The sequence below is a fragment of the Lentzea sp. HUAS12 genome, from assembly GCF_024125735.1.
In the GTDB taxonomy this organism is placed as follows: Bacteria; Actinomycetota; Actinomycetes; order Mycobacteriales; family Pseudonocardiaceae; genus Lentzea; species Lentzea albida.
The window spans coordinates 1,431,474-1,489,144 of sequence record NZ_CP099738.1 but is presented as its reverse complement, the minus strand read 5'-3'; the positions used below and the strand labels follow the sequence as shown (position 1 = coordinate 1,489,144).

At 71.6% G+C, this 57,671-nt stretch carries 47 protein-coding genes (1 of these 47 only partly in view); 28 read left to right on the top strand and 19 right to left on the bottom strand.

The features are described from left to right. Nucleotides 1-33: 33 nt before the first annotated feature. From ND450_RS06570 to ND450_RS06560, 3 genes are all read right to left on the bottom strand, one after another. A complete protein-coding gene (locus ND450_RS06570; protein ID WP_253325260.1) occupies nucleotides 34-2,214 on the bottom strand; it encodes a tetratricopeptide repeat protein in 2,181 nt (726 codons plus the stop codon). A 189-nt stretch (nucleotides 2,215-2,403) separates the two neighbouring features. Continuing rightward, nucleotides 2,404-8,028: an RHS repeat-associated core domain-containing protein gene (locus ND450_RS06565; RefSeq protein WP_253325259.1), complete on the bottom strand. Its 5,625-nt coding sequence runs from the start codon at nucleotides 8,026-8,028 to the stop codon at nucleotides 2,404-2,406. An 11-nt stretch (nucleotides 8,029-8,039) separates the two neighbouring features. Then, nucleotides 8,040-12,560 (bottom strand): LamG domain-containing protein, encoded by a 4,521-nt coding sequence (locus ND450_RS06560; protein WP_253325258.1) that lies wholly within the window; start codon nucleotides 12,558-12,560, stop codon nucleotides 8,040-8,042. A 273-nt stretch (nucleotides 12,561-12,833) separates the two neighbouring features. Between ND450_RS06560 and ND450_RS06555 the strand changes: the two genes are divergently transcribed. The 4 genes from ND450_RS06555 to ND450_RS06540 all read left to right on the top strand — a co-directional run bounded on the left by ND450_RS06555 (nucleotide 12,834) and on the right by ND450_RS06540 (nucleotide 15,648). Then, nucleotides 12,834-13,631 carry a LysR family transcriptional regulator gene (locus tag ND450_RS06555; RefSeq protein ID WP_253325257.1) on the top strand — a complete coding sequence of 266 codons (798 nt, stop codon included), beginning with the start codon at nucleotides 12,834-12,836 and terminating at the stop codon, nucleotides 13,629-13,631. 116 nt (nucleotides 13,632-13,747) lie between these two features. After that, nucleotides 13,748-14,284: a hypothetical protein gene (locus ND450_RS06550; protein WP_253325256.1), complete on the top strand. Its 537-nt coding sequence runs from the start codon at nucleotides 13,748-13,750 to the stop codon at nucleotides 14,282-14,284. A gap of 112 nt (nucleotides 14,285-14,396) precedes the next feature. Next, nucleotides 14,397-14,978: an RNA polymerase sigma factor gene (locus tag ND450_RS06545; protein ID WP_253327869.1), complete on the top strand. Its 582-nt coding sequence runs from the start codon at nucleotides 14,397-14,399 to the stop codon at nucleotides 14,976-14,978. After that, nucleotides 14,959-15,648 (top strand): anti-sigma factor, encoded by a 690-nt coding sequence (locus ND450_RS06540; RefSeq protein ID WP_253325255.1) that lies wholly within the window; start codon nucleotides 14,959-14,961, stop codon nucleotides 15,646-15,648. Before ND450_RS06545 ends, ND450_RS06540 begins: the two co-directional genes overlap by 20 nt. A 176-nt stretch (nucleotides 15,649-15,824) precedes the next feature. Here the strand turns inward: ND450_RS06540 and ND450_RS06535 are convergent, their stop codons facing one another. Continuing rightward, on the bottom strand, nucleotides 15,825-17,084 hold the full coding sequence (locus tag ND450_RS06535; protein ID WP_253325254.1) for a glycosyltransferase: 1,260 nt from the start codon (nucleotides 17,082-17,084) through the stop codon (nucleotides 15,825-15,827). A gap of 185 nt (nucleotides 17,085-17,269) precedes the next feature. Here ND450_RS06535 and ND450_RS06530 point away from each other — a divergent pair, with 185 nt between their 5' ends. The 3 genes from ND450_RS06530 to ND450_RS06520 all read left to right on the top strand — a co-directional run bounded on the left by ND450_RS06530 (nucleotide 17,270) and on the right by ND450_RS06520 (nucleotide 21,150). Further along, nucleotides 17,270-19,006, top strand: a complete 1,737-nt coding sequence (locus ND450_RS06530) for a glycosyltransferase family 4 protein (RefSeq protein WP_253325253.1) — start codon at nucleotides 17,270-17,272, stop codon at nucleotides 19,004-19,006. 19 nt (nucleotides 19,007-19,025) lie between these two features. Beyond that, complete coding sequence (locus tag ND450_RS06525) at nucleotides 19,026-19,337, top strand: DUF3099 domain-containing protein (protein WP_253325252.1); 312 nt, start codon at nucleotides 19,026-19,028, stop codon at nucleotides 19,335-19,337. Nucleotides 19,338-19,485: 148 nt separating this feature from the next. Beyond that, nucleotides 19,486-21,150, top strand: a complete 1,665-nt coding sequence (locus ND450_RS06520) for a cytochrome bc complex cytochrome b subunit (RefSeq protein ID WP_253325251.1) — start codon at nucleotides 19,486-19,488, stop codon at nucleotides 21,148-21,150. Nucleotides 21,151-21,192: 42 nt separating this feature from the next. Here the strand turns inward: ND450_RS06520 and ND450_RS06515 are convergent, their stop codons facing one another. Then, complete coding sequence (locus ND450_RS06515) at nucleotides 21,193-21,600, bottom strand: four-helix bundle copper-binding protein (RefSeq protein WP_371927671.1); 408 nt, start codon at nucleotides 21,598-21,600, stop codon at nucleotides 21,193-21,195. A 201-nt stretch (nucleotides 21,601-21,801) separates the two neighbouring features. On the opposite strand from ND450_RS06515, the gene ND450_RS06510 reads away from it, so the two are divergent. Continuing rightward, nucleotides 21,802-22,185 carry an STAS domain-containing protein gene (locus ND450_RS06510; RefSeq protein WP_253325250.1) on the top strand — a complete coding sequence of 128 codons (384 nt, stop codon included), beginning with the start codon at nucleotides 21,802-21,804 and terminating at the stop codon, nucleotides 22,183-22,185. Nucleotides 22,186-22,202: 17 nt separating this feature from the next. On the opposite strand, the gene ND450_RS06505 is transcribed toward ND450_RS06510, so the two are convergent. The 3 genes from ND450_RS06505 to ND450_RS06495 form a co-directional block, all read right to left on the bottom strand. Further along, nucleotides 22,203-23,534 (bottom strand): jacalin-like lectin, encoded by a 1,332-nt coding sequence (locus ND450_RS06505; RefSeq protein ID WP_253325249.1) that lies wholly within the window; start codon nucleotides 23,532-23,534, stop codon nucleotides 22,203-22,205. Nucleotides 23,535-23,662: 128 nt separating this feature from the next. Next, nucleotides 23,663-24,547, bottom strand: coding sequence for a helix-turn-helix domain-containing protein (locus ND450_RS06500; RefSeq protein ID WP_253325248.1), 885 nt, complete (start codon nucleotides 24,545-24,547; stop codon nucleotides 23,663-23,665). 26 nt (nucleotides 24,548-24,573) lie between these two features. Beyond that, nucleotides 24,574-25,377: an SDR family oxidoreductase gene (locus ND450_RS06495; RefSeq protein WP_253325247.1), complete on the bottom strand. Its 804-nt coding sequence runs from the start codon at nucleotides 25,375-25,377 to the stop codon at nucleotides 24,574-24,576. Nucleotides 25,378-25,532: 155 nt separating this feature from the next. On the opposite strand from ND450_RS06495, the gene ND450_RS06490 reads away from it, so the two are divergent. From ND450_RS06490 to ND450_RS06470, 5 genes are all read left to right on the top strand, one after another. Beyond that, the gene (locus tag ND450_RS06490) at nucleotides 25,533-26,387 is read left to right on the top strand and encodes a helix-turn-helix domain-containing protein (RefSeq protein ID WP_253325246.1); all 855 of its coding nucleotides are present in this window, start codon (nucleotides 25,533-25,535) and stop codon (nucleotides 26,385-26,387) included. Between the two features lie 28 nt (nucleotides 26,388-26,415). Next, nucleotides 26,416-27,648 (top strand): ATP-binding protein, encoded by a 1,233-nt coding sequence (locus tag ND450_RS06485; RefSeq protein ID WP_253325245.1) that lies wholly within the window; start codon nucleotides 26,416-26,418, stop codon nucleotides 27,646-27,648. A gap of 119 nt (nucleotides 27,649-27,767) precedes the next feature. Beyond that, a complete protein-coding gene (locus ND450_RS06480) occupies nucleotides 27,768-28,235 on the top strand; it encodes a cupin domain-containing protein (RefSeq protein WP_253325244.1) in 468 nt (155 codons plus the stop codon). 94 nt (nucleotides 28,236-28,329) lie between these two features. After that, nucleotides 28,330-29,268, top strand: a complete 939-nt coding sequence (locus ND450_RS06475) for an NADP-dependent oxidoreductase (protein WP_253325243.1) — start codon at nucleotides 28,330-28,332, stop codon at nucleotides 29,266-29,268. Between the two features lie 26 nt (nucleotides 29,269-29,294). Further along, nucleotides 29,295-30,245 carry an alpha/beta hydrolase gene (locus ND450_RS06470; protein ID WP_253325242.1) on the top strand — a complete coding sequence of 317 codons (951 nt, stop codon included), beginning with the start codon at nucleotides 29,295-29,297 and terminating at the stop codon, nucleotides 30,243-30,245. 126 nt (nucleotides 30,246-30,371) lie between these two features. On the opposite strand, the gene ND450_RS06465 is transcribed toward ND450_RS06470, so the two are convergent. After that, the gene (locus tag ND450_RS06465) at nucleotides 30,372-30,635 is read right to left on the bottom strand and encodes a UBP-type zinc finger domain-containing protein (protein ID WP_089922550.1); all 264 of its coding nucleotides are present in this window, start codon (nucleotides 30,633-30,635) and stop codon (nucleotides 30,372-30,374) included. 56 nt (nucleotides 30,636-30,691) lie between these two features. Between ND450_RS06465 and ND450_RS06460 the strand changes: the two genes are divergently transcribed. The 3 genes from ND450_RS06460 to ND450_RS06450 are packed head-to-tail and all read left to right on the top strand — an operon-like array spanning nucleotide 30,692 to nucleotide 34,157. Then, complete coding sequence (locus ND450_RS06460; RefSeq protein ID WP_253325241.1) at nucleotides 30,692-32,359, top strand: FAD-dependent oxidoreductase; 1,668 nt, start codon at nucleotides 30,692-30,694, stop codon at nucleotides 32,357-32,359. Then, on the top strand, nucleotides 32,360-33,772 hold the full coding sequence (locus ND450_RS06455) for an ATP-binding protein (RefSeq protein ID WP_253325240.1): 1,413 nt from the start codon (nucleotides 32,360-32,362) through the stop codon (nucleotides 33,770-33,772). Between the two features lie 37 nt (nucleotides 33,773-33,809). After that, nucleotides 33,810-34,157, top strand: a complete 348-nt coding sequence (locus tag ND450_RS06450; RefSeq protein WP_253325239.1) for a hypothetical protein — start codon at nucleotides 33,810-33,812, stop codon at nucleotides 34,155-34,157. Nucleotides 34,158-34,195: 38 nt separating this feature from the next. On the opposite strand, the gene ND450_RS06445 is transcribed toward ND450_RS06450, so the two are convergent. Beyond that, nucleotides 34,196-35,161 carry a LysR family transcriptional regulator gene (locus ND450_RS06445; protein ID WP_253325238.1) on the bottom strand — a complete coding sequence of 322 codons (966 nt, stop codon included), beginning with the start codon at nucleotides 35,159-35,161 and terminating at the stop codon, nucleotides 34,196-34,198. 115 nt (nucleotides 35,162-35,276) lie between these two features. Between ND450_RS06445 and ND450_RS06440 the strand changes: the two genes are divergently transcribed. The 4 genes from ND450_RS06440 to ND450_RS06425 all read left to right on the top strand — a co-directional run bounded on the left by ND450_RS06440 (nucleotide 35,277) and on the right by ND450_RS06425 (nucleotide 39,389). Continuing rightward, entirely contained in the window at nucleotides 35,277-36,122 is an 846-nt protein-coding gene (locus tag ND450_RS06440) for an alpha/beta fold hydrolase (protein ID WP_253325237.1), read from the top strand. Beyond that, nucleotides 36,119-37,495, top strand: a complete 1,377-nt coding sequence (locus ND450_RS06435; RefSeq protein WP_253325236.1) for an MFS transporter — start codon at nucleotides 36,119-36,121, stop codon at nucleotides 37,493-37,495. Before ND450_RS06440 ends, ND450_RS06435 begins: the two co-directional genes overlap by 4 nt. 179 nt (nucleotides 37,496-37,674) lie before the next feature. Continuing rightward, entirely contained in the window at nucleotides 37,675-38,217 is a 543-nt protein-coding gene (locus tag ND450_RS06430; RefSeq protein ID WP_253325235.1) for an SRPBCC family protein, read from the top strand. Then, the gene (locus ND450_RS06425; RefSeq protein WP_253325234.1) at nucleotides 38,214-39,389 is read left to right on the top strand and encodes a zinc-dependent alcohol dehydrogenase; all 1,176 of its coding nucleotides are present in this window, start codon (nucleotides 38,214-38,216) and stop codon (nucleotides 39,387-39,389) included. The genes ND450_RS06430 and ND450_RS06425 overlap by 4 nt, the downstream gene beginning before the upstream one ends. A gap of 47 nt (nucleotides 39,390-39,436) precedes the next feature. Here ND450_RS06425 and ND450_RS06420 read toward each other — a convergent pair whose 3' ends face one another. Next, entirely contained in the window at nucleotides 39,437-40,477 is a 1,041-nt protein-coding gene (locus ND450_RS06420) for a hypothetical protein (RefSeq protein WP_253325233.1), read from the bottom strand. A 363-nt stretch (nucleotides 40,478-40,840) separates the two neighbouring features. Here ND450_RS06420 and ND450_RS06415 point away from each other — a divergent pair, with 363 nt between their 5' ends. Next, nucleotides 40,841-41,935 (top strand): hypothetical protein, encoded by a 1,095-nt coding sequence (locus tag ND450_RS06415; protein WP_253325232.1) that lies wholly within the window; start codon nucleotides 40,841-40,843, stop codon nucleotides 41,933-41,935. A 133-nt stretch (nucleotides 41,936-42,068) separates the two neighbouring features. Here ND450_RS06415 and ND450_RS06410 read toward each other — a convergent pair whose 3' ends face one another. After that, on the bottom strand, nucleotides 42,069-42,752 hold the full coding sequence (locus ND450_RS06410) for a TetR/AcrR family transcriptional regulator (protein ID WP_253325231.1): 684 nt from the start codon (nucleotides 42,750-42,752) through the stop codon (nucleotides 42,069-42,071). Nucleotides 42,753-42,844: 92 nt separating this feature from the next. On the opposite strand from ND450_RS06410, the gene ND450_RS06405 reads away from it, so the two are divergent. Together ND450_RS06405 and ND450_RS06400 are read left to right on the top strand one after the other, a co-directional pair. Continuing rightward, nucleotides 42,845-44,254: an MFS transporter gene (locus ND450_RS06405; RefSeq protein WP_253325230.1), complete on the top strand. Its 1,410-nt coding sequence runs from the start codon at nucleotides 42,845-42,847 to the stop codon at nucleotides 44,252-44,254. A 17-nt stretch (nucleotides 44,255-44,271) separates the two neighbouring features. Continuing rightward, nucleotides 44,272-44,910 (top strand): NAD(P)-dependent oxidoreductase, encoded by a 639-nt coding sequence (locus ND450_RS06400; protein WP_253325229.1) that lies wholly within the window; start codon nucleotides 44,272-44,274, stop codon nucleotides 44,908-44,910. 19 nt (nucleotides 44,911-44,929) lie between these two features. Here ND450_RS06400 and ND450_RS06395 read toward each other — a convergent pair whose 3' ends face one another. Beyond that, the gene (locus ND450_RS06395) at nucleotides 44,930-45,070 is read right to left on the bottom strand and encodes a hypothetical protein (protein WP_253325228.1); all 141 of its coding nucleotides are present in this window, start codon (nucleotides 45,068-45,070) and stop codon (nucleotides 44,930-44,932) included. A gap of 338 nt (nucleotides 45,071-45,408) precedes the next feature. Here ND450_RS06395 and ND450_RS06390 point away from each other — a divergent pair, with 338 nt between their 5' ends. Further along, complete coding sequence (locus tag ND450_RS06390; RefSeq protein WP_253325227.1) at nucleotides 45,409-46,872, top strand: serine/threonine-protein kinase; 1,464 nt, start codon at nucleotides 45,409-45,411, stop codon at nucleotides 46,870-46,872. 6 nt (nucleotides 46,873-46,878) lie between these two features. On the opposite strand, the gene ND450_RS06385 is transcribed toward ND450_RS06390, so the two are convergent. Further along, nucleotides 46,879-50,022, bottom strand: a complete 3,144-nt coding sequence (locus tag ND450_RS06385; protein ID WP_253325226.1) for a GH92 family glycosyl hydrolase — start codon at nucleotides 50,020-50,022, stop codon at nucleotides 46,879-46,881. 388 nt (nucleotides 50,023-50,410) lie between these two features. On the opposite strand from ND450_RS06385, the gene ND450_RS06380 reads away from it, so the two are divergent. From ND450_RS06380 to ND450_RS06365, 4 genes are all read left to right on the top strand, one after another. Continuing rightward, entirely contained in the window at nucleotides 50,411-51,073 is a 663-nt protein-coding gene (locus ND450_RS06380; RefSeq protein WP_253325225.1) for a hypothetical protein, read from the top strand. Further along, entirely contained in the window at nucleotides 51,060-51,476 is a 417-nt protein-coding gene (locus ND450_RS06375) for a phage holin family protein (protein WP_253325224.1), read from the top strand. Before ND450_RS06380 ends, ND450_RS06375 begins: the two co-directional genes overlap by 14 nt. Next, nucleotides 51,452-52,069: a DUF3618 domain-containing protein gene (locus tag ND450_RS06370; protein ID WP_253325223.1), complete on the top strand. Its 618-nt coding sequence runs from the start codon at nucleotides 51,452-51,454 to the stop codon at nucleotides 52,067-52,069. The genes ND450_RS06375 and ND450_RS06370 overlap by 25 nt, the downstream gene beginning before the upstream one ends. 196 nt (nucleotides 52,070-52,265) lie before the next feature. Further along, nucleotides 52,266-53,240: a DMT family transporter gene (locus ND450_RS06365; protein ID WP_253325222.1), complete on the top strand. Its 975-nt coding sequence runs from the start codon at nucleotides 52,266-52,268 to the stop codon at nucleotides 53,238-53,240. Nucleotides 53,241-53,301: 61 nt separating this feature from the next. Here ND450_RS06365 and ND450_RS06360 read toward each other — a convergent pair whose 3' ends face one another. The 5 genes in view from ND450_RS06360 to ND450_RS06340 are tightly spaced (at most 21 nt apart) and all read right to left on the bottom strand, a layout consistent with a single transcriptional unit that may run on beyond the window. Next, complete coding sequence (locus ND450_RS06360; protein ID WP_253325221.1) at nucleotides 53,302-54,561, bottom strand: aspartate aminotransferase family protein; 1,260 nt, start codon at nucleotides 54,559-54,561, stop codon at nucleotides 53,302-53,304. A gap of 13 nt (nucleotides 54,562-54,574) precedes the next feature. Continuing rightward, entirely contained in the window at nucleotides 54,575-55,369 is a 795-nt protein-coding gene (locus ND450_RS06355) for an enoyl-CoA hydratase-related protein (RefSeq protein ID WP_253325220.1), read from the bottom strand. An 8-nt stretch (nucleotides 55,370-55,377) separates the two neighbouring features. Beyond that, on the bottom strand, nucleotides 55,378-55,866 hold the full coding sequence (locus ND450_RS06350) for a flavin reductase family protein (RefSeq protein WP_253325219.1): 489 nt from the start codon (nucleotides 55,864-55,866) through the stop codon (nucleotides 55,378-55,380). A gap of 21 nt (nucleotides 55,867-55,887) precedes the next feature. Next, a complete protein-coding gene (locus ND450_RS06345; protein ID WP_253325218.1) occupies nucleotides 55,888-57,216 on the bottom strand; it encodes a TrpB-like pyridoxal phosphate-dependent enzyme in 1,329 nt (442 codons plus the stop codon). Further along, nucleotides 57,213-57,671, bottom strand: partial view of a 4'-phosphopantetheinyl transferase superfamily protein gene (locus tag ND450_RS06340; protein ID WP_253325217.1) — the 3' portion only. Its footprint extends 192 nt past the window's final position; 459 of the gene's 651 nt are visible here — the last part of the coding sequence; the start codon falls outside the window, past its right edge; it ends in the stop codon at nucleotides 57,213-57,215. Before ND450_RS06340 ends, ND450_RS06345 begins: the two co-directional genes overlap by 4 nt.

Sequence of the window (57,671 nt, the reverse complement as noted above, 5' to 3'; positions counted from 1 at the left end):
AGCCGTCCACAGTGGTCCTGTCGGGACGATCGGTCACGACATCCGGTCCCTGACCGCCTCCGCCAGCGGCGAGTGGAGTTGCTCGTACAGGTCCACCGCACGTTGCCTGCTCCGCTGTGCCTCCTCGGCCTGCCCGATCGCCTCGTAGGCGTCACCGAGGTGCCCCAGCACCTCGGCCACCGTGTAGAGCTCACCTTCGGTCTCCGCCTGGGGAAGCGCTTCGAGGTAGTGCGCGATCGCCGCCGCCTGGTTCCCCCTGCGGTGCTCGACGTAGCCGAGCGTGTCCAGCACGTCCGGGTGGAACTCCTTCTTCAACGCCCGCGCCCGCTCCGCGTGGTGGGTCGCCTCGTCGAACTCCTCCAGCATCGCGTGGCACCAGGCCATTCCGTTGAGCGCCTCGGCCTCCGCGTAGGAGTTGCCCGCCTCGTGGAAGTGCTCGATGGCCTGCCGGGCCTCGGCGATCGCCTCGCGGTGCTGGTCCCGCGCGCTGAAGATCCTGGCGAGGCCGATGTGGGTGAAGCCGAGCGCGCCCGCGTCGCCGGACTCGCGGTCGACCTCCAGCGCCGTGCGCAGCACGGCCTCGGCCTCGTCGAAGCGGTGCTGCCTCATGTGCAGACGCGCGGTCATCTTCCACATCGCGGCCTGGCCCGGCCGGTCGCCTCGCTGCGCGGCGATGGCCTCGCCGATCTCGACGACGTCGGTGTTGCCGGAGAGCCGTCCGGTGGAGTCGAGGATGTTCACCACCAGCCGGATGGTGGCGAAGACCTCCTCCGGGAAACCGTGCGCCGAACGGGCGTTCGCGAGCAGGACCGGCGTCTCGGTGGCGAGCCACGCCATCGCGGCGTCGTTGTCTGCGTGCTCGACCGCGACGACGCCGGGCGGGAGCTCTTCCGCGGGCATGGGCATAGACCTGACGAGCGCGCGGACGCGGGCCGCGTTGTACCGGTAGTGGACCAGCAGGCGGTGCAGTGCGTCGTGTCGTTCGTCCGGGAGGACCTGTTCGGCGGCGTAGACGCGCAGCAGGTCGTGGAACGCGAACCGGCCCGGCGTGCGCTCGATGAGCATGTGGGCGCGGACGAGTTCCTGCAGCGCGCGCCTCGCCATCGGGATCGGCTCAGCCGCGACGCTCGCGGCGGCCGTGAGTCCGATCTCGGTGGCGGGGTGCAGGCCGAGCAGGCGGAACATCCTGGCCGCCGCCGGGCTGAGCGCCTGGTAGGAACAGGTGTAGATGGTGCGGAGGTCGGCTGCCTCGTCGCCGCTGTCGAAGCCGTCGAGGCTGCCTTCGCGCAGTTCCTCGGCGTAGGCGGTCAGCGAGAACGACGTGTGCGCCGCCCGTGCGGCCACGACCGCCAGCGCGAGCGGCAGTCCGGCGCACCGGTCGATGATCTCCGCGACGGCGGCCGGTTCGGCACCCACCCTCGCCCCGCCGAGCCGGTCGGCCAGCAGCGAGTGGGCCTCGTCCCCGCTCAGCAGGCCGAGCGGCAGACCCCGGGCGCTCGTGGTGGCGATCAACCCGGTGAGGTCGCTGCGGCTCGTGACCAGCACCAAGCTGCTCGGCGTGCCCGGCAGCAACGGCCGGACCTGCGCGCCGTCACGGGCGTTGTCCAGCACCAGCAACATCGCGCGACCCGCCACCAGGGTCCGGTACATCGCGGTCTGCGCCTCCAGCTCGTCCGGGACGGCACCGGGCGGTACCCCGAGCGCCTCCAGGAACATCCGCAACGCCTCACCCGGCGCCATGACCGCGCCCGCGGGGTCGAATCCGCGCAGGTCCACGTACAGCTGGCCGTCGGAGAACCGGTCCGCCACGCGGTGCGCCCAGTGCAACGCCAGTGTCGTCTTGCCGACGCCGGCCGTGCCCGAGAGCACGGTGACGACCGCGGCACCGGGGTCCTCCAGCGTCGCGTCGAGCCCGCGCAACAGATCGGCGCGGCCGACGAAACCCGGAACCTCCTGCGGCAGCTGGCGCGGCACCCGCACCGGCGGGCCCTGCCCGGCCCCGGCCGACGTCAGCAACTCCTCCTGCTCCTGCGGCCGCAACCCCAGCGCCTTCGCGAGCTGCCGGACCGACGTGAGCTGGGGGTTGCTGCGCTTGCCGGTCTCGACGCCGCGGATGGTGCTGACCGAGACCCCCGACCGTTCCGCCAGCGCCTCCTGGGTGAGCCCCGCACGCAGCCTGAACCGGCGGACCGCCGCAGCGAGATGATCTGACACGGCTTCTTCCTACCACTACGACCGGCCGGCCACGGCGTGCTCGGGCCGGACCGCGGTGGTGATCGCGCCAGCGCCACCCGCAGCGACCCCACGCGAAGCCGCCTGCTCGTCACGATCCCCACGCGCCAAACCGGCCGCGGTGGTCGTCCACCGCGGCCGGTCGCCCTCCCGGGGAGGAAGCGCCGTGCGTCAGAACCAGGCGCGCCCCCTGCCGTCGGCGCGGTGGTACATGCCGTCACCCGCCTGGTAGTAGCCACCGGAGCCCATGTCGCGCGAGGTGCTCACCTGCTTGCCGCCCTTGGTGTAGAAGGTCGACCTGTTCTGCTTCGCCTTCTGCACACCGACCATCGTGGGCGGCAGCTGCTTCTTCGCACAGCCGGCGAGCAGCGGGCTCGTGCAGTACTTGTTGTTGAGCGGCCGGAACACACCGACGCGGGCGCAGCTCTGCATCACCGGAGGGCCCGCGGGGGCGCCTTCCGCGATGCAGCCGATGTCCGTCGGCGGCCGGTAGGGGACGTACGGTGCCGCGGGTTTGGGCATGGGACCCATCGTCACCGGGTAGGTGCTCGTCCGCCTCCGGAAAGCACCCGCCGTGTCGTCCTCGCGCCGGTTCGCTTCGTCGGCGAGCGCGGCGGCACCGGCTCCGAGGCTGACACCGCCCGAGTCCGACAGGAACTCCACCGTCTTCCCCGCCTCGCCCACCGTTTTGAGGCCCTTGAGCCCGTGCAGCGCGAACTTCACGGACTGTCCGGCGGTACCGCCGATGAGCCCGAGCACACCGAGGCTGGTCTGCGTCTCGTCACCCTTCTGGATCGCCTCGGTGGTGTCCCAGACGCTCAGGGCGGTGCTCGCCGCGAACGCCACGAGACCGACTCCCCAGCCGAGGCCCGGGATCATGCTGAAGAGGCCGATGCCCACCGAGATCCACGACTTGTTCTCGGCCACCCAGTCGAAGCTCTTCTCGACCCAGTCCCACCACAGACCCGTCGGGTCCATCTTGGACAGCGGCGAGTTGTTCGCGTAGCTGTACCCGTGCATCTGCTGCGGGTCGGCCGGGTCCATCACCGGGTCGACCGACAGGAACCGGCCCAGCGCCGGGTCGTACGCACGGGCACCGAGCTGCACGAGTCCGGTCGACGCGTCGTTCGTGCCGCCGACGAACCCCTTCTCGCCGGGGAACGCCGCCGCCTCGCCCCGCGGGCCGCCGAACGGCAGCTGACGCCGTTTCGTCACCGCCAGGTCCGCGGAACGCACCGCGATCTGCGCCGTGCCCTGGTGGTCGCCCGCGAGCCAGGTCAGGCCGCTCGCGTCCCGCACGGCCACTGCCGCACCACCGTGCTGGTAGTAGCGCGTCGCCTTCAGCACGCCGCCTGCCGACCTCAGTTCCTGGCCGTTCAGGTAGAGCGTGGTGCCGGTCGGATCGCGCCGGATCAGCCTGTCGCCGCCCGCGTCGTACACGTACGACGTCACCTCCGCGCCCGCTGTCACCCGCACCACGCGGCCTTCGGCGTCCCAGTCGAACGTCTGGGCGTTGCGGGTCTTGGTGTTGCCGGCCGCGTCGTAGGTGAAGACGTCGTCCGTGGTGGCCGACGGCGTCGTGGTCCGCACCGAGTTCAACCGGTGCGACCCGCCCGCCGCGGGCAGGCCCGCCGTGCGGACCGTGTCCCCCGAGGCGCTGTGCCGGGTCTCGGTGAGCCGGTTGCCCGCCTTGTCGTAGGTGTAGGAGTGCCAGTACGGCGCCGGGCCCGACAGCGCCGCCGTGCCGGGGTTCGCGTCGCACCCGTTGCCCGGGGTCCAGGCCTCGGTGATCCGCTGCAGGTGGTCCATCCTGAAGCACTGGGTGTCGGCACCGTCCACAACGGACTTGACGTTGCCGCTGGGGTCGTAGGTGTAGGAGACGTCGGACTGCTTCGGGTTCGGCACCTCGGCGTCGACGATGGTGCGTTCGAGACGGCGTGAGTTGGTGTCGTAGTAGCGCGACAGCCACACGCGCTTGCCGGTCGAACCCAGCTGCGTGCGGGCGAGTTCGCCGTAGCGCGTGTACTGGGTGTCGGAGACCAGTTCGTCGGTGGCGCCGTCCAGGCCCGCCGACGTGGTGGTGGCGTTGCCGAGATCACCGTAGGAGTGGGAGACGGGTTCGGACGGCAGGTCGCCGATCGCCGGGAACGTGGTCCCGGACGGGCTGCCGTCCATGTTGTACCGCGCGGACGTCGTGTACGTGCCCGCGAGTTCCCGCTCGGAGTCCGGGATCGTGACCGTGGAACCGAGCGGCTTGTTCAGCCCGTTGTAACCCAGGACCTGGGTCTTGTAGGGGCTCCCGCCGCTGTAGCGCGTGCTGGAGGCCGGCAGGCCCTTGCCGAACGGCGCGGTGTCGAACGTCCACTCGGTCAGCGTCGTGGCGCCCTCGCTGAGCTTCGTCCTGCGCCCCAGCGCGTCGTAGCCGTAGGTCAGCGTGACGCCGCGGGCGTCCGTGGACGTGGTCATCTGCCCCGCGTCGTCGTAGGTCGCCGACGTGACGCCCCGGTCGGGGTTGTCCTCGGTGACCTTGCGGCCGCGCAGGTCGTAGCCGAACCGCCAGGTGCTGCCGGCCGGGTCGACCACGGTCTCCAGCTGGCCACCCTTGGTGTAGCCGTACTTCGTGGTGTCGAACGAGCTGGTCAGCGCGGCGCCCCGGTACTGGCGCAGCTCCGCCTTGCGGCCGCGGGCGTCGACGATCGTCGTCGTGGCCGTACCGCCCTGGGGCGGGCTGACGTGGACGCGGTCACCGCCGTACGACGTCGTGGTGCGCCACTTCTCCTGCGCACCGGCCTTGGTGACGAGCGCCGTCTGCCTGCCCGCGCCGTCGAACAGCTGCTGCGTGAGCATCGGCACCTCGGCGTCGGCCGCGAGCCAGAGCTGGTCGTCGACGGCGCCGGTGTTGTAGTACGGCATGGTCGTCTTGTACTTGCGGCCCTGCGAGTCGTACCTCGTGTCGATGATCAGCCTGCCGCCGCCGATGGCGGGCGTCTGCAGCTGGCGTTGCCGCAACAGGCCGTCGTAGACCTCGTTCACCGTGGTGTAGCGGCCGTTCGGGCCGATCGCCGACGTGCTGACCACGGTCGGCGCGTCCTTGCGGTAGGTGTAGGAGAAGTACGCGTTGCCCCGCGAGTCCGGCATCCGCACCCGGTTCGGCAACCAGACCTCGGTCTTGCGGCCGAGCGCGTCGTAGGTGGTCTCCGTCTTGCGGCCGTTGGGGTCCACGACCGCAGTCGGCTGGCCGAAGAAGGGCTCGACCGTCGTCGTGGTGACGTGGCCCAGCGGGTTGGTGACCGTGCTGGTCCCCGGCAGTCCGGTCGCCGGGGTGTAGGACGTCGTCGTGACGCGGCCGAGTTCGTCACCCGAGCTGGTCATGCGGCCGTAGACGTCGTACGCCGCGGTGGCGCTCGGCGCGTAGACGGGCTCGGACGCGGGGCGTTCCTCCAGCACCTCGCTCCTCGTCGTGTCACCGTTCGTCGGCGCGGCCCCGAAGGCCTGGCCGTCGAAGGCGTACCGGGTGTCGCCGATGGCGTCACGCGGGAACACCGGGGTCGTGCCACAGGCCACCCCCACGGTCACGACCCTCGCCACGGCGTTCAGCAACCACTTGCCGGTGTTGCGCGCGTACGTCGTGGTCGTGCACTGGTCGTCCGCGGTGGTGGCGATGTCACCCAGGTCGCTGACGGTCGTGGGCTGGCCGCGGTCGTCGTACCCGGTCACCGTTCTGGTGACCCGGTTCCCGCCGGCCGCGAGAGCCGTGTGGTCCGTCTCCGTCCCGGTCCGCACGATCCGGGCCTCGAGGGTCCCGCGGACCGCCGTCGGCCCCTGCACGGACGGCGTGGTGATCGTCTTCGCCACGACCCGGTCGCTCTCGCCGTCGCGCGTCTGCGACTCGAACTCCAGGCCGCGCAGCCACCGGTCGTCGGTCCGCTCGCCGTGCTCGGAGTCGGTGACCTTCACCGACCGGGTTCCGGTGGGCAGCTTGTCGCCGTTCATGCCGCGGTAGAAGGACTTCTCGGTCATCGTCACCGGGCCGGCGGGGTCGTTCGGCTGCCCCTCGCGGATCGCGACGCGCCCGAACCCGCGGAACTCGTTCCACGTGCGGTCCTCGGGCTTGGTGAACTCCGAGGTGTCGTACGCCCAGGCCGCGCCGTCGAGGTAGGTGTAGCCGGTGACCTGCTCGGTGCTCGAGGAGATCCGGTCGGACCGGGTCACCTGCTCCACGACGTACTTGTGGAAGTAGTCGGTGCGCACCGCCTGGTCCTTCTTCGCCCACTTGGCGGGGAAGCAGCGCAACGTGTTGGACTCCGGGTTCGCCGGCATCCGCGTGCCGTCGGTGCAGTCCTGGCCCGCGTACTTGATCGTGGTGACGCCGCCGGACTCGGAGACGATGCCGGTGACGCGGTAGCGGATCAGCGGGCCGACGCCGTCGGACCTGTTGACCCGGTTCGGCATCTTCGTGCCCTCGAACGTCACCTGCGGCAGTGACACCGGGGTGCCGGCGAGGCCGGTGTGCGTGATCCCCTTCAGCCACAGCGCGGCCTTCTCGCCGTCACCGGGTGCCGGGAACTGGTGCTCCAGCGTCCACCGGTCGACGTCGCTGAACCCCGACCCGTTCCACACCTTCGTGGTGACGCTGTCGAGCCGCTTCGTGGTCCAGAACGTCGGCGCGTGCTTGTCCTTGCACGGCGTCGCGTCGCACTTGGCGTCCCACGGCACGTCCGGCCAGTTGTCCTTCTTCTCCGGCTTGCAGTCGCTGCCCGGCACGCACCGGTCCGCCACCGCGAACTCGACCCGGCCGGTGGCCTGCTCGCCGTCGCGCATGCCGTACTCGACGGTCTTCAGCGTGCCGCCGCGCACGTACGAGACGGCGGTGTCCTTGCCGTTGAGACCGTAGGAGTTGGTCTCGGGCGAGTAGGTGTGGCGGATGAGGTTGCCGTGCCGGTCGATCACCTCGTCGAGGTTCCAGCGCCACGCCTGGGTGCACTGCGACGCGGCGAACGTCGTGCCGTGGCACGGTTCGCCGCTGTCGTCGCCGAACACCGGCACGGTCCAGGTCGACTTCGCGTCGGGACGCGAGCCGAACAGGTACTGGGTGCCGTCGAGGGTCGTGATGCGCCAGCGCTCGCCGTCGTCGTCCCCGTTCGCGGTGCCGGTCAGGCGTTCGACGCGGGCACCGTTGTCGTTCTCGAAGCGCCACTCCCCCGTCCTGTCGTCGCGGACGAGCTCACCGCCACCGCCCGCGAACGAGGCCACGGCGTTGTCGCTGCGCCAGCACAGGTCGCCGGACTCCTTGGGCGGCGTGACGTCACCGGTCCTGTCGTCCGCACAGGTGCCGTAGCGGCGTTCGACGAATCCCGCACCGAGGTCCCAGCCGTCGCCCGCCCACGAGGCCTGGTTGTTGGTGGCGCCGGTGCGGCCGTCCACCGCGGACGACGAATAGCCCAGCGCCAGGTCCGGCACCAGCCCACCGGGCGACGGCGGGACGCGCAACGGGTAGGACCAGGTGAAGTCCCCCGTCTGCGCGGACACGTCCCAGGTGGCCGACGGCGCCAGCGGGGACGCCGTCGGGGTGCCGCCGCCGTCCGGCGCGCTGCCACCCGGCTGGTCGCCGGACAGCGCGCTGGACGAGGCCTGGTCGGGCCCGCGCGAGCCCATGGTCTGCTTGGTCGCCGAGGTGGACGGGGTGTCGGGCAGCGGCACCGACGGGCCCGCCGCCAGTGCCGTGCCGGTGATGGAGGCGGTCAGCACCGACGCCGTCAGGGCGATGGTGAGCGATCTGGCGACGAGTTTCCTCATGTTCGTCCTTCTCACCCGGTCACCGCCGGGTAGGAGCGGAAGAGCCCGGTGATGCGGTCCTTGTCGAGCTGCCCGGTGTAGAGGCGCACGTCGTCGACGCCGCCCTTCCAGAACTCGGCCGGGGCGCCGTTGGCCTTGCCGCGGCCGATCGCGACTCCCCCGGTCGCGGCCCAGGCGTTGTCGAGCGTGCCGTCGCCGACGCGGGTCCCGTTGACGTAGAGCCACATCTTCTTGCCGACGGGGTCGTACACGCCGACCAGGAACGTCCACTTGTCGGTCTCGGAGGGCAGCGTCGACACGGCCGCCTTCGTGACCTTCGCGTTGTCCAGATCGGACTCCGGCATGTCGAACGTCCAGGCGCCCAGCTGGTTGTTGTCGTCGTCGATGACGTGGCCCAGGCGGAACTTGCTGCTCCTGGCGCCGTCCACGGTCACGGCGTCGCTGCGGCAGACGCGCTCGGCGCAGTCCTTGCCGCTGAACCTCACCCACGCCGACACCGTGAACGGCTGGTCGAGCCGCACGTCGGTGCCGGTGGTCGTGGCCGCGCCCGCGCCGGTGACGACGAGACCGGCGCCGAGACGTCCCGCTCCGATCACCGCGTCACCGCCGAGCGTCGCCGGCCGGTTGCCCGAGGCGTCGGCGCCGGTGCCGTCGAACCGGTAGTGGTGCACGAGGGTGAGGTCCTTGCCGGACATGGTCTGGATCTCCGTCGCGTAGAGCACGCGCGAGTACGCGGAGACGTCGTCGATCGCGCCTTTGAAGAACTCACCGGCCTTCGACCGGCCGACCAGCAGCCCGCCGGACGCGGTGCCGGTCTGGGTGTGCGCGGCCGAGGCGACCTGGACCCCGTTGACGTACAACAGGATCTGCTTGGCGGTGACGTCGTGCACGCCCACGAGGTGCGTCCACTGACCGGGTTGCACGGCACCACCGGCGGCCTCGTCCCTGCCGCCCATCTGCAGGCCCCACTTGCCGTCCGCGCGGGCCCTGAGGGTGAAGCCGCTGACGTCCGGGCCGTCCTGCGACAGCACGGTCGCCAGGCCCGCCGCGTCCACCTTGGCCCACGCGGCGACGGCGAAGCTGCGGTCGGCGTCGATGCCGTGCGGGGTGCTGACGGACGACGCGCCGTCGAGCCCCAGCGCCTGGTCGGCGGCGTCGGGCATGGTCGCCTGCCCGGCGACGTAGGACACCGCGCCGGTCGCGGTGCCGTGCAACGCCCGCGGCGAGGAGTCCTGCAGGCCGCCGTCGAACTTCCAGCTGCCCACCGCCACGTTGTCGCGCGCGACGATGCCGCGCACCTCCTCGGTGCCGATGGCCCTGCTGAACACCCGCACCTCGTCGAGCGAGCCGCGCCACTCGTGACCGGGGTTGCCGCCCGCCCGGCCGCGGCCGACGGTCAGCGCCCCGGTCGCGTTGAAGCCCTGGGTCCGCGCCGCCGTTGCCGTCTGCTCACCGTTGACGAACAGGCGGATCTGCTTGGCCTGCGCGTCGTAGACACCGGTGAGGTGCGTCCACTCGCCGAGCTTCGCACCCGCCGGGCTGAACACCGTCTCGTAACCCGGGCCCGCCACGTCGGCGGTCGGCAGCACGAACTCCCAGCGGCCCGCGCCGTCCGGGGCGCTGCGGTAGCCGAGGAAGAAGCCGCTGTGCCGGGTGCCGTCCTGGCTCACCGCGGCCTGGAACCAGTCCAGCGGCGGCGTCTCGTCCTGCCGCACCCACGCCGAGACCGAGAAGCTCTGGTCGGTGCGCACCACGGGCTTGCCCGCCGTCACGTACCCGGTGGGGTCGGGGAACTGCACGGCCCCACCGACCGCGCCCTGCCCGACGAACTTCGCGCTGCCCTTGAGCTCGGCCGCCGTCGATCCGAGCACCGCGTTCCCCGCCGCCGTACCGCTGGTCTCGTCGAACTTCCAGTTGCCGGCCTGCACCGCGTCCCGGCCGACCGAGGCGCGGATCTCCGCGTCGGACAGCACCCGGTCGTACACCTTGACCTCGTCGACCGCGCCGGCGAGGCGGTCCTGGTCCGGCTGCGAGTCCCACAGGGTCTTGCCGATCCGGAACTGGCCCGTCGTGTTCACCGGGGCGGACAACCGCTTCGCCGAGCCGGCGGGCTCACCGTTGACGTAGAGCCGGATCTCGTTGGACGGCAGGTCGTACACCGCCGTCAGGTGCGTCCACACGCCGATCTGGGCGGGTGCCGCCGACCACGCCCAGTCCGACCACTTGTCGTCCGCGGCGGGGTTGACCATCGCGAACGCCCAACGCCCGTCGGAGGCGCGGTACCAGAGGTTCAGCCCGGCGAACGCCTCGCCGTCCTGGCTCAGCACTGCCTGGTGGGTGTTGCCCTGGGCGAGCCTGACCCAGGCCGAGGCGGTGAAGCTCGCGTCGGTGCGCACGGTGTTCGGCGCCGCCGCGGACCCGGTGGTGCCGTCGAACTGCACCGCCGACCCGACCGCGCCCGCGGCGGTGTAGCTCGCGCCGCCGTTCAGCGTCGCGTCCCGGTCGCCGAGGAACGCGCTGTCCTTGCCGTTGCCGTCGAACGACCACTGGGCCAGCGGGCCGTTGCCGCCGCGGACGTTGAACTTGACCTTCCTGGTGGGGCTGGCGTTGCCGGCCCGGTCCACGCTCTGCACGAACAGCGTCTGCGTGCCGTCCGCCTTGGGCGCGATGTCCACGGACGCCCTGCCGCCCAGTGCCTCCGCGTCGACCGGCGTCTTGGGCGGGTCGACCCAGTCGTAGAGGTAGTGGTCCACATCGGACACACCGGCGGAGTCGAACGTGAAGCGGCCTGGTACGCCGACACCGCCGTGCCAGCGGTTGTCGTCGGTGTAGAGGCCTGCGACGACACCGGGTTCCTTGTCGATCCCGACGCGGTCGACGACGAAACCGGGACCGTTCTTCCAGTCGCTGCCGTCCGCCGCGTCGCGGCCCCACAACGTCCACGTGACGTGCTGGCCGTTGCGCCCACTCAGATCGACGTTGGTGCTGAAGGTGTTGCCGGCACCGAGCGTCGGGCCTTCGACGTGCTGCTTCTGAGGGCCGCCGTAGACGTCCCAGATCGCGGTGAGCTGGTCGTTCTCGGCGTCGGTCAGCTTGCCCTTGATCCGGATGTTGTCCTGGGCGGTGTAGGCGACGCCGCCGCACCACTTGCAGATCGTCAGCGGCGGATCGGTGACCATCTGGGTCGGCGCGTCCGGGCGGCTGTTGTAGTTCACCGTGATCTTCGTGGCTCCCGCGTCGTACTTGCGCCACGCGGACTTGTCGCCCTCGTTGGCCGCGCGGAGGAAGTACGCGGACCAGCCGTTGGGGTTGATGTACTGACCGACCGTGAAGCCGACCGGCTTGTAGCCCTCGCAGCCGGTGTAGTTGCTGCCCGCCGGGCTGCTGTCGACGAACGTGCCGCCAGGGGCGTTGTTCCACGTCGTGCCGGGGCCGAAGGTGGCGTTCGCGATCCACAGCTGGTGGTCGGACGTCACGCACTGCGGCCCGTGCACGACGGTCGCGTTGAAGTCCGCGCTGATGATCCGCTTGCCGCGCAGGAACGACGTGTCGAACTGGAAGTAGGAGCGCGCGACGCCGATGCCGTTGCAGCCCGCCCACCCGGTGCAGGTGCCGACCTTCGCCCACGAGTCGACGTCGTCGGCGCCGTACCAGTGCGTGCTGTCGGGCTTGCCGCTGAAGACCTTCGTCCAGTCCTTGCGGTCGTTGGTCCACCAGTCGGGGTCGATCGTGACCGGGTACTGGCCGGTCTTCAGCAGCTCCTGGTCGGGCAGCAGCTCGACGGACGACGAGTCGACCCGCAGGCCTACCCTCGCCTGCGTCCCGGCCGCGTCCCACATGATCGTCGGTGGCGTGGCGAGCACGACCTCGCCCTTGCCGTCGACCGCTTCGAGGCCACCATCCTTCGTGGCGCGCACGGTGAGGCCGTCGGAGACCAGGCCGAACCGCACGCTCTCCGGCTTCGCCTTGGCGTCCTTCACCACGACGTGCTGCGTCACGCCGTTCGCCTGTGTCCTCAGGACGAGGTCGACGCCGGGCAGCACGTCGCGGTAGGTGGCGGTCGCGCCGTCCACCAGCGGCGCGGGCAGCTCACCGGGCCAGGTCAGCGCCGCGGACCGGCCCGGCGTGCCGATGGTGAGCAGCGGCGCCTTGCCCCCGTTGGACAACGCCACGTCCACACCGGCCGACTTCGGCACCAGCGTGCCGGCCGGCCCGCCGGTGAGCGCCGGGTCGACGCCGACCCAGGTGCCGTTCTTCCTCCACCGCGTCGGCGCCGTCGTGAGCTCGGCGCGGAGGGTGCCGTCGGGTTGCGCGGACACCGTCCTCGTCGGCGTCGTCAACGCCGGGACCGCCACGGCCTCCCCCGACTCGTGCGCGGTCTGCAACGCCAACGCGGTGTCGTTCGCCTCGGCCGCGACGGGCGGCGTCACCGCGTCGGGCCACGACACCGCGGTGATCACCCCCGCTCCGAGCACCACGGCTGTGGCCGCCGCGAGCCGTCTCCAGCCCGCGCCGGTGGTCCAACGAGCCATCGCCCGTACCCCCAGTTTTCGAGTTGTGCCGAAAGGTCCCTCCCTCGGGGACCGCCGCTCATCGTGGGGGTGGACGTCCGGACTCGACAGTGCACCGACCGGTCACATGTGACCGGTCGGTGCGTGCCCCTGCTCAGTTGTGCCAGTCGTTGACGTAGAAGGTGCCGCCGCCCACCGCGGCCGAGAGGGGCTCGTCACCGGTGTTGAGCGTGAGCGGCAGCCATAGGCAGCGCCTATCGTGGTGCCACACCTGCCCGAGCACAGGAGGGTGCTGTGGATCTCCGCCAGCTGCGGTACTTCGTCGCCATCGCCGAACACGGCACCATCACCGCGGCTGCCACTTCGTTGTTCATCACGCAGCCGTCGCTGAGCCAGCAGATCCGCGTGCTGGAACGCGGCCTGGGTGTGGAACTGCTCGAGCGCGGCCGCGACGGCATCCGGCTCACCGCGGCAGGACGAGAGCTGCTGCCGCGGGCACGCGACCTGATCACGGCCGCCGAGGAGGCGATCACCGCCACCCGGAGGGTCGGCGCGGCCCCGCCCCTGCGGGTCGGCTGCTTCCGCGGCCCGTGGAACACCGCGGACGTCGTCGACGCGCTGCCCGCGGTGCACCCGGTGGCGGTGCAGATCCTGGGCCAGGACGAGGTCGTGGCCGGCCTGAGCACCGGCACCCTCGACGCCGCCCTCGTCCACCACGCCGACGACCTGCCGCTGGAGCTGGCCGAGGTCGAGTGGGTCGCCATGACACCACCGTGCCACCAGCACTCCATGCTGGTGCACCTGTGTCGCACCTGTGGAGGGTTCAAGCCGAGGATCGCCAAACTCGGCGACGGGTGGGACGTCAAGACCCTGATCGACGACGGGCACGGCGTCTCCGTCAGCTTCGTGACGGTCGCGCAGACCGCGAGCCGCGCGATCCGGATGCTCACCCCGCCACCGCGGCGGACCGTCCTGTACTGCTGGACGGACAACACGCCCGCCTCTGCCCGTGGCGCGCAACTGGCCGATGCCGCCGAGCAGCTGTACCACCAGCATGCCGCGCGATACCCGCGGGACTGGCAACCCGCCTGAACTCCGCCGAAGCACCCGAGGTCCTCCACCAGAAACTTCTCCGCAGGTGCATCCGCGGGGGTCGTGCCGGTCGTACCCCTCCTGACCAGTTCCGCACGACGGACAGGAGTGCTTCGATGCGCAATCGCATGATCACCGCCGGTCTTGCCCTGGGGATGGCTCTCGCCGGCGGTGTGTCGACGGTTCCCTCCGCCACGGCCGCGCCCGCCCCGGCGGCTCACAGCGCGGCGTGGGGGAACTTCTTCAAGGGGCGCACCGACCTGACGCTCGATCCCGCGGCCGCGGCGGCGTTGACGTCGCTGGGGGTGAAGGTGAAGCCCTTCCTCGCGGGCAGGACGGGATCGGCGATCAGCTTCGGCATCGTCGGGAACCCGTCCGACGGCACGATCGAGCACATCGGCGGGCTCGTGCTGCAGGCCGGCCACACGCGCCTGTACCTGACCAACTACACGATCGACCTGAACCGCGGGGTGTTGTCCGGCCTGGTGGACTTCCGGCAACGCGCGGACCTCTTCACCCTCGGTGCCGCCACCCCGCAGGGCGTCACGCTCGCCCTCACCCCCGGCGCCGCGTCGGTGCTCAACGGCACCTTCGGCGTCACCGCGTTCACCCCGGGTCTCGTGATCGGCTACGGCAACCCGGTCCTGCGCTGAGCACGCCCCTGTCCGGGCCCGCTCGCGCAGTCGTGAGCGGGCCCGTCGCGGCCGTCGTGCGAACCGGGTCGGCGAGCCCTAGATTCCGTGAGGTGGTGCGATCTTGCCCGCGGTGGTCACCGTGATGGCCGATGCCAGCGAGTCCCTCGACGAGACGACCAAGTCGTTCGCCGCCGGGGAGGACGGTGCGCTGCGCGCGGTCTACGAGCGCTATTCCGCGGCTGTGCTGCGGGTGGCGGCGGCGACCCTGCCGTCGCGGCCGGACGCCGAGGACGTGGTGCAGACGACGTTCGTGACGGCGTGGCGGAGCCGGGAGAGCTTCGACCCCGCCAAAGGGAGTCTGCTCGTCTGGCTGCTCACCATCGCGCGTCGCCGTGCGATCGACGTGCTGCGTTCTCGCGGCCGGGACGAGCACGTGGTCGAGGTGCTCCACGCGGCCGGCGCGGGCACGACGTCCGACGAGCCCGTCCGGCCCGAACGCGTGATCGACAGGCTGGTGATGCTGGAGGCGATCGCCGAGCTGCCACCCCAGCAGCAACGCGTTCTCCTGCTCGCCTTCTACGATGACCTCACGCACGACCAGATCGCCGCGGCCACCGGCATGCCGCTCGGCACGGTGAAAAGCCATCTGCGCCGCGGAATGGCACGACTCAGGCAGCGGTGGGAGGTGGACCGTGGCACACGCCGACCCTGACGCGCTCACGTTGCTGGCGCTGGGCGAACCGGCACCTGATCGGTCCACTGAGGACCACCTGCGCACCTGTGCCTCCTGCCGCTCCGAGGTGGAGGCGCTGCGCGAGGTGGTGGCCCTCGGCCGCGAAGCCCGTGCGGAACTGGACCTGCCCGCACCACCCGAAGCCGTCTGGAACCGCATCGCGGCCGAGACGGGACAGGAGGCGATCGCGCCGGTCGTTCCCCTGCGGCGGCCACCACGCCGCTGGCGCGCGTTCCTCGCCGTCGCGGCTGTGGCGGCCGTGGTCGGTGCGTCCGGCGCGATCGTGGTGGAGCGGGCCATGAGGACCGCTCCCGCGGTCACCGAACAGCTCGTGGCGCAGACGGATCTGGTCCGGCTGGGCACCGCCCCCGACACCGCTCGCGGGACCGCCCAGGTCGTGCGCACCGACGGCCGCACAGTGCTGCGCGTGTCGGTGGACGGAATGCCGGCACCCGAAGGGCTGTACCAGGTGTGGCTCTACGACGGCGCGGCCGTCATGATCCCCCTGGGCGTGCTCACGGGCGGTCAGGCCGACATGCCGATCCCCGCGGGGGTCGACCTGCGGACCTTCGGCGTGGTGGACGTGTCCGCGCAACGGCTGGGTCAGCAGGAGCACGGGGTCAGCATGTTGCAGGGAAACCTCAGCTGAGCCGGCCACGGCGAGCAGGTGCGCTCATCATGCAGGCGTGGTCGTGGCGGGTGACGATGGATTCATGGCTGGACGGGAAGTCGAGGTGCCGCCCACCGCTGAGTGGTCTCTCACCCAGCGGTGGCTCCTCCGGCGACACCGGGCGGCCGCGATGACGAGTGCGGACCGTTCTACCGTCAGGACGCCGGGTTCCGGTCCAGCACCTCCAGCAACCGCGCGGCGCCCCGCTCGGGACCCGCTGCCCGCACGGCGTCCCTCAGCTCCGCGATCGAGCTCGGGTCTGCCAGCACCGCCTTCAAGGCGTTCTCCACGTCTTCGGGTGTGGCGGCGTTGGGATCCAGGCACACGCCCGCACCAGAGCGCTCGGCGTCGTGGGCGATGCAGAACTGGTCGCTGGAAAAGGGCAGGACCACGGCCGGAACCCCCGCCTCGAGGCATTCCGTGAAGGAGTTGTTCCCGCCGTGGTGCACCATCGCGGCGACGTGCGGCAGCAACGCGCGCTGCGGAACGACCGGCTCCACGACCACGCGGGGATCCGCGGCCAGGTCGGCGAGTTCGGCGACCCGGCCACCGGCCGCCACCACGACGGTCAGGCCGGGAACCCTGAGTGCTCCGCGGACCACGGTGCGCAGGACGTCGTGCCTGGCGGACAGGAACGTCCCCAGTGCCACGAGGAGGACACGGCGGCCACGGACCCGGTCGAGCCAGGTTTCGTCCAGCGCCTCGGGAGTCGTGCAGTGGCCGAGGAAGATCCGGGGCTGGTGCTGCGGCAACGGAGGCAACCAGGGCAGCTCCGGGTAGTTGACGACCGCGGCATGGGAGGAGGTCAGCGCGAAGGCACGACGCGGCGCCGGCGTGGCCGGCGAGAACTCCCGCAGGAAGCGGGCGAACGCGGCGGTGAGGGCGAGATCGGTGAGGCAGACCTCGACGAGGAGCAGCTCCAACTCTGCCGGTGTCGGTCGCACCGCGGACGGCCAGGCCTGGGGCAGACCGAAGAACTGGTCGTCCTCGGCGACCAGGTAGCTCGGATGACCGGTGACGTAGGAGACGAACGGCAGGCCCAGCGCGTGCAGTGCGAGTGTTGTGGCGTAATCGATCTGGTCGACGACGTACCAGTCGGGTCGCACGCTTTCCTGCAGCGCGGCCAGACCGCGCCACACCTGCTCCGGCGCGGCGAGCGGTTCCGCTCTCCTGCGGCGTGTCTGCGCGAGCAACGCGGAGGCCGCACCTCCTTCGGTGGCACGGAGAAAACCGGTGAGCTCACTCGCGGAGCGCTGGTCCTGCTCGGTCCGCTCCGCGATCCCGCTGTTCGAGTCGCGCGTGGTTTTCAGTGCTGCGAAAGGAAGACCGCGGGCGAGGTCGGCGAACTCGGGACCACACGCGAACGTCACCTCCCGCGCACCCGCCGAGTTCAGCGCGGCCGCGAACACGGACATCGGCTGGGCGTGGGAGCGAAACGGTGGACTGACAACGACAAACCGTGACACAGGTCTCCTCCTCGTTGCTACTGCTCGAAAATTGTTCGATCCGACCACCCCTTCCGGTTCGAACAACGGATGTGCGGACACATCTCGAAGTACAGCGAGCGCTGCGAGCCAGGAGCGCCGAGAACACCCCGCAGGTGACGGCACCCCACGACCTGCTCTCCCCCTTGCTCCAGGACCCGAGCCCGAGGACCTTCTCCCTGACGTGTGAAGAGGTTCTCGCGACCGTGCGGGAACACGGCGCCGGACCGGTGACCGAAGAACTGCGCGGCGCACTTCTGTCCACGCAGGACCGCGAGCTCACGGTGAGCCTGCTCGACATCGCGACCGTGCACCGCCTCACACCGTTGAGCGCGGAGGAGGCACGTGCCGCCGCCACGGGCCCGGCGTTGTGGCGCTACCTGCACGCGCTCGGCGAGCCGGTGGACGACACACCCCGTTCCCCCTACGAAAAGCTCATGCTCGACCTGCTGCACGACGACATCGCGTTGCCGGTCGCACCACCCGCGACGGGACCCGCGATCGCCCAGGCGATGCTCATCGGCGGCACCGCGCGGCCCGGCGAGGGCGCGAGCGGCGGGCTCAGCGTGTTCCTGTCGTCCCTGGCGGACGCCCTGGTGCGGCGGCACGACATCGGCCGCGTGATCACCGTCGTGCTCGCGCACGAACCCACCACCGTGACCGTCAGAAAGGACCCCGAGCTCGACCACTGGACGGTGCACGTCCCCGTCGACTCGCCGGTGGCGGTCGCCCAGCCCGACATGGCCCGCCACCGGGCGGGGATCACCTGGTGGCTCACCGAGCTCCTGCCGCGATGCGGCCTGTCACCGGAGGTCGTGCACGTCCGCTACTCCGACGACGGATCCCTCGCCGTGGCCGACGCCGCACGCCTGCTCGGCGCGAAGCTGGTGTTCACCGTCACCCCGGACCCGCACCGGCACCTCGCCGAACGCCATCTCGACGACGCCGAGGACCTCACGGCGATGCGCTTCGACCTCCACCGCGTGCGCGCCGCCGACCACCTCGTCGCGCGAGCGGACCAGGTCATCACCATCGGCGGCAAGCAGGACGAGGTGCTGGCGCACTTCCCCAGGCTCACGCCCACGACGGTGACGGCACTCGAGGAAGGAATCACCCCGGCACCCCCGCCGTCCACCCGGTCGCTGGTGCGGGAGTTGTTCTCCCCCTCGGCTTCGCCCCGCCTCGACGCCACCGCCGAAGGGCTGCCCGTGCTGCTGAACGTGGGGCGGCTGCACCCGATGAAGCAGCAGCCCCTGCTGGTGAGGGCGTGGCTGGAGGCAGGCCTGCACCACCGGACCGCACTGGTGATCATCGGCGGCTCCTCCACCGACCGGACACCGGACGAGCAGGCCGTGCTCGACGAACTGCTCGAACTGGCCCGGTCCACGCCCTCGGCACGCGGGCGGCTCGCGGTCCTGCCCGCCTGGTCCAACGGCGACATCAGGCGGCTGCAACACGAACTGGCGGCCAGTCCCCCGCTTTCCGGAGCACCGCACATCTACGCGTGTTCCAGCGCGAAGGAGGAGTTCGGCATCGCCGTGCTCGAAGCCATGGAGGCCGGGTTGCCGGCGGTCGGCCCGCGCCGAGGCGGGCTGCGCTGCTACGTCGACCACGGCGAAAACGGGTTCCTGGTCGACACCTCGACCGCGCGGTCACTGGGCGAAGGGCTCGCACACGTCGTCGGGCTCGGCGCCGCCGCGGCCCCGATCGCGGCAGCCGGGCAGCGCACCGTGCGCCGGCGCTTCCACATCGACGCCGTCGCGGAGCCGTTCGCGGCGCTGTACCGCCGGCTGTCACCGGAGCATGTGACGCAGCAGGCACGAACCGGTCCGGGCACCGCGACGAATCCCTGATGGAGAACGGAGGTCTTCCATGAACTCCCACCGCGGTGAACAGCCTGTGCTGATCACTTCCGCCGCGCCTTCCTATCAGGACCAGCTCACGGCCAGGCGGCGCCGCTACGCCCTCATCATGAGCATGCGCATCCCCTGCATCGTGCTGGCCGTGCTGTTCGCGCAGGTGTGGTGGCTGGCGCTCGGACTCATCCTGCTGTCCGTGCCGCTGCCGTGGATGGCGGTCCTGATCGCCAACGACCGGCCGCCGCGCAAAGCGGAGAAGCCCCAGAAGATGACGCCGTCCCGGCGTGCGCTCACCACCGCAGCTGAGAATCGTTCTTCCCGATGAAGGACATCTCTCAGCTATCCGGCCGTGCTGACGAATCATCGTTGTGCAATGGACCCGGCGTTCGCCTACCGTCGAAGACGGACCGATCGACGATCACCTGCGCCGTCTTCACCGAGGCTGTGGGTCCGGCGTTCTGGGAGCGGAAGTCATGAGTGCCATCACCACGCCGACGAAGCCGGCCAACGCGGCCGCGCGCGTCGCAGGGGCGGCGGCCAACGCTGCCGACGAGCGGTTCCACGCGGCCTCTGGCCTGCGCAAACAGCTGAACAAGGTCTTTCCGACGCACTGGTCGTTCCTGCTCGGTGAGATCGCGCTGTACAGCTTCATCGTGCTGCTGTTGTCGGGTACGTACCTGGCGTTGTTCTTCGACCCGTCGATGACGGAGGTCACCTACAACGGGGCGTTCGAGAACCTGCGCGGGATCGAGATGTCGCGGGCGTTCGCGTCCACTCTGGACATCTCGTTCGAGACCCGTGGCGGGTTGTTCGTGCGTCAGGTGCACCACTGGGCGGCCCTGCTGTTCATGGGCGCGATCGTGGTGCACATGTTCCGGATCTTCTTCACCGGTGCGTTCCGCAAGCCGCGTGAGATCAACTGGGTCATCGGCATCGTGCTGTTCATGCTGGGCGCGATCGAGGGCTTCCTGGGCTACTCGCTGCCCGACGACCTGCTCTCGGGTACGGGCCTGCGGGTGATGGCGGCGCTGCTGATCTCGTTCCCGGTGATCGGTACGTGGCTGAACTGGCTGATGTTCGGCGGGGAGTTCCCGGGCACGGACATCATCCCGCTGCTCTACACCGCGCACATCCTGATCATCCCGGCGATCATCCTGGGTCTGATCGCGGCGCACCTGGCGCTGGTGTGGTACCAGAAGCACACGCAGTTCCCCGGTGTGGGCCGCAAGGAGACCAACGTCGTCGGCGTCCGCATCATGCCGGTGTTCGCGGCGAAGGGCGGTGGCTTCTTCGCCATCGTCGTCGGCGTGATCGCGATCATGGGTGGGGTGTTCCAGATCAACCCGATCTGGAACATCGGCCCGTACAACCCCGCGCAGGTCTCCGCCGGCTCGCAGCCGGACTGGTACATGGGCTGGACCGACGGCCTGGTCCGCATCTGGCCGGCGTGGGAGTTCTACCTGGGCAACTACACGATCCCGGCGCCGTTCCTGCCGTTCATCCTCGGTCTGCCGCTGCTGACCGGTATCGCGGCGGCGTATCCGTGGATCGAGCGCCGGATGACCAAGGACTACGCGCACCACAACCTGCTGCAGCGCCCGCGTGATGTTCCGGTGCGCACGGCGCTGGGCTGGATGGCGATCACGTACTTCATGGTCCTGCTGCTCATGGGTGCGAACGACATCTTCGCCTACCAGTTCGACATCTCGTTGAACCTGACGACGTGGATGGGCCGCATCGGCATGCTGGTGCTGCCGCCGGTGGCGTATTTCGTGGCGTACCGGATCTGCATCGGCCTGCAGCGCGGGGACCGTGAGGTGCTTGAGCACGGTGTGGAGACGGGCATCATCAAGCGCCTGCCGCATGGTGAGTTCATCGAGATCCACCAGCCGCTGGGCCCGGTGGACGACCACGGCCACCCGATCCCGCTGGCGTATCAGGGTGCGTCGGTGCCGAAGAAGATGAACAAGCTCGGCTCGGCCGGTCACCCGGTCGCGGGCAGCACGTTGTCGCCGGACCCGGTCGAGGAGACGGTGGCCCTGCAGAACGCGCGCAGGCACATCCACGCCTCCGAGGGCACCAGCTCGCAGGACGAGGCGAGCGAGCTCGCGGGCAGGCCCTCCGACCCCAGGGACTGACCCCGGCCGGAAGGCACCGGCTCGGGTCGCGGCAGCGCCGGGTCAGCTGATGGTGGTGAGGAGGTCGCGGCACGCCGCTTCACACACCCGGCAGGCTTCGGCGCAGATGCGGCAGTGCTCGTGCATGCCCGCGTGCCCCTCGCACTCGTCACCGCAGGCCTTGCACGCGACCGCGCACGCCTCCAGCAGCGCCCGGCTCACGGTGGCGTCGTACCCGGTGTGCCGCGACAACACCCGAGCCGTGACACCGCAGACGTCCGCGCAGTCCAGGTCCGTGCGGATGCACTTCGTCAGCTCCGCCACCGAGCTCTCGCTCAGGCAGGCGTCCGCGCACGCCGTGCACGCCTCGGCGCACGCGATCAGCGCGTCGATCGTCGCCGCCAGCCTGCCCCGGTCGAGGGTGATCTCCGCGGGGTGGCTCTCCAGCATCGGCATCGTCGTCGTGGTCACGTCAGCCTCCTCGGTCGGGATCCGGTTCCATCGCGGCTACCCCCTCCCGTACCGGCGAACCGCAGGAGCTCACCCCGACCGGCTCGTCTCGCGCCGGTCTTGCGGTCGTCGCCGAGACGAATAAAATCTTTGCCCGCAAGCCCGGCACGCTGACGCGTGCCCGTTCCGACGTCAGGCCGCGAGAGCGATGGGAGCGCTACCGTGACCAACACCCTTTCCTCGCCGCTGCACGTGCAACGTGAAGTGGAAGGGCTCGCGATAGTGGTGCGGGCCACCGGCGAACTCGATCAGAGCACGGCGCCGGCGTTCCGCGCCGAGTTGCGCGCCGCGCTCGCGATGGCGACGTCGTCGCTGCCGGTGGTGGTGGACCTGACCGGAGTCACGTACTTCGGGTCGATGGGTCTCAACGAACTGCTCGCCCACCAGCGGCTCGCCGACGCGGCCGGTGTTCCCTTCCGGATCGTGGCGGCGCATCGGGCGGTGCTCCGGCCTGTCGAGGTGTCGGGTCTCGACCAGGTGCTCGACGTGCACCCGGACGTGGAGCGGGCCCTGCTCCCCCGGCAGCGCGACCGCTCCGCCGGGTGATCTGAACCCGCCCGCGGTCACGGCACCCTGGTGAAGATCACGCCCAGCGCGTCGACCTCGCTTCCCGCACGTCCGTGGAAGCCCGCGATCTGCCAGCCGTCCGGTGCCGTGAAGGTGGTGGAACTCGACGTCGTGCCACCACCGGAGAGGGTGCGGCCGGTGGTGGTCGTGAAGCTCGCGTGGAAGATCCGCGTGTGCCCGTCGCGCTGACCTGAGTGCAGGGTGAGTGAGCGCAGGTGCTCGCCCGGCGCCAGTGTGAGCTCGTGGGCCGTGCCACCGCTGCCGCCGTGGCTGAGGGCTGTGCCGTCGTCGAACGCGAGTCCCACCTGGTCCACTCGCGTGCCGGCGCGCAGGCTCACCTTCGTGACGCGCTGTGCGAGGGGAACCGCGGGCACGTCGGTGAACGCGGTTCCGTGCGGGCCTCCGAAGGGGTCGGTGAGGGACAACGCGGGATCGAGCGTCCAGCGGAGGTCGGCCGCGATCGGGTAGTGGTCGGAGAGCATCTTGTCGTCCGCGGTGCGGAAGGCCGCGTTCTCGTTGGCGTAACGAACTAGGTCGAGCATGATGTACCTGTTGCCGCGGAACAGGATCTTGTCGACCACCTCGCAGGCGTCCGTGACGGCGCGGTCGTCGCACACCAGCGCGGGGCTGCCCGCGGCGGGTGGCACGCCGCCGCGCTCCTCCCGCACCCAGGCGTCGGTGAGGCCGTTGGCCGTCACCAGTTCGCGGATGTTGTCACCGGAGCGGGTGTAGCGGGTGTTCGTGTCACCCGCGATCACGACGGCGTTGCCCGCGGAGTTCTCGCCCACGAACCGGGAGAGCTCGCTGATGTTCGCCCGCCGGGCGGCGAGGTCGGCCTCGGTGTCCCCGGCGTTCGCGTGCACGTTGTAGAAGTCGACGAACACCCCCTCGGCCAGGCGGATCCGCGACCAGGTGAACCCCTTGGGCGTCAGGCAGTCCGTGCCGTTGCACCGGTCCCAGCGGTCACGGGTGAAGTCCGAGTACGCGTTGTCCGACAGCGTGTTGAGCCCGTCACCGAACGGGACGCCCCCACTCGTGGGGGTGCGGAACGGGTGGGTGTTGTTGGCGTAGAGCGACGCGTGGTAGTTGAAGTCCTCCTGCACGTGCACCACGTCGTACGGCCGGATCCTCTGGCCGATGATCGGCGTGTTGACCCTCGGGTTACCGCTGGACAGGCCTTCCGGCAGCCCCGCGACGTTGTAGCTCAGCACGGAGAACGTGCCGGTGGCCGGTGGCGCCGCGGCGGCGGTACCACCCGCGATCGGCACCGCGCTCACCACCAGGAAGCCGATCGCCGCAACGGTTCTCGTCAACTGGACCACACGCATACCGGAACTCCTCGCAGGGTGGGGAGCAGGACGCCGCGAGGCTAGAACAACACGAGACAGTTTCACATATCACGGAGATGACAACATCGTGTGCACATCGCAACGGCGATGACCACGGGGAGTGGCAGTCAGCCGGGTGCCCGGGCCCCGGTCGCCGGGCTCTCCTGGCCTGCCGCCCACGACGCCAGCAGGGCCAGGCCGTCCGCGGCCACCGTGCCGGCGGGCGCGGTGTAGACGGTCAGGACCAGACCGGGATCGGCGGGCATCTCCAGCGACTCGACGTCCAGGTCGAGCCGGCCCACGACCGGGTGGTGCAGGCTCTTGTGCCCGGACCGGCGGAGCCGCACGTCCTGCGACGCCCACCGCCGCCGGAACAGCTCGCTGCGCGTCGACAACTCACCGACCAGGGCGATCAGCTCCTCGTCGTCCGGGTCGCGGCCCGCTTCCATGCGCAGCTTCGCGGCCACGTCGCGGGCGATGCGGTCGTGGTCGACGAAGAACGCTCGCGCCGCCTCGGGCTCCAGGTAGACGAACCGCGCCGTGTTCGCCGGCCGCCGGAAGTCGGCCAGCACCGGCGAGAACAGCGCGCGGGCGAGACGGTTCGCGGCCAGCACGTCGTAACGGCCGTTGCAGATCCACGCCGGTGCGTCGGTCATGGCGTCGAGCACCTGCTGAAGCGCAGGACGCACCGGTACGGCGGGCCGGCGGGAGCGGCCGGGCGCGCTCGACCTCCGTGCGAGGTGGAACAGGTGGTCGCGCTCGGCCTCGTCGAGTCGCAGGGCGGACGCCACCGCGTCGAGCACCCCGTCGGAGGCGCCGGCGAGACCGCCGCGCTCCATCCGCACGTAGTAGTCGACCGAGATCCCCGCCAGCAGAGCCACCTCTTCGCGGCGCAGTCCCTTGACCCGCCGGTTGCCGCCGTAGGCGGGCAGTCCGGCCTCCTCGGGCGTGATGCGCGCGCGGCGCGAGCTGAGGAACCCCTTGACCTCGGTGCGCTGGTCGATCTCGGCCACCCCTGTTCACGGTCGAAGGGAGGTGTCTAGGTACCCGACGCGGTCGTGGCGATGCCGCCGTCGACGGGGATGACGGTACCCGTGAGGTAGGAACCGGCCCGGCCGGCCAGGAACACGGCGACGCCCGCCATGTCGTCGTCCCGGCCCAGGCGGCGCAGAGGGGCCTTCGCGACGATGGCGTCGCCGACGGAGTCGAGCGTCGACGCCATCATCTCCGACGGGAACGGTCCCGGCGCCACCGCGTTCACGGTGATGTGCTGCGGGCCGAGTTCCCTGGCGAGCACCCTGGTGAGCTGGTGCAGACCCGCCTTGCTGCTGGCGTAGGAGTAGTTGGGGGACGCGGCGACGTGGACGGCGGCGATGCTGCCGATGTTGACGACGCGCGCGGGGTCGTCGGCGGTGCCGGCCCTGCGCAAGGCCGGGAGCAGTGCCTGCACCAGCCAGAACGGCGACTTGAGGTTGAGGTCGAGCACCTCGTCCCAGGCCTCGTCCGGGAACGTCTCCAGCGGCTCGCGCCACATCGCTCCGGCGTTGTTGACGAGGACGTCGAGGCGGCCCGACTCGGCGGTGACGAGATCGGCGAGGCGCCGGCACTCGTCGTGCCGCGCCAGGTCGGCGGGGATCGCCAGGACGTCGCCGAACTCGGACAGCAGGTGCCGCGCCTGTGCGCACCTGTCCGCCTTGCGCGAGCTGATGGTGACGCGGGCGCCCGCCTGCAGGAGGCCGCGCGCGATCATCATCCCGATGCCGCTGGTGCCGCCGGTGACGAGGGCGTGCTTCCCGCTCAGGTCGAAGAGCTCCGCGTGGGTGGTGAAACGGTGGTCCGCCATTGGTGTTCGTTCCTTCTGCCGTGGAGGCGTGCTCGACCAGGTTCACAGGCGTGCGGGACGTCCGGGAGACCCTGCCGGGACAGGTACTGCGAGAACCCCTTTCCAGGACTGGCCCGATCGAGAGCCGCATTTGCTCCATAAGGGACACTGGCGTCATGGCGTTGCAGGATCTCGGCGCGGAGGTGCGCCGCTTGCGCGAGACCACGGACCCCGCCGCGATCGGCCTGCCGGCGGGGCGGAGGCGGGCCCGGGGTGTGCGGCGGGAGGAGCTCGCCGAGCTGGCCGGGGTGTCGGCGGACCACGTGCGGCGGCTGGAGCAGGGGCGACGGCACCCGTCGGCCGCCGTGGTGAACGCGATCGCCCGTGCGTTGCGCGTGGGGCCGGCCGAGTACGAACGGCTGTGCGCCCTGGCCGGGTACGCCGCGGCGGACGGGCGGGTGCCGCGGGAGGCCGGGGCGGCGGCGATGCGGTTGCTCGAGCGGTTCCCCGGCACCCCGGCGTTCCTCACAGACGCGGCGTGGAACGTCGTCGCCGTCAACGGTGCCTGGATGGCCTTGGGGGCGGGCAGGTCGAACAGGGTGGCGCGGGACTGGAACGTCGCGTGGCGCACGTTCTCCAACGCCCACCGCGAGATCAGCCGCGGGGACGACCACGCGGCGGCGTTCCGCGCCACACTCGCCACGCGGCTGCACAGCACGTTCCTGCGCTACCCCGGCGACGAGCCGCTGGCCGAACTGGTCGACGAGCTGCGGACCACCAGCCGTTCGTTCGACGTGCTGTGGCGTGCGCCCAAAGCCGTTGCGGCCTATGACGACCGCGCCGTGTTCCGGCATCCCGGCCTGGGTGACATCGCGCTCGACGGCACGTTGCTCGACGTGCCGGGGGACAAGCTCCAGGCGGTGGTCTTCACGGCCGCGCCGGGATCGGGTGACGCGGGACGGCTCGGCGAGGCCGTCCGCGCCTCGGCCGGGCCCGCGATCGTCAGGGTGGGACAACCTGGCCCAGGCTGATCGCCCCCGCTGAGGTGATCCTGGGGCGGTGTTGATCAACACCTCGCTCCGGGACGCACGCCTGGTGGGCCGGGAAGCCGAAGTGGCGGTGCTGGACCGGGTGCTGGCCGGTGCCGGGCGCGTGGCCCACCTGCACGGGCCCGGCGGCATCGGGAAAACGGCGCTGCTGCGTCACTTCGGACGGCAGGCGCGCCTCGCCGGGCGCGAAGTGGTGGAAGTGGACGGACGGCTGAACGACGACCGGCACCGCGTGGAGGAGGCCGCCGCGCTCGCGTGCGTCAAGTCGGACGTCGTGCTCCTGATCGACGCGGCGGAACGGTGCCGGCACCTCGAACCGTGGCTGCGCGACACGTTCCTGCCCAGGCTCGCGGACGGCGCGGTCGTGGTGCTCGCGAGTCGCGCCTCCCCCGATCCCGAGTGGACGCTCGATCCCGGCTGGGCCCGGCTCTTCACCGCGGTGGTGGTGCGCCCGCTCGACGCTCGCGCGTCCCGGACGCTGCTCGCGCACCGGGGCCTCGCCCCGGACCGGTGGGACGCCGTCCTCGCCTTCGCCGGGGGCAACCCGCTCGTGCTCTGCCTCGCCGCCTCGGCCGGCGGGTGGGAACCCGGCGGCGACGTGCTCACGACGCTGCTCGACCGGCTCGTGGGCGAGGTGCCGGATGCCGCTCACCGGCTCGCGCTCGACGTCCTCGCGCAGGCCGGTGTCATGCGCGAGTCGTTGCTGCGCAGGGTCTTGGACGACGAGGACGCCGCGACGACGTTCGCGTGGCTGCGGCGGCAACCGTTCGTCGAGAGCACCGCGGACGGGCTGGTCCCCCACGACGCCGTGCGGGCCGTGCTCGACGCCGACCTGCGCTGGCGCGACCCCGGGCGGCACGAGGACCTGCGGGCCTCGGTGACCCGCGCGGCCGAGCCCGATCGCCTGTCGCGCAAGGCTTTTGAGGAAGGCGTGGTCACCGCGTTGCGCACGTGGCGGACTCCGCGTGAGTTCGCGACCAGCGTGCTGCTGCGGTCGCACCTGGTGCCATCGGACTCGGCCGACCCCGTCTCGGACCTGCGCGGTGCCATCGGAGCGGCCGTCGACGCGTTGCGGGTCGATCCCGCCGGGGTCAAGGCGCACGACGCCCTTGTCGCCACCTACATCGCGGCGTCCGGCACGCACCGGGCCACCGCGCGCCGGCTGGGCGTGCCGTACGGCACGTACCGGCGCCATCTCGCCGCGGCCAAGGAGCGGCTCGTCGAGCACCTCCTGGCCCGGTGAGGTGAGCACTGCTGGACACAGGTGGACACGTCGGGGACGTGGCAACCGGACACCGTTGCACACCAGGGTTTCCGCACGAGGGAACGGCGCCGCCGCGCCCCACCGACCGGAGGACGACCTTGAGCATCCCCTACCTCGCCCAGCGGGAGGACCAGCAGCGGCTCGAGTGGATCGGCGGGAGCGTGTTCAGCGTCCTGCTCGACGCCGAGGCCACCGGCGGGCAGCTGACGGTCGGCCGTTTCGACGCCGGTCTGGGCGAAGCGCCGCCGTGGCACCTGCACACCAACGAGGACGAGGTGTTCCTCCTGCTGTCCGGCTCCGCGCTGGTGTGGGCGGGCGACGAGGAGCACGAACTGCGCGAGGGCGGCATCGTCTTCCTGCCCCGCCGGATCCCGCACAGCTACCGGATCACGTCCGACCGGGCGGACCTGCTGCTCATCTCCACGCCCGGCGGGCTGGAGAAGATGTTCCGCCACGCCGGGCGTGACCTGCGAGAACCTCGTCCCGAAGGGTTCGAGATCCCGCTGTCGCTGCTCGCCGAGGCCGCCGGACTCTCCGGCAACGTCGTGCTCGGCCCTCCCCGCTGACGTGCCGCACGTCACTTTGCTTCGAATTCGAAGCAGGTCTACCGTCAGTCCCAGTTGCTTCAAGTTCGAAGCAAACGGCAGAGGGAGAGCAGTCATGAAGGCAGTGCGTTTCCACGAGTTCGGCGGCCCCGAGGTCCTGCGGCACGAGGACGTCGAGCAGCCGGCGCCCGCGGCCGGTGAGGTCCTGGTCCGCGTCACGGCCACCACGTTCAACCCGGTCGAGGGCAACATCCGCCTGGGCGTCATGCAGGGACCGATCCCGGTCGACCTGCCGCACACCCCCGGCCTCGACGTCGCCGGCGAGGTCGCGGAACTGGGCGAGGGCGTCGAGGGCCTCGCGGTCGGTGACGAGGTGATCGGGTTCCTGCCGATGACCAAGCCCGGCGCCGCGGCCGAGTACGTCATCGCGCCGGCCGCCGCCCTCACCCCGGCGCCCGAGGGCGTCCCGCTGGCCGACGCCGCCGCGCTGCCGCTGGTCGGACTCACGGCCTACCAGGCGCTCTTCGACCACGGTCAGTTGGAGGCCGGGCAGCGGGTGCTGGTCAACGGCGCGGGCGGACCGGTGGGCGGTTACGCCGTCCAGCTGGCCAAGCAGGCAGGAGCGCACGTGATCGCCACGGCCAGCCCGCGCAGCGCCGAGGCCGTGCGGGCCGCCGGTGCCGACGAGGTCGTCGACCACACCACCACCGGCGTGCTCTCGGCAGTAACCGAGCCGGTCGACCTCGTGCTCAACCTCGCCCCGGTCGACCCGGACGTCCTGGCCGGGCTGCCGTCGGTGGTCCGTTCCGGTGGCGTCGTCGTCAACACGACGATCTGGATGCCCGCCCCCACCGACGAGGAACGCGACGTGCGCGGCGTGAACCTCTACGTCCGCAGCGACGCCGAGCAGCTGGCGAAGCTCGTGGCACTCGTCGACTCCGGTGACCTGCGGGTCGACGTCGCCCGGCGCGTACCGCTCACCGGCCTGCCCGAGATCCACGTCCAGGCCGCGTCCGGCGAGGTCCGCGGCAAGGTCGTCGTCCTGGTCGCCTGACCACCCCACCCGAAGAGGAGCACGCCATGTCACTCGGTCTGGACCCCGAGATCGCCATCGCGCTGGCCCCGATGGCCGGCGCGATGGCGGAAGCCACCCCACCGGCCGTCGGCGACGTCGAAGCGCGCAGAGCCCTGTGGGAACCCATCATCGGCGCCGCCGGAACCGCTCAGCCGATCCCGGCCGACGTGACCACGACCGACCACCACGCCACGGCGGACGACGGCGCCCAGGTCACGATGCGCTGGTACACCAAGGAAGGCGCGGAACCCGGCCCTGCCGTGCTGTTCTTCCACGGCGGCGGCTACATCTTCGGCCACGTCGACCTGTTCGACGGGCCGGTCTCCCGGTACGTGTCCGCGAGCGGGGTGCCGATGCTGTCCGTCGAGTACCGCCGCGCGCCCGAACACCCCTTCCCCACCCCGCTCGAGGACGCCTACACCGCGTTGCGCTGGCTGCACGACCACGCCGCGGACCTCGGCGTCGACCCCGCCCGCATCGGCGTGATGGGCGACAGCGCCGGAGGCGGGATGGCGGCGGCGCTCGCGATCCTCGCCCGCGACTGCGGCGGCCCCGCCATCGCCCGGCAGGTCCTCGTCATGCCGATGCTGGACGACCGCACCACCGAGGTCGACCCGCACGTCGCGCCCTACGCCCTGTGGTCCTACGACGACAACCTCACCGCGTGGCCCGCGCTGCTCGGCGACGCCGCCGGCGGACCGGACGTCCCGGCCACCGCGGCACCCGCCCGGCTGGTGGACGCGACGGACCTGCCGCCCGCCTACATCGAGGTCGGCCAGCTCGACGTCTTCCGCGACGAGGACCTGGCCTACGCCGTGAAGCTCAGCCGCGCGGGGGTTCCGGTCGAGTTCCACCTGCACCCCGGCGCACCGCACGAGTTCGACTCGATCGCCTTCGAGTCCGATGTCGCCCGGCGCGCCGTCGCCGACCGCGTCCGGGTGCTCAGGTCGATCTGACCGCCGGAGCACGTCGTCGGTGTGGCAGAGGGTCGAGATCGCCGGGCGGCACACGGTGATCGTCAAGCCTGCTGACCCCGCGGCACCGGCGCTGTGCCCTGGCCGGACGTCACCGTCCGGAGCGGGTCACACGAGCGTGTTGTCCACGAAGCACCAGCGCCAGGTCTCCCCCGGCTCGAACGAGCGGATGACCGGGTGGCCCTCGTCGGCGAAGTGCTTCGAGGCGTGCTTGGCGGGCGAGGAGTCGCAGCAGGCGACCTTGCCGCAGCCCAGGCACAGCCGCAGGTGGACCCACCTGCCGCCGACCTTCAGGCAGTCCTCGCAGCCCTCCTGCGTGGACGGGGTGGGCTCGGCGCCCAGCTCGGCGATGTGTTCGCACTTGGTCGTCACGAACTGACCGTACCTCGGTTGCGGCCGGCGGCCGGATGTGGTGTTTGACTGGACGCATGACGACTGCCGGTCGCGTCGCGCGGCCTTCGATCCTCACGGTGGACGACGACCCCGCCGTGTCGCGGGCGGTGGCGCGCGACCTGCGCCGGAAGTACGGCGAGCAGTACCGGGTCGTGCGCGCGGAGTCCGGGGCGCAGGCGCTGGAGGCCCTGCACGAGATCAAGCTGCGCGGCGAGGAGGTCGCGGCGCTGCTGGCCGACTACCGGATGCCGCAGATGAGCGGCATCGAGTTCCTCGAACAGGCGATGGACGTGTTCCCGCAGGCGCGCCGGGTGCTGCTGACCGCCTACGCCGACACCGACGCCGCGATCCAGGCGATCAACGTCGTCGACCTGGACCACTACCTGCTCAAGCCGTGGGACCCGCCCGAGCAGAACCTCTACCCGGTGCTCGACGAGCAGCTGCGCGCGTGGGCGGTGAGCGACCGGCAGCCGCCGCAACGGGTGCGGGTGGTCGGGCACCGCTGGTCGCCGCGCTCCTACGAGGTGCGCGACTTCCTGGCGCGCAACAACGTGCCGTTCCGCTGGCACGCCCTCGACGAGCCGGAGGCGCGGTGCCTGCTCACCGCCGCGCACCAGGACGGCACGACCCTGCCCGTCGTCGTCACCGCGGACGGCAAGGCGCTGGTCGACCCGTCCGACGCGGAACTGGCCGCCGAGGTCGGCCTGAGCACCGAGCCCTCGGCCGACTTCTACGACCTGATCGTCGTGGGCGGCGGGCCGGCGGGACTCGGCGCCGCGGTGTACGGCGGGTCGGAGGGCCTGCGGACCGTGCTGGTGGAACGGATCGCGACCGGGGGCCAGGCGGGCACCAGCAGCCGCATCGAGAACTACCTGGGCTTCCCGGACGGCGTGTCCGGTGGGCAGCTGACCGAACGGGCCCGCAGGCAGGCGGTCAAGTTCGGCGTCGAGCTGCTCACCACCCGCGACGTCGTCGCCCTGGAACGCCGTGGCGCCGCGCGCGTCGTGCGGTTCGGCGACGGCACCGAACTCGCGGCCCACACCGTGATCCTCGCGACCGGCGTGTCCTACCGGCTGCTCGACGCGCCGGGACTGGGCGCGCTGACCGGCCGCGGCGTGTACTACGGCGCCTCGACCACCGAGGGCCCGAACTGCGCGGGCCAGGACGTCTACCTCGTCGGCGGGGCGAACTCCGCCGGGCAGGCGGCCGTCTACTTCTCCGGCCACGCGCGCAAGGTCGTGCTGCTGGTGCGCGGCGACTCGCTGGAGTCGTCCATGTCGCGGTACCTGATCGACCAGCTCGCGGCGATCCCGAACGTCGAGGTGCGCACGCACACCGAGGTCAGCGGCGGCACCGGTGAGGACCACCTGGAGACGTTGACGTTGCTGCACAACAAGTCCGGCGAGACGACGACGGTGCGGGCTGGCTGGCTGTTCGCGTTCATCGGCGCCGCCCCGCGCACGGACTGGCTCGACGGCACGCTGGAACGCGACGAGCACGGCTTCCTGCTCGCGGGCCCCGACCTCGGCGGCACGCCACCCGGCTGGGACCTCGACCGCGCGCCGTACCACCTGGAGACGAACCTGCCCGGCGTGTTCGTGGCGGGCGACGTGCGCGCGGACTCGGTGAAGCGCGTCGCCTCCGCCGTCGGCGAGGGCGCCATGGCCGTCACCCTGGTCCACCGCTACCTGGAGAGGTCGTAAATGGACAGGCTCACCGCGGCCGAGCTGCGCACGCTGTTCCTCTTCGAGAAGCTCGACGACGCCCAGCTCGACTGGCTCGCCGCCCACGGCCACGTCGAGACCCGCGCCGCGGGCACGCCGGTGATCACCGAGGGCGAGCCGGCGACGTGCTTCTTCGTGCTGCTCGGAGGAACCGTCGCCCTGAGCCGCACCATCGGCGGCCAACGCATCGAGGTGAGCCGCAGCGACCTGCGCGGCTCGTACTTCGGCGCCACCCAGGCGTACCTGGAGCTCGACCAGCCGACCTACCAGATGACCGTGGAGTCGATCACCGCCACCTCGATGCTGCAGTTCGACGCGGACGAGATCGGCCCGATGATCCGCACCTGGTTCCCCATGGCGATGCACCTGCTCGAAGGCCTCTTCTGGGGCATGCGCAACACCCAGGCCACCGTCGGCCAGCACGAACGCCTCACCGCCCTGGGCGCCCTGTCCGCGGGCCTCACGCACGAGCTCAACAACCCGGCCGCCGCGGCGGTCCGCGCCACCGCCGCCCTGCGCGAACGAGTGGCCGGCATGCGGCACAAGCTCGCCCTCCTCGCGCAGGGAGCCCTCGACCCCGCCACGCTCCCCTCCCTGGTGAAGCTGCAGGAGAAGGCGGTCGAGCAGGTCGCCAAGGCCCCGAAGCTCAGCCCGCTGGAGACCAGCGACGCCGAGGACGAGGTCTCCGACTGGCTCGACGACCACGGCATCACCGGGGGCTGGGACGTGGCGCCCGTCCTGGTGGCGGCGGGTCTCGACGTCGAGTGGCTCGAGAACTCGCTCCGAGCCTGCCCGGTCGCCGTCACCGGCTCCGCCGTGCACTGGCTCAGGTACACGGTCGAGACCGAGATGCTGATGAACGAGATCGAGGACGCCACCACTCGCGTCTCCACGCTGGTGGGTGCGGCCAAGCAGTACTCGCAGATGGACAGGGCCCCGTTCCAGGTGGTCGACGTGCACGAACTGCTCGACTCCACCCTGGTCATGTTCGGCGGCAAACTCGGTGACGTGCGGGTGGTCAAGGAGTACGACCGCACGCTGCCCGCCATCCCGGCCTTCGCGGGCGAGCTCAACCAGGTGTGGACCAACATGGTCGACAACGCGCTGAGCGCGATGGGCGGCGCCGGGACGCTGACCGTGCGCACCTCACGGCAGGACCGGCACCTGGTGGTGGAGATCGGTGACACCGGGCCGGGGATCCCGGCCGCGGTGAAGGACCGGATCTTCGAGCCGTTCTTCACGACCAAGCCCGTCGGGGAGGGCACGGGGCTCGGACTGGAGATCTCGTGGCGGATCGTGGTGAACAAGCACCAGGGGAGCATCCGGGTGGAGTCGCGGCCCGGGGACACGCGGTTCCAGGTGCTGCTGCCGTTGGAGGTTCCCGCCGCGTAGGGACCAGGTCTGGTGGAGCGCCAGCTAGGGTGACCGCGTGGGCGTCTCCCTCTACTACACGGCTCGCCGCGCGACCTCGCTGGCCGATGCCGAACTCGCGGCGGTCGGCCAGGTCGTCGACACGTACAACGCGAACGCGCCGTTCTCCTCGGAAGAGGAAGGCCTGTACCTCTACGACCGGCTGGAGCCGGGAACGGTGCTCGACGGGTCGACCAAGATGCCCTCCGCGGACGACCGGGCGATCCCGTCGCTGGTGCACTGGCTGGCCGCGGTCACCGCGCTGCGCGGCGCGGTGCCGGACGCGGACTGGACCTTCACCCTGGACGACTACGAGATCGAGTGGGACGACCGCGCCGGCTACCACCTGCCCGGCCTCGGCGACTGATCCGCGAAGCCGGTTCCTCCTGAACCGCTCGCCGGGTCTCAGCCCGATGTCGTGCCCGGCACGGCCGAGCGGCGGGCGTGCCGGGCGAGGACCTCGTCCAGGCGGGAGCCGACGTCCCGGCAGTTCGCGCGGACGACGTCGAGGAACGCGGCGAGCACGGGCGAGGTGTCGTCGGCCCGGAACGACAGCTGCAGGTCCGGGAGGCGGAAGTGCGGCGTGACGTCGCAGAACCAGACGTCCCCGCGCGTGATCAGCCGCATGCGGGCGGGTCCGAGGCCCACTCCGACGTGGCAGGCGGCGAGGCCGATGATCGTGTGCACGTCCCGTGACGTGGTGGCCGCCGCCAGCGCCGCGGTGTCCGAGGCGAACATGCCGCGCAGGTGAGCGGCCACCGCCGGTTCCTGGTCGGGAGCGGACATGATCAGGTGCTCGGCGGCCAGCTGCTCGAACGTGATCTCGGCACGCCCCGCGAAGGGGTGGGAGGTGGCCACGACGGCGATGAGGTGATCGGCCCCGATCGGCACCGTGACGAGACGTTCCGCTCCCGCGCCGCGCGGGTTGCCGCGGCCGACGGCGACGTCCAGGTCGCCCGCGACGAGCGCGGCCGCCGCCTCCGGGCTGCTCATCTCGCGCAGGTCGAGCCGCACCTCCGGCCTGCTCGCGCGGAACCGGCCCAGCACGCCGGGCAGCGGGTCGAGCAGGGCCGAGCCGATGAACCCCATCCGCAGCAGCCCGGTCTCCCCGCGAGCGGCGCGGCCGGCTTCGATCGACGCCGCGCTGATCTCGTCCAGTGCCCGGCGAGCCCGGTTCAGGAAGGCCGTGCCGGCCGCGGTCGGGAACACCCCTCGCGGCGTGCGGTCGAACAGCCGCTGGCCGACCTCGCGTTCGACCGCGGCGATCTGAGCGGACAGGGGTGGTTGGGCGATGCCCAGGGACGCGGCCGCACGGCCGAAGTGCTGGTGCTCGGCCAGAGCGATGGCGTACCGGAGGTGACGGGCTTCCACTCCGCCGATCATACGTAGGAAGTATCGCGGTGCCCCATGTCAGATATGGGAGTGGATGACGGCATCGGGAGCGGATGAGCTGGGACCTGTCCCGCAGTCGTTCCGGAAGGCAGTCATGAACGAGACCACCGTCATCGTGTTCGTGCACGGCGCTTGGCATTCGTCCCTCCACTGGGCCGCGACCCTGCGCGCGCTCGCGGCGCGAGGACTGCCCGGCGTCGCCCTCGACCTCCCCGGCCACGGCGCGACGGCACCGCTGCCCTCCGGCTACCTGGAACCCGGGCAACCCGGTCTGGCCACCGAACGGTCCGCGCTCGCCGGGCTCACCGCCGACGCGCTCGTCGGCGCCCTACTCGCCGACCTCGCCGAGATCCGCCGCCAGTGCGGCCGCGTGGTGCTCGTGGCGCACAGCGCGGGCGGTGGCCCCGCCTCGGCCGCGGTGGAACAGCGTCCGGACCTGGTCGACCACCTCGTCTACCTGTCGGCCTTCGTGCCCGCCGGACGGCCCCGCTTCGGGGACTACGTCACCGATCCGCGCAACGCCGGCGCCGTGCAGGTGCCCCGGGCAGGCGACCCCGAGGCGATCGGCGCGTTCCGGATCAACCCGCTCTCCCCCGACCCCGCCGAGATCGAGCTGATCCGGCGGGCCTTCCTCGGCGACTGGCCCGCCGACCGCCAGGGCTGGCGGCTCACCCTCCACCCCGACGAGCCGCTGGCGTCGCTTACCTGCGAGTTCGTGGTCACCCCAGGCCGGTGGGGACGGGTCGCACGCAGCTACGTCCGGCTGACCGACGACCTCGCGCTGCCCCCGGTCACCCAGGACCTGATGATCGAGGAGGCCGACCGCACGACCCCGGACAACCCGTTCGCGGTGCACTCCCTGCCCGGCGGGCACTCGCCGTTCCTGACCCGGCCCGACGAGCTCGCCGAACTGCTCGCCCGGATCGCGAAGCAGAGGTGAGGCCCGCCGCACTCGCCGTGCTGCTCTCGGGGACGTTCGTCCAGCTGATGAGCGTCACCGTCATGCAGCTGGCGGTCCCCCGCATCCGTGCCGACCTCGCCGCCGGGGCGGGCGCGGGTCAGCTCGCGCTCGCCGGGTACACCCTCACCTACGCCTGCGCGCTGATCACCGCCGCCCGGCTCGGCGACCGGTACGGCCACCGGCGGCTGTTCGTCCTCGGCACCGGCGTGTTCACCCTCGCCTCGCTGGCCGCGGCCCTCGCCCCCGGAGCGGACGCGCTCGTGCTGGCGCGGCTGGTGCAGGGCGCCGGCAGCGGGCTGGTGGCACCGCAGATCCTGTCGCTGATCCAGATCGCGGTGCCCGCGGGCCACCGGGCGCGGGTGCTCGGCCGGTACGGCGCCACGATGGCCATCGCCTCGCTCGCCGGACCGTTGTGCTGCGGCGTCCTGCTGCACTTCGACCCGTTCGGGGCCGGTTGGCGCGTGGCGCTGGCCCTGCCGGTGCCGGTCGGGATCGCCGCGCTGGCGCTGTTCCGGATCCTGCCGGACGGGCGTGGAGCAGGTGCGGCGCGCCGGGTGGACGCGGTCGGGTCCGCGTTGTCGCTGGCCGGGCTCGCCTTGCTGGTGCTGCCGCTGACCCTCGGTCAGGACGCGGGCTGGCCGGCCTGGACGTGGTGCGGCCTGGTGGTGTCGTCCGTGTTGCTCGCCGCCTTCGCCTTTTCGCAGAAACGCGTGCGGCACCCGCTGGTGCATCCGGAAGCGCTGTCCGCGGCCACGACGCGGTGGGGGATCGGAGCGGTGCTGCTGTTCAACGCCGGGATCCCGTCGTTGAGCCTCCTGCTGTCGCTGCACCTGCAAGGCGCGTTGCACCGCGACCCGCTCGCCACCGCGCTGACCGTCGCGCCGTACGCGGTCGGTGGACTGCTGGGCAGCGGGATCGCCGAAGCCGCGGCACGCCGGTTCGGCGTGGTGGCCCTGTCCGCCGCGTCCGGGAGCCTCGCCGTGATCTCGCTGCTGGTCGTTCCCGCGCTCGCGGCCCCGGCGCCCGTGCTGTGGGCGGTGCTCGCCGCGGGTGGCCTCGCCTTCGGTCTGTTCACCGCGTCCGCGTTCGCCTTGGTCCTGCGCGAGGTGCCACCGCACGCGGCGAGCTCGGTGTCGGGCCTGCTGCCGACGGCGCAACAGCTGGGCGGCACGTTCGGCGTGGCGCTGGCCGGGATGGTCTACACCGCGGGCGCGATGGGTGCGGCGATGGTCTACGAGGCCGTCGTGTTCCTGCTCGCGGCCGCCGCCACGGCGCGTCTGGTGTCCGCACGGGAACGCCGCGCCCGACCGCCGGCGAGCACTTTCCCGTTCCGCGTCGATCAACGGGGTTAGGCGGAATTCCGAGGGGTAGTTCCGATCGGGTAGGACACATCCCGGGCTCGAGCGGCGCGGTGGACCCGGCCGTGCCGGGACGTCGTCCACGAGCGTGCCGAGCCCCCAGCGGACCTGCGATGTCATCGGCGCCGTCCTTCGGAATCGCCGGTGGCAGGCGGGCACGCGGAGGAGGATCCATGGAATTGACTGCTACGACCACAGTGCGCAAACCCGTGACGGAGGTGTTCGCGTTCTGGCGCGACCTCCAGAACCTCCCGACGTTCATGGGACATCTGGAGGAGATCCGCACCACCGGTGACCGGACGAGCCACTGGGTCGCCGACGCCCCGTTCGGGCAGAACGTCGAGTGGGACGCGGAGATCGTCGAGGAGGTGCAGGCCGAGAGGATCGCCTGGCGGTCCACCGGCGACGCCGACGTGCCCAACGCGGGCGTCGTCCGCTTCGTGCCCGCCCCGGACGGGGAGAGCACCGAGGTCCACGTCGGACTGGTGTACGAGATCCCGGGCGGCGCGATCGGCAAGGCCGTCGCGCGGTACTTCGGCGAGGAACCGCACCAGCAGCTCGACGACGACCTGCGCAGGTTCAAGCAGGTGCTGGAGACCGGCGAGGTCGTCCGGTCCGACGGGGCCCCGTGGGGCAAGCGGGCGCGCAGGGAGTTCCCGCAGCGCCCGGCACAACCGCTGTCGGACGCCGAGCTGGAGAAGGGACCGGACGCATGAGGGCGAACACCTGGGCGGGCCGCAACGAGGTCGAGGTCCGCGACGTGCCGGATCCCAAGATCCTCAACAGTCGCGACGCGATCGTCCGGATCACCTCCACCGCGATCTGCGGCTCGGACCTGCACCTGGTCGACGGCTACGTGCCGACCATGCAGGACGGCGACGTCCTGGGCCACGAGTTCATGGGCGAGGTCGTCGAGGTCGGCTCCGGAGTCAGCGCGGACCGGCTGCGCGTCGGGGACCGGGTCGTCGTGCCGTTCCCGATCGCCTGCGGCGCGTGCGCCGCCTGTGCCGCCGGGCTGTACTCGTGCTGCGAGAACACCAACCCCAACGCCGGGATCTCGGAGAAGATGTTCGGCCACCCCACCGCGGGGATCTTCGGCTACTCGCACCTGACCGGCGGTTTCGCGGGCGGGCAGGCGCAGTACGCGCGCGTGCCGTTCGCCGACGTCGGGCCGTTGAAGATCGAGTCGGACCTGACCGACGAGCAGGTGCTGTTCCTCTCCGACATCCTGCCCACCGGGTACATGGGTGCCGACATGTGCGACATCCGGCCCACCGACGTCGTGGCGGTGTGGGGTGCCGGCCCGGTCGGCCAGTTCGCCATGGACAGCGCCAGGGTCCTCGGCGCCGCGAAGGTCATCGCCATCGACAAGGAGCCCTACCGGCTGCGGATGGCCGAGCAGGCGGGCCACACGCCGGTGAACTTCGAGGAGGTCGACGTGCGGTCCCGGCTGCTGGAGCTGACCGGCGGACGCGGACCGGACAAGTGCATCGACGCCGTGGGCCTGGAGGCCACGCACGGCAGCGCGGACATCTCCGCCTTCGACCGGGTGAAGCAGGCCGTGCGGTCCGAGACGGACCGCCCGCACGCGCTGCGCCAGGCCATCATGTCGTGCCGCAGCGGCGGCGTCGTCTCGGTGATCGGCGTCTACGGCGGACTGATCGACAAGTTCCCGGCCGGCGCGTGGATGAACCGCTCGCTGACCCTGCGCACCGGGCAGTGCCACGTCCACCGCTACATGAAGCCGCTGCTGGACCGCATCGAACGCGGGGAGCTCGATCCGACCCGGATCATCACGCACACCCTGCCGCTCGACGAGGCGGAGCGCGGCTTCGAGCTGTTCAAGAACAAGGAGGACAACTGCGAGAAGGTCGTCCTCAAGCCCTGACCGAACGCCGACTAGGAAGTCCACAGTGGACTTCCTGGTCGGCGGGGTCAGCTCCGGAGCTTCTCGCGGCGCGCCTGCTGGCGGTGACCGTAGGCGGCGTTGCGCACCGCTTCGTCACTCTCCAGGCGCGCACCGAGTGCACCGGCCACGGTCGCGACCGAGGCCGCCAGCCACGCCAGCCCCAGGTAATCGCCCACGGCCGGAGGGTGGCCGAGCTCCTGTTGCAGCACGGACGGTTCGAGCACCAGCACCGCCGATGCGAGCACCACCAGGAACAACGCCACGTACAACGTGGAGATCCCCAGCACCAGCGTGACCACCGTCGTGAGGTTGTACAGCCGCGCCCGCTCCTTCCCGAGCGCGTCGGACGGGCGCTCCCACAGGTCGTGGGTCACGACCAGCCACGTCACCATCGCCGCGATCGACAGCACCATCGCGGCCAGCAGCCTCACCACGCTCGACTGCGAGCCGAGCATCCACATGGTCGGGCTGATCAACGTGTACGCGCCCGTGCCGAACGCGGCGACCAGCACGCTGGACAGCCCCATCGCGAGCCGCCACGGCCGGTTCGCCCGGACCATGCCCGCGAACATCCGCAGCCGCCCGCGCACACCCGGCGCCACGAACCGCACACCGATGTCGTCGGTCGGCGAGTCCACCCGCCGGGCCAACCGGTGCATCGGGACCTCCCGGTCCCTGAGTTCGGCGACGACGGCGCTGACCACGTCACCGGTCTTGCGGCGCAGACCCCAACCGCCGAGCGCCGGAAGTGACGCCACGGCGAGCCCGTCGTCGGCGCTGGCATCGGCCACCACCGGGTCGGTGCCCGCTCTGCGCGGCAGGTCGGTCAGGCACACCCAGAGGTCACACCGCTCCTCCACGACCTGATCGCGCACCGCGTCCACCACGTGGCGCACGGAGCCGTGCTCGTCGGCGGCGAACTGGTCGCACACCGGCACCACCCGCCACTCGACGTCCCCGTCCACGTCACGGCTCAGGCGCCTCGGCAGATCTTCGGCCAAGTCCTCCACGATGTCGGTCGCCAGCCCGGGATCGGCGAGCAGACCCAGCACGACGGTTTTCTGCATGCGCGGTCGAGTACCCCGCGAAAACCCGGATACTCGACGGGATTCCAAGGCGGTTCGCGGATTCCAGCCTGCCGGGTGCGACAGCGGCGACGAGCACCGATGTCACCCGAAACCCTCGAGACGTGGGAGAGTTGAGGTCCACGTCGTCCTGGCTTCACGCCGGAAGGCTTCTCTTCATCTCCGAGCGCGTCCCACCGCTCGCGGAAGGTCCGCCCCACCCCGCGCCCTCCACCGGGCACCCCCACCAGGGAGACCTCCATCACCGCTCCGGCACTCACCCCCGCCACGGCCGCTCCCCGCACGCTCACCGACATCTACGGCCCCGACGTCGCCGTCTGCGCCCGTCCCGCCCAGGAGCCGGCAGTGCCGTCGGCCAGGCACCGCAACACCCGCGACGTCCTGTCCGCCCGTCCCCTCGCCGTCGCCGCCGGCACTCCCGTCATCAGCAGCGCGGGCGGGACCGAGCCCAACCTGATCGCCACCCTTCGCGACAGCGGTCTGCCCGTCGGGACCGACGCGCGGGAGTTCCGCACCGAGGCCGAGTTCGCGATCCGCGTGAGCGAAGCCCTGAGCGACGGCCTGCGCCTGTCGATGGAATACCCGCAGCCCACCGGCTTGAGCCCCGACGAACGTTCGGTGAAGAGCGCCGAACTCGTCGGCTACCTCAACAACAAGGCCAGCATCAGCACCTTCGTGGACCCGCGGTTCCAGGCACGGCGCCAGATCGTCACCACCGGCGAACTCGCCCACGCCGCCCCCGCCGAGAAGTCCTGGGTCCTCAAAGCCGCCACCAACGCCGCCCACGGCGCCAGTCTCGACGTCTACCTGCACCGCGCAGGAGACCGCGTGACGCTGCCCGCGTTCACCGACCTGCTCACCGAGGTCGTCGTCGAGGAGTACCTGGACCTCCACCGCAACTGGGGCGTCCAGCTCTACGTCGCCGCCGACGGGAAGGCCCGCCTGCTCGCCGTCACCGACCAGCGCGTCGACGCCCTCGGCGTGTACGCCGGCGGCCGCTTCGGGCTCGTCGTCCCCCTCCCCGCCGACCTGCTCACCGAGTGCCTCGCGATCGCCCAGCGCGCCGCCGACGTCGGCTACCGCGGCATGTGCAGCCTCGACTGCGCGCAGACGCACGACGGCAGACTGGTCATGCTCGACCTCAACTTCCGCATCACCAGCGGCTCCATCCCCCTGCTGGCACTGCACACCGTCCGCCCCGACGCCCTCGACCGCCCGTCGGAGTCCACGAAACTCACCACTACAGCGCCGATCGCCGCACTGCTGGCCGCGCTGCGTCCCGCCCTGCAACGGGGAGGGCTGCTCGTCACCGGCGGCCACGACACCCGCCGCACCGACCACCCGGTCAGGCTGACCACGCTGCACCTGGTCGTCTTCGGAGACGACCCCGGCGACGTCACCACCCGCCGCTCCGCGCTCGAAGCCATGTACAACCACTGAGGCGTCGCCGGCTCCGGGTTCTGCGGCGAGGAGATCGCGGAGCCGCAACGCGTTCCCGGCGAGGGACCGGCGTTCGGATCGGCACCGGGCCGGCGGCGGCTCGCCAGTGTCCCGAGTGGACACGAGCGACCCTTCACCCCGCCCGGACGCTCCCCCGCGCCAGAACCCCGTCCAGCATCACGTCGATGATCCACGCGCTTCGCTCCTCGTGGGTGCCGCGCACGAACACGGCCGACCCGAGCGCCTTCAACGTCGGGTGCCGTTCGGCATCGGCCGAGTCGAGCGTCTGCACGAGGTCGTCGAGGTCCTGCTCACCGCGTTCGCGGCGGCCGTCCCACTCCGCCACGGCCGCGGTGGCGTGCTGCAGCAGCAGGTCCGTCGCGCGTGCCGCCGCCTCCGGCTCCACGCCCGCCGCCGTCAGCAGCCGCAGGAGCAACTCGAGCAGGTCGAGGTAGTGCGGCCCGTCCGGCCACACGAACAGCGCCGACCGCGCGATGCCCGAATGCTCCGCCAGGACCGCCGAGTAGTCGGCGAGCAGGCGGTGCAGCCGGTCGCGCCACGGCTCCGACCCGTCCCAGGACAGGTCCAGTGCCGCGATCAGCCGGTCGATCAGCAGCGCGCCGAGCTCGGTGGCGTTGCGGACGTACACGTACAGCGACGCCGGCCCGGTGTCCAGCTCCCCCGCGACCCTGCGCATCGTCAACGCCTGCGCGCCTTCGGCCACGAGGATCGCCATCGCGGCGTCCACGATGCCGTCACGGGTCAGGGCGGGTTTCGCCGGCCGCTCACGGCGGCTGACCGGCGTCTGTCGTGCCATGTGATCAGCATATCAGCGCCCGAACGCGATCGCGACGAACATGTTCGTTACGATCGCGTTCGTCAGATCACCTGCCACCGGAGGACACGCTCATGACGACCCTCTCCCCCACCAGAACGTCGACGCGAACGATGGTGATGACGCTCGTCGTCGTCCTGCTCGCGGACGCCATGGACCTGATCGACGCGACCATCGCCAACGTCGCGGCGCCGTCCCTGACCGCGGACCTCGGTGCCGGGTCCGGCCTGATCACCTGGCTGGGCGCGTCCTACGCGCTCGCCCTGGGGTCGCTGCTCGTGCTCGGCGGACGGATCGGTGACCGCTTCGGCCAGCGCCGCACCTTCCTGACCGGTCTCGCCGGGTTCGTCCTCGCCTCCGCCGCGGCAGGTCTCGCGCTCGGGCCGGAGATGCTCCTCGGCGCGCGGGTCGCCCAGGGCGCGTTCGGCGCGCTGCTCATCCCGCAGGGCATGGCGATCATCACCTCGACGTTCCCGAAGGACGCGCTGCGCAAGGCGTTCGGGCTCTTCGGCCCGATGCTGGGGATCTTCGCGGTCGCGGGCCCGCTGCTCGGTGGCGTCCTGATCGACGCCGACCTGTTCGGCCTGCGGTGGCGGCCGATCTTCCTCATCAACATCGTCGTCGGAGGTGTCGCGCTGGCGCTGGCCTTCCGGTTCCTGCCCTCCGTCGAGGCCGATCGCAGGACGCGCATCGACCTGGTCGCGAGCGGACTGCTCGCCGTCTCGCTCTTCAGCTTCCTCTTCGGACTGATCACCGGCTCCGAACACGGCTGGGGAGCGCTCGCGATCAGCGCCACCGCGGCGGGCGCCGTGCTCTTCGGCGTCTTCTGCCGCCGTCAGGCGCGCAGCGACCAGCCGCTGCTGGCCCGCTCGCTGCTGAGCAACCGCGGCTTCACCTCGGGACTGGTCATGGGCCTGCTCGTGTTCGCGGTGTTCAGCGGACTGATGTACGTGATCTCGCTGTTCTTCCAGCTCGGCCTCGGCCACTCGCCGACCGAGACGTCGCTCAGCCTGATCCCGCTCACCGCGGGCATCATGGGCGGTTCCGGGATCAGCACCGCCCTGGTTCCCCGGCTGGGGCGCAAACTCGTCCTCGGCGGACTGCTCACCACCTTGGCCGGAACCGGGTTTCTCCTGTTCGTGGTGAACGCCGTCGGCCCGCAGGCGACGTGGTGGCACAACGCCATCGCGACGGTGGTCATCGGCCTCGGCGCCGGCATCTGCTTCAGCACGATCTTCACCTTCGCGCTCGGCGACGTGGAGCCGCACCAGGCCGGCGCCGCCAGCGGTTCGCTCAGCGCCGTCCAGCAGGTCGCCAACGGAATCGGCTCCGCGACGGTCACCAGCGTCTTCCTGGCGATGAACGCCAACGGCGGCACCACCGGCGCCATGACCACCACGCTCCTGGTCGTCGGCGGCGTCCTGCTCGCCTGCCTCGCGGCCGTGCCGCTCCTGCCCCGCACCGCCGCCGCCCTCGACCACTGACCGACTCGGAGAACGCCATGAGCAAGCTCGTCGTCTTCGGTGCCAACGGCGCCACCGGCCACGCCGTCGTCGTCCAAGCGCTTTGCGCCGGTCACCGCGTCCGCGCCGCCGTCCGCACCCCGGCCACGTTCCGCCCGGTACCGCCCGAGCTCTCCCCCGACCTGGAGGTCGTCGCGTGCGACGTGCTCGACCGCGACCAGGTGCGCGCCGCGACAAGTGGCCAGGACGCCGTCATCTCCGCGATCGGGCCGTCCGGGGCCCGGTCCGGCGGCCTGTATTCCGGCAGCGCACAGAACTTCGTGACCGCGATGGCCGAGGAGGACGTCGACCGGATCGTCGTGCTGTCCTCCAGCGGGGTGCGGCACGACGACCCCCACCACCCCCTGTGGTACCGCGCCGTCGCGCGAACCCTGATGCGCGAGCTCTACGGCGACATGCGGGCGATGGAGCACGTCCTCGAGGCCAGCGGGCTGAACTGGACCGCCGTCCGCCCCTCCCGGATCGTCGACGCACCCGCGACGGGGAACTACCGGATCGGTGACGGCGAGAACCCCGCGGGCGGCACGGCCATCCACCGCGACGACCTCGCCCGGTTCGTGGTGGAGGCGGCCACCGGGGACAGGTGGTCACGGTGCCGTCCGACCTTGGCGCACTGAGCCGCGGCGCCCCTGAAGATCACGTCGTCGCGCGTTCACCGACGGCGAAGGCGTCGTAGTCGTAGAGCCGGCCGAGCTCGGGCGGGCCGCCGAACGGTGGTTGCGCGCTCGTCATCCCGCCCGAGAACAACACGTCGTCGTGCCGGGCCTGGAGCCGCACCCCTGCTGGTGCGCTCCCGGCGGTTCGCCGCGTAGGCCGTCAGGGCGGCTTCGACCTCGCCCAGGTCGTTCGACGGGCACGTGGATCGGGGGAACGCTTCCACGCGAAGCCGGTTGAGCCCTGAGAGCAGTCCGTCGCATCAGGAGTCTCACCAGGACGCAGGTCCGGCGGCGGACCATCGCGGAGACCTTTGCCCTGTCGCACACGGGTTGTCACGCTTCGGGCGGGAGCCGTTCACCCGACTGGTACCGTGTGGCCGGATCCGCTCGCCTGGACGGCGACTCCCCCGGAGGGTCTGCACAGTGATCGATCCCGGCAGTTCCGCTCCGGCAACGGGAATGTTCGGTCCCTATCGACTGGAGTCGTTGCTGGGCCGCGGTGGCATGGGCGAGGTCTACCGCGCCTACGACACCGTCAAGGAGCGCACCGTCGCGGTGAAACTCCTGCCGGTCGGTCTGGCCTCCGACACGGGATACCAGGCCCGGTTCCGGCGTGAATCCCAGGTGGCGGCCCGGTTGCGTGAGCCGCACATCATCCCGATCCACGACTTCGGCGAGATCAACGGCCACCTGTTCATCGACATGCGCCTGGTCGACGGCCTCGACCTGGGCTCGCTCCTGCGCCGGGAAGGCCCGCTGGACCCGGCCCGCGCGGTGCACGTCGTCGGGCAGATCGGCGCGGCGCTCGACGCCGCGCACGCCGAGAACCTGATCCACCGCGACGTCAAGCCCTCCAACGTGATCGTCGCCGGAACCGGCGCGGACGAGTTCGCCTACCTCATCGACTTCGGCATCGTCCACAACTCGCTCGACACCACCGCCACGAGCGACACCGCGCTCGGCAGCCCCGCCTACACGGCGCCCGAGCGGCTGCAACCGGTTCTGGCCGCGGACGCCTTCCAGAAGGCCGTCGACATCTACGCCCTGGGCTGCGTCCTCCACGAGCTCCTCACCGGGCAACTGCCGTTCCCGTGCGAGAACAACCTGGCGATGATGTTCGCCCACCTCAACACCGCACCGCCACGGCCCAGCGCCGTCCGCCCCGGTCTCCCACCCGGACTCGACGACGTCGTCACCCGCGCCCTGGCCAAGGATCCCCGGCACCGCCACCCCACCGCCGGCGCACTGGCCGCGGCGGCACGTGCGGCGCTGGCTCCCCCGCGTCAGGCCGTCCCGGCACCGGCCGTGAACACGGGGGCGTGGAGACCTGACGGCCGGGCGGTGGAACCGCAGCACACCCGGTTGCTGCCGGACCACACCCCTCGCCCGGCGGCCCGGCGTCGTGCGCTCGGCTGGGGCATCGCCGCGTTCGTCCTGCTCGCCGTGATCGCGTCGATCGTCGTCCTGTACCCGCACCTGCGGTCCGGAACGTCGTCGGCGTCGTCCACGTCGTCCACCTCCACCACGCCCGTCGCCACGCCGTCCTCCGGGCCACCGTCCTCCGCCGTCCAGACCACGACGCGCCTGCTGACCATTCCCGCCGGCGGCCCGTTGTTCGGCAACGACGAGGCGCAGGCGAAGGGGCCTGCCATCTGCGAGCAGGTGGGCGGCAAGTTCAACGTCGCGTGGTTCACCCCGGGCCAGACCGTCGGCGAGTACAGCATGGTCACCTGCTCGTTCGTGTTCGAGCCGACCACGAGGCGCGTCCTGGACATCGACGCCGGCGGTCTGATCGCCGACGAGGACGACGCACGGGACAAGGCCCCGCAGATCTGCGCCAAGGCGGGCGGCACGTGGAACGAGCGGTGGCACGACGTGGTCTCGGGCAAGTACAGCGTGGTCAACTGCACCATCGCGTTCTGAGTCGTCTTAGGACAGACCGATCGCGAACAAATGCATGTTCGCGTTGGACGGCAACGTGACCGAGGCGATCCGCTTCCCCGCCGGTGCGTCGAACGGCGCGGTCGCGAAGACCAGCGCGCCGGGCTCGGGACCGTCCGGCCGGTTGCGGTACCCGGCACGGGCGACGAGCGTGTTGCCGAACACCGGGTCCTGCCCGCCACCGGGCAGCACCCAGTCACCGAATGACAGGTCGGCCTGGCCCGTGCCGCCGTCGGTGAAGGTCACCGTCGCGGTGGCGCGGTGGTTGCCGTTCGTGGCCGCGCCGATGAACGACAGGCGGGTCGCCGACGTGCCCAGGGTGATCGTCTGCCCGGCGGGGACGACGTTGTCCGGACGGCCCGCGGGCGCCGCGGGCCAGGTGAACGACGTGCCGGCGGCCTGGTGCTCACCGCCGCCGACGAGCCCCGCGGCCGCCAGCGACTCCCGGGAGAAGCTGTTCCCGGCGCCGTCGACGTCCGCCGATCCGGTGTCGCCGTCGTCGGAGATGCCGACGTTCGCGTAGGAGGCGGCGAACCCGTTCTTCGCCGCGACCAGCACGATCACCGAGCCGGGCGACGACGTTCCGCCGCCTCGCACGGTCACCGGTACCTCGTGGTACCCCTCCGGCACGTCCGGGGCGACGGCGACGGTCAGCGTGGTGGTTCCGCTGCCGGTCCGGTCGTCGAGACCGAGCGTCCGCGGGCCGGTGACGGTGAGGCCGGCCGGTGCGCCGGTCGTCACCTCGAGCGACCGGTCGCGGCCGCCGAGGCGTTGGGCGCTCACCTCGAACCGGCCCGTGGCACCGGGTTCGACGGTGATCTGGCTGGTCGTCGCCGCCAGGAACGGCTTCTCACCGTCGCGATAGGACGGTGGGGTGGTGCCGGCGGCCCAGGCCGGGTCCGGGGTCGTGGCGAGCTCGAAGTCCAGCCTGCCGCCGTCCCGGAAGGCGTTCCGCGGCAGGGAGGTGCGGTTCCAGCTGCGGCCGTCGAGCTGGAGCCCGTGCACGTACGGTGCGGTCGTGGAGGCCTTGGGCGCCCGGACGTCGATCTCCCGCCCGGTCGGCAGCGAGATCACCGCGCGTTCGAACAACGGGCTGTGCACGACCAGGTCCGGCGTACCGGGGGTGGCGGGGTAGACACCGAGCGCGGCCCAGACGTACCAGGACGACATCGCGCCCAGGTCGTCGTTGCCGGGTGCGCCGTCGGGCGTCGCGCTGAACGTCGTCGTGGCGATCCGGCGGACGACCTCCTGCGTCTTCCACGGCTGCCCGACGTGGTTGTACAGCCACGGAACCCCGAAGTTCGGCTCGTTGCCGATCCACATGTACGGCTCGTTCGCCCCGATGTTGAGCTTCTGGAAGAACACGTCGAGCCGCTGCGAGACCGCCTCCGGACCACCCATCGCCGTCACGAGTCCCGCCGGGTTCTGCGGCACCATCCACGAGTACTGGGCGGCGTTGCCCTCGTCGAAGCCGTTCTGGCCGAACCTGCCGGGCTTCGGCGGCACGTAACCGGGGCCGTCCGGGAACCGGCCGTCCCGGTCCCGCGGCGCGATGTGGTCGGTGATCGGGTTGAAGACGTTCTGCCAGTGCTGGCCACGGCGCGAGAACTCGCGGGCGGTGGCGTGCTCGCCGATCGCCTGCGCGAACCGGGCGATGGCGAAGTCGTCGACCGCCCACTCCAGCGTGATCGACGCGCCGACGCGGGCGTGGTCGCCGCGCGCGGAGTCGTCGTTCGGCAGGTAGCCGCGCTCGACGTACTGCTCGATCCCGGGCCGCTCCTGGTACGCGCCCGGCGTGTGGTCCACCGAGGTGGCACCTTTGACGAGGTACTCGAGCGCTGTCTTCACGTCGAAGTCCCGCGCGCCGAAGGCGTGCAGCGTGGAGACCAGCGCCACCGAGCTGTCGCCGGTCATCTGGCCGGTGTAGTCGTTCGCGATCGGCCAGCGCGGCCACCAGCCGCCCTGCACGGCGTCGTTGGTGAGCGACTGCGCCATGTCACTGGCTTCCTTCGGGAAGAGCATGGCCTGCAACGGCGCCAGTGAGCGGTAGGTGTCCCAGTCGGAGAAGTTCGCGTACTGGTGGCGGCCCTTCGGCAACGTCCTGATCCGGTCGTCGAACCCGATGTAGCGCCCGTCCACGTCGTCGAAGGTGTTGGGGTGCATCAACGAGTGGTACAGCGCGGTGTAGAACGACTTGAGCTGTGCGGTGTCCCGGCCGGCGACCCGGATCTTGCCGAGCGCGCGTGCCCACGAGTCCCTGGTGGACTTCCGGACGGCCGCGAAGTCCCAGCCGGGCACCTCTTCCGCCATGTTGGCCTCGGCGCCGTCGACGCTCACGTAGGACATGGACACCTTCGCCCGCACCACGGTGCTGGAGCCGAAGCTCAGGTAGGCGCCCGCTCGGGGCGCGTCCGCGCTGTCCGCGCCAGGAGAAACCGTGCGGCCGTCCCAAGTGCCGTGTGCGGTGAACGGCTGGTCGAAGGTGATCTGGTAGTAGAGCGTGTATTCGTTGCCCTTGCCGCAGAAGTCGCCGGTGGTGGCCGAGCCGCTCAGCCGGCGGTCACCGGTGATCCGCACGTCCGCGCGGGAGTTCCCGGCGAGACTGCCGCCCGCCTTCACGAGCACCTGCGACGCCGACCCTGCCGGGTAGGTGAAGGTGGCGAGGCCGGTGCGGGTGCTCGCGGTCAGCTCCGCGCGGACGTCCCCCAGCGTCACCGCGTAGTAGCCGGGCTCGGCCTGCTCGCCGTCGTGGGTGAACTTCTCGGTGCGGTCCCAGGGCGAGGCACCGATGTCACCGGCCACGGGCAGCACCGGCACGTCACCGAAGGCCGTGCACCCGACCGACGCGTGCGTGAGGCTGAAGCCCCTGATGCGATCGGAGTGGTACTGATAGCCGGCGTACGAGCCCTGGGTGTCCGGCGAGAACTGCATCATGCCGAACGGCGTCGAGGGGCCCGGGAAGTTGTTGATCTCCCCCACCGTGGCGCCGCCGCGGCCCGTGCCGATCATCGGGTCGACGTACGCGGTCGGATCGGCCACCAGCGGAGACATCGTTGTCGGAGCCGCCGCCGCGGAGCCCGGTGCGCCCAGCACCGCCGCCACGACCACAGCCACCGCGAGCCTGAACCGCATCGGGCCTCCTTGCCGTTGACGCTGTCCCCTCCGAACCTTCCGGTCGACGCGGGCGGCGTCAACGTTTTGACAAGGACTTGGCTCGTCCAGGTGGCCGGCGGGATGACAACCATGTCAGCGATGCGCGGTCCGACGCCTCCCGAGCCGCCCGGCGCGCCGAACGGGTGAGTGGGGCGGCGACGAGGCCAGAGTAGTCCACAGTAGACAGTCACGGAGCGATCCGCCACCTCGTCCCTCCACGGCACCGGTCCCCACACCCGCGCGTACCCGCATTGGTTCTGCTCAATCCCTGTCTCGCAACAACTTTCCGTCGACCCGTCCCGGTTTGCCCCGGCTTGCGAGGGGTAGCTGGCACTGCGAACACACGTCGACATGTGAGGAGCCAGTCGTGACCGAGAACCAGACGGGCGGTGTTCGTGACACCGCCGAGCAGGAAGGCGCCGCGGTGGTGGACCACGCCAAGGACGCCGCCGGGGAGGTGCGGGCGACCGCCCAGGACCAGTTCGGCCAGGTGGCGCAGGAGGCCAAGGCGCAGGCGAACCACGTGCTGCACGACGCGCGGAGCAGGATCGCCGAGGAGGCCGAGCAGCAGGCCAGGAAGGCGTCCGGCCAGCTGGGGCGGATCGCCGACGAACTGAGCTCCATGGCCGACGCCACGCCGCAGGACTCGCTGTCGGCGAGTGCCGTGCGGCAGATCGCCGACTCCAGCAGGCAGGCCGCGCGGTACCTGGACGAGCGCGGAGCCCGGGGGCTGCTCGACTCCGCGCAGGACTTCGCCCGGCGGCGGCCCGGTGCGTTCCTGCTGGGTGCGGCGGTGGCGGGGTTCCTCGTCGGCCGCGTCGCGAAGAGCGCGACCGGTCAGCAGCCCGCCGCCGCGCCCCGGCCGGCGCCGGACACCGGGTTCTCGGCGACGCACGTTCACCAGGAGGGCACGTTGAACGACGCGCTGCCGTTCGAGGAACGGGGCGCGCTCGGCACCGAACCCGCAGCGCGCGACCCGTACTCGCCGGATCCCGTCGTTTCCGGAGGTGCGCGGTATGTCCAGCCCTGACACCGGTCTGCCGCCCGCTCCCGCCGAACGCGAGTCGCTCGGCGAGCTCGTCGGGGACCTGGCGCAGGACCTCTCCCAGTTGATGCGCCAAGAGCTCGAACTGGCCAAGGCGGAGATCCGTGAAGAAGCGAAGAAGGCGGGCAAGGCCACCGGCATGCTCGCGGGCGCGGGTTTCGCCGGGTACATGACCGCGGTGCTGCTCAGCCTCGCCCTGGTCTTCGCGCTCGGCGCCGTTCTGCCGCTCGGCTGGGCGGCCCTGATCGTCGCCGCGCTGTGGGGCATCGCCGGTTTCGCCTTGTACAGCACCGGACGCACCAAGCTCCGTCAGGTGGCGCCCAAACCCGAACGCACCGTCGAATCCCTCAAGGAGGACGCCGAATGGGCCCGACACCCGACCAAATAAGGCGCGAGATCGACCACACCAGGGCCGATCTGGTCGACGACGCCAACCGCCTCGTCGACCGCACCAGCCCCAAGCGCATCGCGCAGCGCCGCACGCAGCGGATCCGCAACGGGCTCTCGTCGTTGAGGGACAACATCATGGGCACCACCACCAACGCCACCTCGTCCGTGCAGGACGGTGCGCACCACGCGAAGGAAACCGTCGCCGACAACGCCGGTCGCGCCGTCGAAGCGGTGCAGGAGGCTCCACGTCAGGCGATCCGCCAGACGCAGGGCAACCCGATCGCGGCGGGCATCATCGCGTTCGGCGGCGGCCTGCTGGTCGCTTCACTCCTCCCCCGGTCGCAGGCGGAGCAACAGCTCGTCACCGAGGTGGGCGACCGGGCGAGCGACGCGATCGAGCCCGTCAAGCAGGCGCTGACGGAGTCCGCCGAACACCTTAAGGAGGACGTCGGGTCGGAGGTCCGCGATGCCGCGGACGAGGTGAAGCAGACCGCCACGGACGCGGCCAGGACCACGGCCGGGCAGGGCAAAGCCGCCGCGCAGGACGTGGCGCAGCACGGTCGCGACGCCGCACGCGAAGTCCGGTCCTGACACGGCCGTGACCGTGGGCCTCGAACTCCGCGGAGTTCGAGGCCCACGTCGGTTCGCGGCGACCACAGCGTCTTTTCCCCCGAAGCTTTCGACCAGCAGGTGGAATTGATCTCTCCCCGAAAGGACGTACGGCCCGTCGTTTACCGCCCTGCCGATTCGTGCAACCTCCTTGAGCAGGACTCAGGGGAGGAGTCGCATGTCCTTCGGCCGTGGTTCAGGTGCGATCGCGCTCGGGGCCGGTGTCAGCGCGGGCCTCGTCTGGGGGCTCGCGTTCGTGCTGCCGGACCTGTTGACCGGGTGGTCGGCGGTGGCCGTGACGGCGGGCCGCTACCTCGCCTACGGGGTGCTGTCGCTGGGCCTGTTCGTCCTCGGCGGCGCGGGGGTCCGGCGGATCGCCCGGCGGCACTGGGCACCGGCTCTCGGGTTCGGCATCGCCGGCAACGCGGGGTACTACCTGTTGCTGGTCATCGGCATCCAGACCGTGGGCGCGCCGGTCACGAACATGGTGATCGGCTGCATCCCGGTGGTGATGGCGCTGGTGGGCAACCGGGTGTCGAGGCTGTGCTCCTGGCGCAGCCTCGCGCTGCCGGTCACGCTGGTGGCGGTGGGCCTGGTGGTCGTGAACGGGCTCGAGATCTCCGGTGCGCAGGCCACCGAGCCGACGTCGGTGGCGACGAAGGTGTTCGGCCTGCTCGCGTGTGCCGGGGCGGTGGCGATGTGGACCTGGTACGGGATCGCGAACGCCAGGTTCATGGCGGAGAACCCCGACGTGCCGGCCGGCCAGTGGGCCACGGTCGTCGGCGTCGCGACCGGCGCCGTCACCGTCGTGGCCCTGCCGCTGGCCGCGGTGACCGGGCAGTTGAGCGTCGCGCCGGGAGGAACCGGAGTCGCGGGGTTCGTGGTCGTGGCGATCGTGCTGGGCGTTCTGGTGTCGTGGGTGGCGACGTGGCTGTGGAACGCCGCCTCGGCGAAGCTCTCCCCCACGGTCGCCGGGATGCTGGTGAACGTGGAGACGTTGTCGGGCTACACCTACGTCTACGCGGCCCGGCAGGAGTGGCCGCCGCTGGGGCAGGTGCTGGGGTTCGCGCTCATCATGGTCGGGGTGGTGCTGGTCATCCGCGTGCAGCAGCAGGCGGCGGCCGCGGAGCCCGTGCCGGTGGGCCAGAGCTGACCCCGCGAACGACGAGTGGGGGCGTGCGTCCGAGCACGCCCCCACTGCCGTGACGTTCGGGTCAGCCCGCGAAGGACGCGACCTTGGCGGGCAACGTCGCCCGCATCGACCGGTCGAGCCTGGTCACCAGCTCCTCGCAGTCCGCGGCGGTGATCACCAGCGGGGGTGTGAGGACGACCGTGCTGCGCGCCGTGGACAGCAGCAGCCCCTCCTCCCGGCAACGCAGGCGCAGCTCGGCCACGGTGCCGGCGTCCGCGTCGAGGTCGACGCCGATCATCAGGCCCAGGGCGCGCACCCCGAGCACGCCGTCCAGCTCCGACAGCGCCCGCTCCAGCTGAGCGCCCCGCTCCCGGACGTTGGCCAGCACGCGGCCGTCCGCCAGTTCGTCGAGGACGGCCAGGCCCGCGGCGGCGGCCACCGGGTTGCCGTCGCCGGTCGACCCGTGCGGCAGCACGACGCCGGGGCGCGCGGTGGCCGCGGCCAGCACCTCGCCGGTGGTGGCGATCGCGGCCAGCGGGACGTAACCGGAGCTGATCCCCTTGCTCAGCAACAGCATGTCCGGCCGCAGCCCGAGCTCACCGGTGACGGTGAGGGCACCGGTGCGGCCGAACCCCGTGGACACCTCGTCGACGACGAAGTGGATGCCGTGCTCCTGGCACAGGCGCTGCACCTCGGCCAGGTGACCGGGAGGTGCCGCCACCACACCGGTGCCGAGGACCGGTTCGAGCACGATCGCGGTGATCCGGTGCGGCCCGATCCGCTCGACCTCGGCGCGCAGGTGGTCGAGGTCCCACGGGCGCACGTGGTGCACGCCCGGCGTGAGCGGTCCGTGCAACGCGTGCACGGGCGGCTCCCCGGTGATCGCCGTGGCGAGGCCGCCGATGCCGTGGTAGCCGTCGAGCTGGGCGATCACGTGCGTGCGGTCCGGGTCGCCGCCGACGATGCGGGTGAACCGCGACAGGAACACCGCGCCCTCCACCGCCTGGGCGCCGGTGGTGCACAACCGGACGTGCCGCAGGTGCTCGGGCAGCACGGCGACCAGGCGCTCGGCGTAGCGCAGCGTGGTCTCCGCGGGCTGGTCGTGCCGGATCGACTGGGCCACGGGCAGCGTCGCGAGCTGGCGCGCCACGGCTTCGGCGACGGCCCGGTTGCCGTACCCGAGGCTCGCGTTCCACAGGGCCGACCTCGCGTCGAGGTACTCCCGGCCGCTCGCGTCGGTGACGTGGCAGCCCCGGCCGGACACCAGCGCCCGGCCGCGCACCTCCTCGGCCGAGGTGTCCCGGGTCAGTGCGCTGAACCACAGCGCGGTGGTCTCGCTCATCGTTCCTCCTGGGTCAACGTGACGACTTGAGTGCCGCGGCGAGCAGGTCGGGCAGCTCCGGGGACGGCAGGAACGCGGCGTTCCACAGCGCGACGTGGCGCAGCCCGTCGGCGACGGGCAGGTCCCTGGTGCGGTCGAGCACGGCCTTGACGCCCGCGACGGCGGCGGGCGGGTTCCCGGCGATCTGCCGGGCGGTGGCGAAGGCGTTCTCCCACAACGCGTCGGCGTCGGGCGCGACCCTGGTCACCAGCCGCAGCGCCAGGGCCTCGTCCGCTCCGGCGTCCCGGCCGGTGAGGGCGAGCTCCCTGGTGGCGGCCGTGCCGATGACGTGCGGAAGTCGTTGCAGCGCACCGAGATCGGCCACGATGCCCAGACGCACCTCACGCAGTGAGAAGGACGCCGAGGCCGAGGCGAGCCGGATGTCGCACGCCGAGGCGAGGTCGAGTCCCGCGCCGACGCACGGGCCGTGCACGGCGGCGATCCACGCGAGCCTGCTGCGGTTGACCGCGCCGAGCGCGTCCTGCATCGCCGTCGCCTCGGCGAGCAACCGCGCGGGCAGGTCGTCGCGGCGGGCGAGCCTGCGGTAGTGCGGGAGGTACCACCGCAGGTCGAGCCCGCCGCTGAAGCACTCCCCCGCTCCCCGCAGGACGACCGCCCGCACGTCCGCGTCGGCGTCGAGCGCGGCCACCACCGCGGGCAGCTCCGTCCACACCAGACCACCCATGACGTTGCCGTCACCGGTGCCGTCGAGCACGACCTCGGCCACCCCGGCGTCGAGGCGTCGCACCGAGAACGTCCGGAAGTCCACGGGAACCCCTACCCGAGCGCCCGGAACGCCCGCTGGTGCAGCACCAGCGGGGCGCTGGCGGCGTCGACCTCGTGCCACAGCGGCACTCCGACCAGCAGCGCGTGATCGCCGTAGACGAGCTCGTCGCGCAGGTCGCACACCATCGCGGCGGCGGCGTCGGCCAGCAGTGGCACACCGCGCACGACGCGGGTGGGCACGTCCCGGAAGCGGTCGGTCTGGGCCCCGGTGGCGAAGCGGCCGCACAGATCTCCCTGGCGCGAGCACAGCACGCTGACGCCGAACAGCCGCGATCTGCGGATCGCGCCCAGGGTGCCGCTGCCGGTGGCCAGGGACACCAGCAGCGTCGGTGGGCGGACCGACAGCGACATCATCGCGTTGACGGTGCACCCGGCGGGCGCGGAGCCGTCGTCGGTCGTGATGACCGTGACGCCGGTGGGCCACTGGGTCATGAAGTCGCGGAACTCGGTGCCGGCGGTGAGCCGGTCCTGGGTGCGCATGGCGTCCTCCTCCAGCGGCCGTCAGACGCCGGCCGGTTGGTGTTGCGGTTGCGGCGGCAGGTGTTCCAGCGACCGCTCGATGTCCTCGTCGGTGACCACGACCTCCTCGTCGACCTGGCCGTCCAGATAGGACCGGTAGGACGCCATGTCGAACAGGCCGTGCCCGCTGAGCGAGAACAGGATCACCGGTGAGGTGCCGTCCCGGTCGGCCTTGGCGGCTTCGACGACAGCGCCGTGCACGGCGTGGGCGCTCTCGGGAGCCGGCACGACGCCCTCGCTGCGGGCGAACAGCACGGCGGACTCGAACACGTCGCGCTGCTGGTAGGCGGTCGCCTCGACCAGGCCGCGGTCGTACAGGGCGCTGACCACCTTGGCCGTGGCGTGGTAGCGCAGACCGCCCGCGTGCATCCGGGGTGGCGCGAACCGCGACCCCAGCGTGTACATCTTCTGCAACGGGTTCTGCTCGGAGCTGTCGGTGAAGTCGTAGGCGTAGCGGCCCCTGGTGAGCTTCGGGCACGCGGCGGGCTCCACCGACACGCACCGGACGCGGCCCTGACCAGGACGCAGGAACGGGAAGGCGAGCCCGCCGAAGTTGCTGCCCGCGCCGAGCCCCGCGACCACGACGTCGGCCCGTTCGCCGAACTCGGTCAGCTGGTCCATCGCCTCCAGGCCCATGACCGTGTTGTGCAGCAACGAGTACGTCTCGCCGCTGCCAGCGCAGAACCGGGTGCCGGGCTGCCGGGTGGCCTCCATGGCCTCGGCCAGCGCGATGGACAGCGTGCCCGCCTGCTCGTGGGCGAACCGCCGGCCCGCGGTGGTCCCGTCGCTGGGGCTCGCGATCACCTCCGCGCCGAGCATCTCCATGATGGTGCGGCGGTGCGGCTTGTTCTCGAGGCTGGTGCGGACCATGTAGACCACGCACTCCAGGCCGAACATGTGGCACGCCGTGGCGACCGCCGTGCCCCACTGGCCCGCGCCGGTGGCGACGGCGAGCCGCTTCGCACCGGCCGCCTTGTAGTAGTGGGCCTGGGCGATGGCGGTGTTGAGCTTGTGGCTGCCGGACGGGTTGCCGCCCTCGTACTTGTAGTAGACGCGGGCTCGCGTGCCGAGTGCCCTTTCGAACTCCCTGGCGCGGCGCAACGGCGTGACGCGCCACTGGGCGTAGCGCCGGGCGACCTCCTCGGGGATCGGCACCCAGCGCTCGCGCGTGACCTCCTGGCGGATCAGGCTGAGCGGCACCTGCGGGTCGAGCCGGGCGTCGGCGGGCCGTGCGGGCGGCGGGAGGTCCGGCGGCAGCTCGAAGTCGAGGTCCGCCAGGACGTTGTACCAGGCAGTGGGCGGTGTGGTCACCGGATCTCCTCGTGGTGGGACGGCCGGACGGCCAGGGCGAGGGTGCAGGGCGGTGGGACGTCCACCAGGCGCCAGTGGACGCGGCGCCAGCGGCCCGCGCGCGCGTCGGGGTGGACCGGGATGCGCCACGGCAGGTCGGCGAGCCCCATGCCGGTGACCTTCACGCACGCCTCCTGGACGGCCCAGACGCGGCTGAACGCGTGCGCCGCGTCGGGCCGGGCGAGCACGTCGGCCGCGTGCGGGCCGCAGCAGCGCCGGACCAGTCCGCGGTGCGGCCGCTCGGGCGGTTCGGCGACGTCGACCCCGACCTCGCCGCCGGTCCACACGGCCGCGGCGGTGTGGTGGTCGGTGTGCGAGATGGACACGCCGACACCGGGCAGCAGCAACGGCTTCCCCCTGTCGGTGGTCCGCAACGGCCGGGCCGCCGCGCCGGGACCGAGCACCCGTGCGACGAG

What these genes read in the sequence shown, in the direction of transcription:
- ND450_RS06565 (WP_253325259.1), bottom strand. Translation starts at nt 8,028, where the DNA reads ATGAGGAAACTCGTCGCCAGATCGCTCACCATCGCCCTGACGGCGTCG.
- ND450_RS06560 (WP_253325258.1), bottom strand. Translation starts at nt 12,560, where the DNA reads ATGGCTCGTTGGACCACCGGCGCGGGCTGGAGACGGCTCGCGGCGGCC.
- ND450_RS06550 (WP_253325256.1), top strand. Translation starts at nt 13,748, where the DNA reads ATGCGCAATCGCATGATCACCGCCGGTCTTGCCCTGGGGATGGCTCTC.
- ND450_RS06535 (WP_253325254.1), bottom strand. Translation starts at nt 17,084, where the DNA reads ATGTCCGTGTTCGCGGCCGCGCTGAACTCGGCGGGTGCGCGGGAGGTG.
- ND450_RS06525 (WP_253325252.1), top strand. Translation starts at nt 19,026, where the DNA reads ATGAACTCCCACCGCGGTGAACAGCCTGTGCTGATCACTTCCGCCGCG.
- ND450_RS06520 (WP_253325251.1), top strand. Translation starts at nt 19,486, where the DNA reads ATGAGTGCCATCACCACGCCGACGAAGCCGGCCAACGCGGCCGCGCGC.
- ND450_RS06505 (WP_253325249.1), bottom strand. Translation starts at nt 23,534, where the DNA reads ATGCGTGTGGTCCAGTTGACGAGAACCGTTGCGGCGATCGGCTTCCTG.
- ND450_RS06495 (WP_253325247.1), bottom strand. Translation starts at nt 25,377, where the DNA reads ATGGCGGACCACCGTTTCACCACCCACGCGGAGCTCTTCGACCTGAGC.
- ND450_RS06490 (WP_253325246.1), top strand. Translation starts at nt 25,533, where the DNA reads ATGGCGTTGCAGGATCTCGGCGCGGAGGTGCGCCGCTTGCGCGAGACC.
- ND450_RS06475 (WP_253325243.1), top strand. Translation starts at nt 28,330, where the DNA reads ATGAAGGCAGTGCGTTTCCACGAGTTCGGCGGCCCCGAGGTCCTGCGG.
- ND450_RS06470 (WP_253325242.1), top strand. Translation starts at nt 29,295, where the DNA reads ATGTCACTCGGTCTGGACCCCGAGATCGCCATCGCGCTGGCCCCGATG.
- ND450_RS06460 (WP_253325241.1), top strand. Translation starts at nt 30,692, where the DNA reads ATGACGACTGCCGGTCGCGTCGCGCGGCCTTCGATCCTCACGGTGGAC.
- ND450_RS06455 (WP_253325240.1), top strand. Translation starts at nt 32,360, where the DNA reads ATGGACAGGCTCACCGCGGCCGAGCTGCGCACGCTGTTCCTCTTCGAG.
- ND450_RS06440 (WP_253325237.1), top strand. Translation starts at nt 35,277, where the DNA reads ATGAACGAGACCACCGTCATCGTGTTCGTGCACGGCGCTTGGCATTCG.
- ND450_RS06430 (WP_253325235.1), top strand. Translation starts at nt 37,675, where the DNA reads ATGGAATTGACTGCTACGACCACAGTGCGCAAACCCGTGACGGAGGTG.
- ND450_RS06425 (WP_253325234.1), top strand. Translation starts at nt 38,214, where the DNA reads ATGAGGGCGAACACCTGGGCGGGCCGCAACGAGGTCGAGGTCCGCGAC.
- ND450_RS06420 (WP_253325233.1), bottom strand. Translation starts at nt 40,477, where the DNA reads ATGCAGAAAACCGTCGTGCTGGGTCTGCTCGCCGATCCCGGGCTGGCG.
- ND450_RS06410 (WP_253325231.1), bottom strand. Translation starts at nt 42,752, where the DNA reads ATGGCACGACAGACGCCGGTCAGCCGCCGTGAGCGGCCGGCGAAACCC.
- ND450_RS06405 (WP_253325230.1), top strand. Translation starts at nt 42,845, where the DNA reads ATGACGACCCTCTCCCCCACCAGAACGTCGACGCGAACGATGGTGATG.
- ND450_RS06400 (WP_253325229.1), top strand. Translation starts at nt 44,272, where the DNA reads ATGAGCAAGCTCGTCGTCTTCGGTGCCAACGGCGCCACCGGCCACGCC.
- ND450_RS06390 (WP_253325227.1), top strand. Translation starts at nt 45,409, where the DNA reads ATGTTCGGTCCCTATCGACTGGAGTCGTTGCTGGGCCGCGGTGGCATG.
- ND450_RS06385 (WP_253325226.1), bottom strand. Translation starts at nt 50,022, where the DNA reads ATGCGGTTCAGGCTCGCGGTGGCTGTGGTCGTGGCGGCGGTGCTGGGC.
- ND450_RS06375 (WP_253325224.1), top strand. Translation starts at nt 51,060, where the DNA reads ATGTCCAGCCCTGACACCGGTCTGCCGCCCGCTCCCGCCGAACGCGAG.
- ND450_RS06370 (WP_253325223.1), top strand. Translation starts at nt 51,452, where the DNA reads ATGGGCCCGACACCCGACCAAATAAGGCGCGAGATCGACCACACCAGG.
- ND450_RS06365 (WP_253325222.1), top strand. Translation starts at nt 52,266, where the DNA reads ATGTCCTTCGGCCGTGGTTCAGGTGCGATCGCGCTCGGGGCCGGTGTC.
- ND450_RS06360 (WP_253325221.1), bottom strand. Translation starts at nt 54,561, where the DNA reads ATGAGCGAGACCACCGCGCTGTGGTTCAGCGCACTGACCCGGGACACC.
- ND450_RS06350 (WP_253325219.1), bottom strand. Translation starts at nt 55,866, where the DNA reads ATGCGCACCCAGGACCGGCTCACCGCCGGCACCGAGTTCCGCGACTTC.